The sequence below is a fragment of the Leeuwenhoekiella sp. NPDC079379 genome, from assembly GCF_044542075.1.
In the GTDB taxonomy this organism is placed as follows: Bacteria; Bacteroidota; Bacteroidia; order Flavobacteriales; family Flavobacteriaceae; genus Leeuwenhoekiella.
Window position 1 is genome coordinate 403,170 of the sequence record NZ_JBITTU010000004.1, and the last position, 41,467, is coordinate 444,636.

A 41,467-nucleotide genomic window follows, 5' to 3' on the forward strand; every position below is an offset into this window, starting at 1 on the left:
AAAAAGAACCAATACCGGGGTCAAAGGTGAAGCCATTTACCCCATTACCTGACGTATATACCAGTATGGTAGAAGTACCATAGATAAGGTATCCTGCAGCTACCTGGGCGTTACCCGGTTGAAAAAAATCTTCTAAGGTAGCCGGTGTGCCTACTGGTGAAATACGTCTATATATACTAAATATGGTGCCTACTGTGATATCAACATCAATATTTGAGGATCCGTCTAGCGGGTCTATGAGTATAACATATTTTGCATTTTGATGTTTTGGCTCATCAAAAACTAAAAAATCATCTAATTCTTCAGAGGCAATTCCGCAGATTTCTCCACGACTTTTAAGGGTACTTATAAAGACATCGTTTGCCATGACATCAAGCTTAGCCTGCTCTTCGCCTTGTATGTTTTGATTGCCCATTTTGCCTAAAATTTCAGAGAGACCGGCTTTGTTGATTGCTTGATTAACCATTTTTCCTGCCAGACGTATCGAGCTTAGTAAAGCACTGAGTTCTCCTTTTGCGTAAGGAAAGTCCTTTTGGTTTTCAACAATAAATTCTCCTAATGTTACGTGTCTGTTCATCATTTTATGTGGTTCTGAGTTTTTTTCCAATTATTAAAACGCTCTAGAGTTTTTGGGTTTGTAGGAGGGTAAAGACCGCGAATGCTTGAACCATTTTTTACTTCCTGCAATACAAAATCTTCAAAGTGGGTCATTTCTAGACATTCTATTGTAAGTTCTGCTATAAGATGTTGCGGTATTACAATAACCCCATCTGCATCTCCCACTAGCAAATCTCCTGGGAATACTGCAACATCACCACAGCTTATGGGTTCGTTAATTCCTATAGCCTGATGCAACGTAAGGTTTGTAGGAGCAGAAGGTCTGTTATGATAGGATGGGAAATCAAGAGCTGCGATTTCCGTACAGTCTCTAAAGCCACCATCGGTAACAATACCCGCACAACCGCGCATATGCAACCTCGTAATGAGTATAGAACCTGCAGAAGCTGCACGAGCATCCTTGCGGCTATCAATTACTAGTACTGAATTTTCTGGACAGGTTTCTATAGCCACACGCTGAGGGTGCTCAGGATTTTTAAACACTTCAATGGTATTAATATCTTCACGAGCTGGTATATAACGTAAAGTGAAGGCCGTACCTATTAATTTTTTGCCAGAGCTATGAAGCGGTGAAATATTTTGAATACATTGATTTTTTAAACCACGCTTAAATAAAGCAGTCGCTAGTGTAGCTATGCTAATATTTTTGAAGTCATTTCTATAATCTATTGAATGATTACTCATAAACTGAGGATTTATAAAAGAATACAGGAGTTTAACCACTAATCTTTTGAGGTATGCGTAAATATACATATATTTGGTAAACCAATTTGGTAAACCAATAAATATGAGCAAACTATTTTACTACTTAATATTGTTTCTTGCACTAGTTTTTAATTCTGAGTACGCTGCTGCTTACCAAGAAGAAAAATTAGTTTCTAATATAAAGGAACTTCAGGAAGCTATAGATCGTTCTCAGCCTGGCTCTGTCATAGTGATGAAAAATGGGACCTGGGAAAATTTGCAATTAGAATTTAAAGGAGAGGGCACAGTAGATAAACCTATTGTTTTAAAAGCTGAAAAAGCAGGAGAGGTCTTTATAACGGGAACTTCATATTTAAAATTAGGAGGTAATTATTTAGTAGTTGATGGGTTATACTTTAAGGATGGGTATACTCCTAAAAATTCAGTTATTCAGTTTAAAATTTCTGATGATTTGATTGCCAATAACTCTAATGTAACTAACTGTGTAATTAAAAATTTTACCCAGCCAGATAGAGATGCAGATGATCATTGGGTAGAATTCTGGGGTCGTAATAATACCTTAAAGCACTGTTATATCGCTGGTAAATCAAACACAGGTCCTACTATACGAGTTTTTTTAAAAGGAAACGAACACATAAATAACAGACATCAAATTGTAAATAATCATTTTGGACCGCGCCCCAGAAAGGGTGGCCCTCACGGAGAAACCTTACAAATAGGAGATAGTTATACTTCAATGACCCCATCGTATACAAATGTTTCTAATAATCTTTTTGATCGATGTAATGGGGAGGTAGAAATTATTTCAAGTAAATCTAACTTTAATACATTCTCAAACAATATATTTTTTGAATCTGAAGGTTCGTTAGTTTTGCGCCACGGAAACTATGCTACAATAGATGCTAATGTTTTTATAGGTAACGATAATTCAGAAAACATAGGCGGGATTCGCGTTATAAATACAGGGCATTGGATTACTAATAATTATTTCTATAAATTAAAAGGAGAAGAGTTTAGAGCTCCACTCGCAGTAATGAATGGTATTCCTAAATCTCCACTCAATCGTTATAATCAAGTGACCGATGTAGTTGTGGCATACAATACCTGGATGTATTGTGGTACTCCGTGGAATTTTGGAGTAGGCTCAAACATAGATCAGCGAGAGGTTTTGCCTGCTTCTGAGATTAGATCTGCACGAGCAGAACGTATGCTACTGGCTAATAATTTGATTTATAGCGAGGAACAACTTCCTATTTTAAAATTATATGATACTATCAACGGAGTTAAATTTGAGAATAACTATTTCAATGAAAATATTGAAAACACATTAAAAACTTCCGGAATTGATCTTGCTACGATAACGATTGAAAAAAAAGGCGATTATTTTTATACACCTAAAGAAAAGTTTGATGATGTGTATCAGGGTTTTGATTTTGAAACTATACAAACAGATATATTTGGTAATTCTAGAGAAAATTATAAACAAGCTGGTGCCGTTATAAATTCAGCTAAAACAGATGTGCCATTAGTTGATTTTTCAAAATATGGTGCTGCATGGTTTAAGCCTGCAAAGGAGAATCAAAATTTAAAACCTATTTCAGTATCTAATCCTAAAGATCTTATACAAGCAATAAAAGATGCAGAATCTGGTTCAATATTTCTTTTAGAAAAAGGTGATTACAATTTTACCGAATCGCTCGAGATTGATAAGAAGTTAACTTTTAAGGCGAAAAAGGCCGGAAGTCTGGTGCGACTTAATTTTAGTTCAGGGGAGAATACGGCATTTAGAATGCATCCTAACGGTAAGCTCATACTTGATGGATTGTCTATTACAGGTACTTATAAGCAAGATGCGATACGTACATTAGATACAAATATGTCTAGTGCATATAATGTGCTTATCAAGAATTCTAAACTAGAGAACTTTAAATCTATTTTAAAATCATCAAAATCTTCATTTGCAGATACAATTCAAATACATAAATCAAGTTTTATAAATTTTGAGAATGGTATTCAAATCGCTCAGGAAAAAGATGATACGGGTGAGTATAATGCAGAATTTGTAATAATTGAAGATTCAAATTTTGAAAATATTACTGAATCTGTGATTGATTTTTATAGAGGAGGGTACGACGAGTCAACCATAGGCGGAAACTTAATTTTTACAGGAAATACGATTAAACAATCGGGTAAATCTGATAAGGTAAAACTGCTTATTAAAAATAGGGGTATTGTACACGTAACAATATCTAAGAATGTATTTAAAAACAATTCGGTAGAATTTATAGCAATTCTATGGGGCGAGAAAGGACAAAAACCGGTAGATAATACCATCATAAATTCTGGAGATTTTAAGATTGTAGAAAATCTGGAGCAAAAATTAATGTATTAAATAGAGGCTATGCGTTATATACTACTCTTTTTGATAATTGGTTCTTTTCCGCAGAAAATTTTAACCCAACATATTCCTGAAAATCGAGTTCTTGATATTGAAGAACTCCCTCAATTTTTAAAGACCACTATTAGAGATACGCTTGACGATACTTCTAAAAATATATTTGTAGCAGAGCTAGCTGCCTTTTACAGATTGCAGTTTTCTAAAGATTTTTTTTACGACTGGCAGAATAATGATAAACGTTTTGCAGACTATACTTCTCTATATGATGTGGAAGCTGCTCACAACGCTAGAGCTCTTGATCATCAAAGTAAATATGAAAGTAGCACTAAGTGGAAATTACCCTTTAATTATAAAAATGGGGAAGCTGTAGATGTTTATGCTTTAAGACATTTAGCACGCCAGCATAAAATGGTTGACATAGCGTTAGACTATTATTACCAGCATAAGGATACGTCAAAAATAGCATACTTTAAGAGCCAATTAGGTTCTTTAAATAACGCTTTAGCTAACAATGAATTTGAAACTCTAGAGAGTGGTAATGGTGTTTATGAAGTATTTAGATCTGGGTATCGGGTGTTGAATTGGTTGCAAATACACAATCTTTTTTTAGGTTCAAAAACCTATAATGATGAAGACCAACTTGTGACGATAGCAACATTGCTACAGCATGCTTCAAACTTGTATAGTGAGAATGAGAATTTTCAGCCGGGAAATCATCAAACACGTGGGATGTCTGCATTAGCAATGTTAGCTATCTTATTTGATGATTTTAAAGATGCAGATGCCTGGCTTGCGCGGGCTATGCAATTATTAGAAATGCACTTAGATAAAGAAATTAACTCAGATGGTTTTCAGTTTGAGCGCTCGGTGCATTATCATATAAGTGATATTGAAAATTATTTTTATGTATATCAACTGGCTCAAAATAGCGGTATAGAGGTAAGTGCAAATTTTGAAAATAAGTTACGCACGCTATTTATAACACTTATTAAAATAGCGTATCCAGATAAATCTGCTCCTGTTTTTTCTGACGATACAGATACACCTTGGGGAGAAAGCAATGATATAGCAGAGACGTTAACATTAGGTTATTTGCTTTTTGACGATCCTGAAATGGGGTATTTTGCTAAAAATACGGTGTCTTCAAAAATTTATTGGTTTACAAAAAGCGAGCAATTAGCAAAGCTTAAATCAATTAACAAAGCTAAGCCTAAATATAACTCATTAAGCCTACCAGAAACAGGGTATTATATAATGCGGGAAGGCTGGGATAAAGATGATGCAATGTTAGTTATCTCAGCCGGTCTCGATCCTAATAAACCAGATCATCAGCATGGCGATATGCTAGGTATACAGGTTTATGCTAATGAAGAAATCCTACTTCCAAATTATCAGGTGCGTTACTCTCTAGATGATCTTGAATTATTTAAAAATTCACACGTTAAAAATGTAGCGCTGGTAGATGATCTATTACAGGGTAAAGATTATAAATCTAATAAAGGCGGAAGCGGATTTGGTAAATTTGGTAGTTTGCCATTACCCAAAACAATTACATTTTCTTCATCAGACTCACTTGATGTTTATATAGGAACTCATTCTGGTTTTGAAGCGGAAGGAGTTAACTACTCGCGACAGGTATTTTTTATTGATAACAAGTTCTATATTGTAAAAGACAACTTTACCTCAGATAATTTACATGCCTATAAACAGGTTTGGCAAGGTCATTATACGTTAGAGGAGGCGCCACAATTGTTAAGAAGTTCGTTTAGAAATGGAAGTGGTCTAGATATTTATCAGCTCCAAAAGATAGATACTGTAATTATAGATGGGAAAAGAGGAAAACAATGGGCAATGCCAAAAGTAACTTCTAAAAATGACTTTAGTTTTATAACTGCAATTGTACCCTTTAAAACCTATTCAGACCGAATAGATGAAACCGTCTTTAATCCTAAGATAAAAGATTGGGAAATTAGCTATACTTTAAATAAAGACTCTAAAGATAGCGCAGTAAAGTTGACTAAAGGAAATCAGTTCTATTATTTTAATTCTATAGACATGACCGTTAGGGGCATAGATGTGATTTTTTCGGAAGCTGCAGATGTTTATATTCAACATAAAAACAATCAATTGCTTTTACATTCCCTAAGTGAAAAACCATTATATTTTTCATATAAAAATTCAGCTGATACCAAAACTTCTCAGATCAAAACGCTAAATACGGGAGCATCCTATAGCATTGATTTGACAAAACAATATTAAAATTATGAATAAAAAATTTTTACACGTTTTGCTGTTGTGTTTTTTTTGTACCGCTTTTAGTCAGCAGAATAAACAATCTTATACCTTTAAAGATAAAGAGCATCACGGGTTGCTAATTTCAAAAGACGGTCTGTCTGCAATAAAAGCTAATTTGGGAAGCTTACCGCTTTTTGATAATACGCTAGAACAAACCAAAAGAGAAATAGATTCTATACTAAGCCAGAAAATAGAAGTTCCTGTTCCTAAAGATATGGCCGGTGGATATACGCATATGCAACACAAAGAGAATTATGTAATGTTGCAAAAAGCGGGTGTTTTATTTCAGATTTATGGTGATGAGAAGTATGCTAATTATATCAAAGCGGTTTTTATGGAATATGCACGCATATATCCCACACTACCCTTACATCCTGAAACACGCTCGTACTCAAGAGGTAAATTATTTTGGCAATGTCTCAACGATGCAAATTGGCTTGTAAATATGAGCCAGGCGTATGATGCAATTTACGACTGGTTATCTCCTCAAGATCGAAAGAAATTGGAGCGTCAATTATTTAGACCTTTTGCAATGTTTCTTTCAATAGAAAACCCTCAATTTTTTAATCGCATACACAATCACAGTACGTGGGGTAATGCCGCAGTAGGTATGATGGGACTCGCAATGCGCGATAGTGAATTAATTAATTATGCACTTTATGGTTTGCCCGAAGACAGCATTGATGAGAATGCTGTAGATAATGATGGTGGGCTCATAAAGAAGCCTGGTCAGGATGCGGGGTTTTTAGCAAATATTGAAGAAGCTTTTTCACCAGATGGTTATTATACAGAAGGTCCCTATTATCAACGATATGCGATGTATCCCTTTTTGGCTTTTTCAGCAGCTCTAGAAAATACACTACCGCAACTAAAAGTGTTACAGTTTAAAGATAATGTGCAGCTTAAGGCGGTTTATGCATTACTTAATTTAACTGACTCTAATGGTGATTTTTTTCCGCTAAACGATGCCCAGAAAGGGATGTCTTATTACAACTCAGCATTAGTAAATAGCGTTGATATCGCATATCATTATGGTAATCAGGATAGGCAACTACTTGCCCTTGCAAAAACACAAAACGAAGTAACCTTAGATGACGCAGGACTAGCAGTAGCTTTTGATTTAAAAGAACAGGAGATGGAGCCTTTTGAGAAAAAATCACTTAGTCTAACAGATGGTCCTGACGGAAAACAGGGAGGCGTTACTATTTTACGATCTAAGCCAGGAAGTGATCTAGAACTGGTATTTAAATACAGCGCGCAAGGTAACAGTCATGGGCATTATGATAAGCTCTCCTATTCTGTTTATGAGAATGGAGATGAGGTTTTACCAGATTATGGATTAGCGCGTTTTGTAAATATAAACGCAAAGAATGGTGGTGGCTATTTAAAAGAGAACACCACATGGGCAAAACAGACTATCGCCCATAATACGCTTGTTCGAAATAAAGTCTCTCACTTTAATGGTGACTTCAAAACCGGTAGTGAGCACCATTCTGAGCTTTATTTTCAAGATATAAATAATGACAATATACAGGTCGTAAGTGCTAAAGAAAATAATGCATACCCGGGAACTGCAATGCATCGTACACTGGCAATGCTTCCGCAGGAAAATAACTCAAAGCCACTACTTCTCGATATTTTAAAAGTTCAGGCTGATGTAGAAAATCAATATGATTTACCTTTTTACTATAAGGGTCAGCTTATAGACATTTCAATAAAACCCAGTGCAGAAAACCGCCTTGAACCTCTAGGTCTTTCAAATGGATATCAGCATCTTTGGAAAGAAGCCACGGCAAAAGCAGATACAGAGCTCACACAGATTACATGGCTCAACAAAGATTTGTTTTATACTTTGAGTAGTAAAACTACTGTAGGAGATAGCATATTATTTGTAAGACAGGGCGCTAACGATCCAGAATTTAATCTTAGAAGAGAAGCGGGTATTTTGTTTCGAAAAGCTAAAGTCAAAAACGCGCTCTTCGTTAATATTTTAGAATCACACGGTACTTACAATACGGTAAATGAAAGAGCTGAAAATACAGAATCTGCCGTAAAAAATATGGATATAGAAGTAGATACTGAAGCATATACAGCTGTAAAAGTAGATTTGATTAACGATACATCGTACATGTTTATCATTGCAAATCTAAAGTCTAGCACTCAAGAAAAACACAAATTAACGCTTAACGGAACCACCTATACTTGGGATGGACCGTATTATTTTACAAATCGATAAAAAGAATACAATGAAAACATTTGGAGCAAGTAAAGAATTTTTATTAGGAGATGAGATCGCCTGGGAAACTGTGGGCGATGGAGTAAAACGCAAAATTAAAGGATACGACGACACGATAATGATGGTGCAGGTAGATTTTAAAAAAGGAAGTATTGGTCCTATGCACGAGCATCATCACGCACAAGTAACTTATGTCGTGAAGGGGAGTTTTGACGTTACGATAGGAGGGGAGACAAAGACTTTGAAAAGCGGAGATTCATTTTATATTCCACCACATGTATTGCACGGCGCTCTATGTACAGAAGATGGTATGCTTATAGACGTATTTAGTCCCATACGTGAAGATTTTATGTAATATTTTAGTATAAATATGTAGATCTAATTATAGATCTGGAGTCTCAAAATAATTGGTTCAAAGTGGCTGTCTTGATAAAAAGACAGCCACTTTTTTTATGAATCAATAATTCACAGCGTAATAAATTAGCAATCAACAACTATTTTAACATTATTAATTTTTTTTTATGCTTTTATATTGTATATATTTGGAAAACCAAATTGGTAAACCAGTTTGGGATACCAATATAAGTGTGAGATTTACAACATACTTTTAAGTAGTAACAAAATTAAAAGAATAAACCTTTTTTCTTATGAATGTTAAAACTATAACGACTGTGTTTATTATGTTTCTCTGTCAGTTTGCATTAATTGCACAGGAGAATTACACAATACGCGGTACAGTAACGGCAGCATCAGACAACAACCCTGTACCGGGAGTAAATGTTTTAGTGCTGGGAACTACCTCTGGGGTAGTAACAGATTTTGATGGTAATTATGAAATTACGGTTTCTAATGATTCAAAACTTATATTTTCTTATGTTGGCTTTGTTACGCAAACGTTATCGGTTGTGGGGAAAGAGGAATTAAATGTGTCTCTATCTGATGATGCTCAAAACCTAGACGAGGTCGTTGTGGTAGGTTATGGTACACGTAAAAAGAGTCACTTAACCGGTGCGGTGTCGAGTGTGGTAAATGAAGATCTGGATCAATTGCCAGTTTCACGTGTAGATGATGCATTAGTAGGTCAAATATCTGGTGTTAACGTACAGGCGACTAATGGAGAAGCTGGTTCTGCGCCTACAATACGTATTAGAGGTACAGGGTCACTTACCGGGAGTTCAGACCCGTTAATTGTTGTAGATGGTCTGGTTGTAGATAATGACTTTCTAGGGAGTTTAGATATGAGCGAGGTAGAATCTTTTGATGTGTTAAAGGACGCTGCATCTGCTGCCATATATGGTTCTCGTGGAGGTAATGGTGTAATTCTAATTACTACAAAACAAGGTAAAGAAGGTAAAACTGTTTTTAGTTATCAGGGATATACCGGGTTTAAAGAAGCAAGACAAAGTGATGCCTATTACTTTTCGGTAGCAAAGACTGCTGCGGCAGAATTAGCTGCTACAGGAAGCTTGTCTAATAGAACGCAGTACATACAACAAATAGGTATAGATAGAGACTGGCAAGACATCATTTTTGATGGTGGTATGATTGAAAATCATTCACTTAGCGCCCGTGGAGGTAACGAGAATACAAAGTTTAGCATCTCATTAGGATATTTACACGATGAGGGCGTGCTGTTAACAGACGATTACAAGCGTTATAACTTACGTTTAAAGTTAGATTCTAAAGTTAGTGAGAAATTTAAAATAGGAGGTAACCTGGCACCTTCATATACAAATACACGTAGGTTTGATGGTTCTACTCACGATATATTACGCCAGCCGGCCTGGTTACCTGTATATCACGATGCAAATACTATACAGTATGTAGATCGTAATGTATACCCAGATGTACAAATAGGGGAGTATGCACTTCAAAGACATTTTGATAACTATGATTTGTTTGGAGACGGAACTTTAATTGACATTAGTGATACTTCAAATACAAACCCGGCTGCAAAAGTTATCGAGCGTGACCGTAATGATTATAAATTTAAACTTAACGGAAACTTTTACGGGGAGTATGAGATTTACGACAATCTTAAATTGAGAAGTACACTTTCTGGAGATTATCAAAGTACAAAACGTGACAGATGGCAAGGTGTTTTATCTAGTAGAAATGGCGCTGCAGATGCAAGTTATGAAGTGTCAAATGAAACGCAAATTCACATCGCTTCAGAAAGCTATTTGACATACAATAAAGAGATTGGAGAGCACGAGTTTGATGTGCTAGCAGGTATATCTTTTGAAAAATGGGATTATTCAGGAGAAAGTTCGTTAGGTACTGGGTATACTTCAGATTTAATACGCACTTTAACGGCAGCAACAGTGTTAACAAATATTGACTCTTATAAATTTGCTGAACGTTTTCAGTCTTATTTTGCCCGAGTAAATTATGCGTATGCTAACAAATATTTGGCTTCATTAAGTTTCCGTAGAGATGGTAGTTCTGTTTTTGGTGCAGATAATAAGTACGGTGATTTCCCTGCAGTGTCTGTAGGTTGGGATATTGCACAAGAAGATTTCTTAAAAGAAAGTAATACATTGAGTACCCTTAAGTTTAGATTTAGTTATGGTTTTACCGGAAACAAAGATTTAGATACTGGGAGTGATATTATAGATTTATACCCGTCATTACCGTTATTAGGACCTTCTTCGGCAACTATAGATGGTAGTTTACAAGCTGCATATATTGCGCTTAACATTGCTAACCCAGATTTACAATGGGAGCGTTCTAGAGAATACAATCCTGGTGTTGACTTTGGCTTTTTAAACAATCGCATTACTGGTTCTGTAGATTATTACAAGCGTACCAGTGATCAATTGCTATTATTTAATCCTGTAAGTTCAACAACAGGTTTTAGAAATGCTCTTGTAAATATAGGAGAGGTTGTAAACAGTGGTATTGAAATTGAGCTGCGTACCCGCAACATTTCAACTCCAAAATTTCAGTGGAGTACTACAATTTTAGCTTCAATGAATGATAATGAATTAACTGACTTTGCAGATTCTAATGGTCAAATTCAGATAACAGATGACAAACGGGCTTCAGAATGGATAAACCTGGAAGGTCAACCTATATCTTCATTTTATGGCTGGGTGGTAGATGAAGAGATTGCTTTAGAAAACTTACAACAACCCTATTTTCCAATAGGTGGGCAGGCGCAGGACGTGTATGTAAAAGATTTAAATGGTGATGGTTTAATTGATGATGATGATAAAACGATATTAGGTAGCCCGTATCCAGATTTAGTATGGAGTATTTCTAATGATTTTAAAATAGGAAATGTAGATGTAAGTTTCTTATTTCAAGGAAGCCACGGTGCAGAAGTGCGTAATATGGGAGATCAATACATTTTTAACCACTTTAATAGCGGTCAGGATTTTAATGTACAAACTACGCCTAACCAGGGCTTTATTAAAGAAAAAATCTTTACTAATTCTATTGTTCAGGATGCATCTTATATCGCTTTGCGTAATGTGAATATTGGGTACAACTTCCCCAAGACACTAACTTCAAAAGTAGGATTAACAGGGTTTAGAGTATACGCTGCAGGACAAAATCTTATGTATTTGACAGCAGATAACTATACCGGTTTTAATCCAGAATCAATAGACGATACATCACCTACAACTTATGGCTATCAGCGTGGTGGTTCACCTATATTCAGAACTATATCTTTTGGTATAAATGCTGATTTTTAAGAATATGAAAAGCAAAACGAACATAATTATGAAAAAAGTATATCCAATTATTGTACTGCTCCTTACCGGGATAATGGTTTCCTGTGGAGAAGATTTTCTGGAACCTTTACCTGAATCTGCTGTATCTTCAGAGGGTTATTTTACAAATGACGATGAGATATTAACCGGTGTTATAGGTATGTATGATGCGATACAGGGTGTTAACTCAAATGATCTTGATGAAAACTTTAGTATTCAAAGAGAATATTATTTAACTGAAATGCGCAGCGATAATACCCGAACTAAATCGAGTGAAGGCGAGGCAGCACAGTTTGAGAGTTATACGGTAACTCCTAGTAACGGTATTGTGAGTAATTATTACAATAGCTTTTACGAGATTATTTATAGAGCAAACCTGGTGCTGTCTAGTCTTGAAGCGGCATCAGCAGATAAAGCTCCTGCTTTTGAAGCTGAAGCAAAATTTGTAAGAGCCTATGCCTATTTTAATCTGGTACGTTTGTATGGCGATATTCCACTCGTAGATAGATTAACAGGGCCTTTAGAGCGTGAGGTTGCTTTTACACGTGTTGCAACCAGCGGTATTTATGATTTAATTATTGCAGATTTACAGACTGCTATTTCCGGCTTAGATAATACATATAGAAACAGAGCATCAAAAGCTGCGGCTCAATCATTACTTGCAAAAGTTTACTTAACACAAGGTTCTAACTACTCAGAAGCGCAAACCTTACTCGAGAGCGTTATGTCTGGTAGTTTTAGTTTAGAGCCTAATTTTAAAGACGTTTTTTATACTGAAGATAATAATGAAGTCATATTTGCTGTAGGTTATACATCAGATCTTACATCAGACAGTCAAAATATTTCTGCAGAATGGCTCAATTCAGTAGGTCGCACGAGTGGGGTCAATTATGTAACTTCAGATGCTCGTGAAGTTTTAGACAACTTAGGAGGTAACAGAACGCTGTATTCCTATAGACAAGATGCTGCACAACCTACACAATATCAGGTAGCAAAATATATCCCTAACGGTGATGCAAATTTAGGTATTGCGGCTACTGCAAGTAATCCTGAACTGGCCGGTAATGACTGGATTGTTATTAGGTATGCAGATGTATTGCTTATGCACGTAGAGGCAATCTTAGCGGGTGGTCAACAAACTTCTGCTACGGCTGCGTTAAATTCATTTCAAAGAGTACGGGACAGAGCAGGACTTACAACTCCTGTAACTACAATTACAAAAGCAGATTTGCTGGCAGAGCGTAGAGTTGAATTAGCTTTTGAGAATCAGCGCTTTTTTGATTTAGTACGTTTTGGCGTAGCACAAGAAGTATTATCTGCTTTCTCAAATGTTAATGGCTACAGCTTTAATTCAACAGATTTGTTATTGCCTATACCACAACGAGAAATTAACCTAAGCAATGGTGTGATGACTCAAAACCCGGGTTACTAAAAATTAAAAAACAATTACGATGAACACGATAAAACAAATAGCCGGTTTACATTTTTTTAAGTTCTTGTTTTCAGCTTGTATGATATTCAGTTTAATTGCTTGCGATTTTGAATATGACTTGCCAGAAGAAGGTTCTATTGAAGATCTTACACCGCCAGAGGCTAATTTTACAGCCTCACAAAGCGATACTAATTTTCTAACTTATAGTTTTGCTAATTTTTCAGGAAGCGCAACTACCTATGCCTGGGACTTTGGGGATGGTAACACAGCTAGCACGCGTGATGCTGTAAATACCTACCCAGATGAAGGTACTTATACGGTTTCTTTAACCGCTTCAGACGCACTGGGTAAAACAGATACTTTTACGGCAGAAATCACAATTGTAGAACCGCCAGTTCCTACAGCTATAACTCCAGAAATAGGTGCTGCAGAATTTCAAGATGCAGCCGGTATTTGCGGTACGGGAGACAGTAGAGATTGCTGGAGAATTAGTGGTGGAAGTATACATCAAACCACTTCAGACGGGCGTAATGGTACACGTGGTGCAAAATTTACAACTGCAAGTTCAAATAGCCCACGGGTATCCTATCAGGCAGTAACTGTTTCTGCAAATACAAAATATATTTTAACAGCATATTATGCTATTCAATCAGACGGTGATAGCGTACGAGCTACCGTAATAGATGGTCAATTAGATAATTTTAGTGAGTTTGCTAACGCTCCTCAACTAGGCCAGACTGCTGGTACAACTAATGATGGTAAAGGTAATTTTAATCGAGTTATCGTAGAGTTTGAAACTGGAGCAAACGGTGAAATTTCTATTCTATTTGACTCTGGTGCAAATGCAAGTGAGTCGTATTTAGATGATGTATCTATAATACCTGCGGAATAATAAAAATAAAAATAATGTTTTTAAACAAACTAGGTATACTAGCGATTGCGCTGCAACTTACTACTTCTACAGCCTGCTCTCAGGAACATGGGCCAATGGTTGAAGAGGATGTGGAGACCGTGGTGCAAGCTGAAGTTGATCGTGTAAAATTACCAAATATAGATTTATCGCACTGGAAGGTTACAATACCCGAAGGTTCTGGTAAAGGGGGAGCTATCAGTGTTGAGCCACCTGCCATTTTAAAATATGCTACAAATCCGGTTTTAAAACCATTTATGTATAATGATTCTACTGCAGGGGCATTGGTATTTCACGCGTATCCATCAGAAGCTACAACAGCAAATACGAAGTATAGCAGATCTGAACTGCGGGAGCAGATGGTACCCGGGGATGATAATGTGAACTGGACATTTGCTCAAGGAGGGAAATTAAAAGCCCGTATTGCGATGGAAGATGTTACTAAAGATGATGAGGGTAAATACCATCGAGTCATCATTCTTCAAATTCACGGCAGACTTACAAATTCTCAAAAAGAATTGATAGGTCAGGATGATAACAATGCACCACCTATTTTGAAGATTTATTGGCAGAATGGGCAGATAAGGGTAAAAACAAAAGTGCTAAAAAATACAGCTGTTTCAGAAGAAGGCATTCTGCATGAAGAAGCCTGGGATGATGACGAGGGACACACATTTAAGCAAGAAGTAGGTTTTAAAAAATTTGATATTGAGGTTAAAGTTTCAGACGGGGAAATGATGGTGAGTTTAAATAATACAGAATTTGCTGTTTATGATGATATAAATATTAAAAAATGGGGTGTGTTTGAAAATTATTTTAAAGCAGGAAATTACTTTCAGACCCGTGACAAGGGAGCACAAGCAAGTGTTAAGTTTTATAAACTTGAAGTAAGTCATTAAAAGATTAAAAATTAATTGTTTGTTTAAGTTTCGTTAGGTTTTCGAGGTCCTGTACTTAGCCTCATCTACTGCATAGTTGAGGCTAGGTTAATGGATTAAGTTTTACTTTTTTACTAATATAAAATTTCTTAAATTTGATAAACCAATCTGGTAAACCAGTTTAATCAGAAACATTTAATGTGTTATGAAGATAGAAGCTTTAACTAAAACAGATAATAAAGGGTTACGTAATGCTATTATATCAAAAATACGGGATCATATAAATTATAAGAATTTAGAGCCTGGTGATAAGCTGCCTTCAGAGCGTATGCTTTCAGAAAAGTTTGAGGTTAGCCGTAGTACAATTAGAGAAGCGATACAGACTCTAGAGTTTTATGGCATATTAGAATCAATTCCGCAAAGCGGAACTTTTGTTGCGCAATTAGGAGTAACTGCATTAAATGGAATGATAAATGAAATACTTAATCTAGAAGATCCAGATTTTAAGTCACTCGTAGAAACACGTATTTTGTTAGAGTTAAAAACTGTAAGATTAGCATCACAGCGCCGTACTGAAGAGCAATTAGTACATATGAAACAGGCACTCGATTCATATACCGAAAAAGCGCTATTAGGCGAAGATGCGGTTCAGGAAGATTTACTTTTTCATCTGGCAATAGCAAAAGCTAGTGGCAACTCAAGTTTAAATACACTTATGCTAATTATAACCCCTGAGATTATAACAAATTTTGAGAAATACCATGTTTGTGATGATGATCAAACTTTTAGAGGTATAGAAGAACATAAGGCAATTTTTGAAGCAATTAAAAACAAAGATGTTCAGGAGAGTAAAGAGCTTATGAAAATACATTTTAAAAGCCTGTATAAGTATTGCTATAATGTAGATTTATAGGAGTCCTTAAGTTTTAAGCAGCCGGTTAGCTGCAGCTTTAAGCACTTAATTTATTAGAAATTAATACTGAATTTTTAAAAATCATTAAAAATTCAGCAGGTATTATTTTGCCTAAAATTAAGGTGAAATAATCAGATAGAAACAAGTAACTATGAAAGTAAAAGGATTACGGTGGTGGGTTATTGGGTTGATCTGTTTAGCAACAGTAATTAACTATATAGATCGTACAGCTTTTGGAGTGATGTGGCCCGAAATGGGGAAAGACCTGGGGATGGATGAGGCAGATTATGCCATTATGCTAAATGTGTTTATGATCACGTATGCTGCGGGTAAATTTCTCTCGGGCAAATTGTACGATATTATAGGTACGCGTATGGGATTTGTAGTTTCTATCGCAGTATGGTCTATCGCTTCTGTATTTCACGCGGTAGCACGAGGGCTGGTTTCGTTAACACTTTTTAGAGCTTTATTAGGTCTGGGAGAAGCCGGCAATTGGCCAGGAGCGGTAAAGAGTAATGGAGAGTGGTTTCCGGTAAAACAGCGTGCGGTAGCTCAAGGTATTTTTAATGCAGGTGCTTCTTTAGGAAGTGTTATTGCACCGGTTTTAATTGCTTTTTTATATGGAAGATTTGGTTGGAGAACTACATTTATAATTATAGGTTTTTTGGGTCTAATCTGGATTATTCCGTGGTTATTCATTAATAAAGCAAAACCTAGAAAGCACCCGTGGATTACCGATGAAGAAAAGAAATTTATTTCACAGGGAAGCCTGGAAAATGTTTTTGATGAAGATGAGAAGCGAGAAAAAGGATTGAGCCTGATAAAAATCCTAAGTTATAAAGAATCTTGGGGAGTGCTATCTGCACGGTTTTTTATTGAGCCAATCTGGTGGTTATTTGTAGGCTGGATGCCACTTTATTTACATTCTGAATACGGTTTTAGTATTGAACAAATAGGTTCTACAATCTGGATTTCGTACTTGGGCGGTATGGCCGGTAGTCTTCTGGGAGGATGGTATTGCGGCAAGCTTATGGAAACTAAAACTACAGATGCTGCCCGTAAAATCACTATAACCATAGGTGGTGTTTTGATATTTTTAGGACTTCTGGGAATTATATTCTTTGTTCAGCCAGATAGCCCTATGTCATTTATCTACATAACAGGAATCGTTTTGTTTGGGTTTCAGTTTGCAATAGGAAATATTCAAACCTTATCAAGCGATCTATTTAGAGGCCCTTCAGTGGGTACATTAGCAGGATTAGCAGGAAGCGTGGGCGCAGTTTCGGTTATTATTATGAACTGGTTGATTCCACAGATAACCTTAAAATCTTATACCCCGGCATTTATATTAATAGCGGTCTTAGCACCACTGGCGGTTTTATCAATTTTAGTATTGATACGAAAGGTAAGACCGGTTGAAATAGAATAATACGATAATTAAAAAATAACAAGGATGAGTACAAAAAGTAAAGTTGCAGTAATTACAGGCGCCACAGGAGGCATCGGGTTTGCAGTCGCAAGAAAATTAGGCCAAGATGGTTTTACGATAATCTTAAATGGTATTGATGATGAGGCTGGAGCAGCCCGCGTACAAGAACTTAAAGCTGAAAATATAGAAGCAGAATATTATGGTTTTGACGTCACTAATGAAGATGAGGTAACTTTAAATATTAAGGCTGTAGGAGAAAAATACGGAAAGATTGATGTCCTGGTAAATAATGCAGGTGGCCTGGGTGGAAGATCACGTTTTGAAGAAATGACTACGGAGTTTTACAGATCAGTAATGGCACTAAATTTAGATTCAGTTTTCTTTGCCTCGCGAGCGGCGATACCGTTTCTTAAAAAAGGGGAGCATGCAAACATAATTAATTACACATCTAATGCAGCCTGGAATGCTGGTGGTCCTGGCGCGGGGGTATATGGTACTTCTAAAGCAGGAGTACACGCCATTACCCGTGCACTTGCAAAAGATCTAGCTGAATATGGAATTCGCGTAAATGCAGTTTCTCCGGGAACGATAGATACACCTTTTCATTCTCAAATTAAATCTACTAAACCTGAAGTGTTTGCTTCCTGGAAAAACAATATCCTTTTAGGAAGATTAGGTCAGCCCGAAGATGTGGCTTCAGTTGTCGCATTTTTAGCAGGTGAAGGTGCTGCCTTTATTACAGCAGAAACCATTCAGATAGGTGGTGGTCAAGCTTTAGGAATCTAAAGCATATATTTTTAAGAATAGTACATTAATCCCCATTTAATTAAAGAAAGCGTTATGAAGAGGGTTGTGACCTTTGGAGAACTTATGATGCGCCTTGCTACTCAACATAATGAGCGATTTGGTCAGGCGCGTTCACTGGGTTTAACCTATGGTGGAGGCGAATTTAATGTTGCAGTGTCTCTATCTAATTATGGGATGCATACTCAATTTGTATCTCGATTTCCTGATAATGATTTAGGAAAAAGTGCTGTAGAAGAAGTTAATCGGTTTAAAGTTAATTCAGATTATAGTGCCTTTGGAGGAGAAAGACTGGGGGTTTATTTTTTAGAACAAGGTGCAGGTTTGCGACCAAGTAGTGTGGTTTATGACCGGGCTAATAGTGCATTTGCAACAGCAATACCGGGAACTTTTGACTGGAATGCAATTTTTGAAAACGCTACCTGGTTTCATTGGAGTGGTGTGACCCCTGCATTATCACAAAACGCTGCCGATCTGACTTTAGAAGCGCTAAAAGCAGCTAAATCTAAAGGAATTAGAATATCCTGTGATCTCAACTATCGCTCTAAACTTTGGAAATACGGAAAGGCTCCAAGTGAAGTTATGCCTCAATTGTTAGCTTATAGTAATGTGATTTTGGGTGATATTGACACGGCTTATTTTATGATGGGTCGAGCTCCAGTAAATCCAGATTATACTAAAACGGACATCTTACCTAACCTGTACCAACCTCTGTTTAAAGCCTGTGCCGATCTTGAATATATAGCTACAAGTTTACGTAATTCTATAAATACGTCACATCAGCGTATAGGCGGAATTTTGAGTACAAAGGATCAACTATTTATTGCCAACAATTATGAAGTAAATTACGTTGTAGACCGCGTGGGAAGTGGTGATGCTTTTATGGCGGGTTTGATTTATGGATTAAATGAACTATCACTACAACAAGCTATAGAGTTTGCTACTGCAGCCTGCGTTTTAAAGCATACTATTCCCGGAGATTTAAATCGAGTTAGTGTTGCTGAAGTTGAACAACTTATTGCTGGAGGAACCGACGTACAACGCTAATTTTAGAAGAACATATGAATAAACATAATCGTATTGATGTCGCTTTAGCGCTTAAGTATAATGGTTTTGTCCCGTTATTTTATGATGAGGATATAAATCGTTGTAAGCATTTAATATCAGCGTGCTACAATGGTGGAGCACGCATTTTAGAATTTACTGCTCGGGGTGATTTTGCACACGAAGTATTTAGTGAAGTATCAAAATTTATTGAGGTTACTTATCCAGATATGTTTCTGGGTGTGGGTTCTATAACAGATGCCGCTGCAGCTTCTTTATATATGCAAATGGGAGCAGATTTTATTGTTACTCCGGCTTTGCGAGAAGATATTGCGGAAGTGTGTAACCGTCGTAAAATTTTATGGCTACCCGGCTGTGGTTCTGTTAAAGAAATTAATGATGCAGAAGCACTGGGTTGTGAGATTATAAAATTATTTCCGGGATCTATTTATGGTCCTGAGTTTGTAAAAGCAGTTAAAGGTCCTCAACCGTGGACGTCAATTATGCCTACTGGTGGTGTAATTCCTACTCAAGAAAATTTAAAATCCTGGTTTGATGCAGGTGTTACCTGTGTTGGATTAGGCTCACAACTAATTAGCAAATCACCTGAAGGAGGTTATGATTATAGTGCAATAGAAACTAAAGTGAAGAAAGTCATTGAAATACTTAAAACAATACGAGAATAAAAATAGCTTGTAGTCAGATTTTTAATATTAGTATTATCTGTTTTACACTCAAGGAGTATTTAAAAAATCACTGGTTAAATCAGAATTTTACAGATACTGATCCTTAGAAGCATAATCCCCAAAGACATTTAATCTATAGGGATTTTTTATTTAGGTTTTTTTTAAATCCCATTTATAGAATAGCATAAATTTTGAAACAAAAAACATTAATAAAACTGCTGCGGTTTATTTTTCTCAAGCCTTTCGCTTAATCGCGGAGAAAGAAGGAAATTTATAATGCCTTTTAAAGCTTTACGAGTTCTTACATTCTTATTTTTAATGAATTAATTTTTTCAAGTGAATTGTGATATTTATTAAATATTTTCAAATGCATATGAATAAGTAAATTGATTTTGCACATTCATTTCAAATTTTTTGGTCAAAATTTATTGCAGTTCTATGTTCTTGGAAGCTTATAGTATCTAATATAGATTGAATTAATTTTCTGAATTATAATGCTTTAAATTGACGGAGCTGTAGGAACTACATTACTTATATAGCCTATAACTTGAGTTAATGAAGATTTAATTTGTGTCGTATAACCTACTTCATTAATAGTTGCTTTTTGATTATTAGTATTTAGGAAAAAGGGACCAATAGAAAAATGATTTTTCTTTGTTATTTGGGATTTTATAAGTTCAAGGTCATTCTTGTTAAACGTTCCTTCGAGATTAATTTTAGTACCTATAAGCATAGACTGAGTCACTAATGGAAATATCCCTTGGTTATTTGTAAGTGTACCAGTAGAATAATATCCCGAATTTAGACCCTCTATTTTCCAATTCTTTAAGCTAAAAAGTTCAAAATCTAACCAGGGTCTAATAAACTCTACACATAAGACTTTAAGATTTATTTTTTTGATTTGGGTTTCTTTATGAAAAGTGATCTTTTGTGTAGAGTCTTGTTTAATAATATCAAGGGAAATTGCTTTATCACCTCTCACAATTAAGAAGTCTGAATTACTGGTATCGCCATTTACCATATCAATTTCCATATCTATTAAATTAGCTTCATCATCTAGTAGTGTATACCAATTAGATGGTTTAGTATATACCGGTAGCCATCCACTAAGGCCGCCTCCCATATCTACAAGTTTTGAAGTATCACAATTTTGCTGCGCTTTACTAAGTAAGTGATTTGTATACTTTGCATTAGTTGAAGCTCCATAAATAAGATTTTCCCATATTTTTTCAGTCGAATTTAAGCTAGGGGTATAATAGGTAGTTACTATAGGAACACTATCAGCAAGACGTGATAGCCTGTATGCTGCTTTATAATCACCCGTAGGGTTATCTGGAGAATGAGCATTTTTATACTGAGAAATATCTATAGCAAAAGGAACAGCATTAAGCTGTAAAATGGTTTTAACTGTATCAATTAACTGAGGCTTGGTGCTTTGCTCAACAGAAGTTCGTAGGTTACTAATTTTTTTATTAAAAGTAAATTCAGGTTTGACCTGTGTTTTTTTTACAAATTCTGCAGCAAAAAGGTCAGATAAGTTTTTCATAGATTAATAAAATTATGGCTGAGATTTATATGAGAAATCACAGCCATATAATTATTGTTTTTTTGGTGAGTAGGGTATTAATCTACTTACCCATCCTATTATTTGCATCCCGGGTATACGTATTTCTCCATCTTGTATATCAGAGTCAAATTTATCTTCAGAAGAGCCATGACCGTAACTACCTCCTATAGTAAAGGGTCCGTAACCTACAGACACACTAGCTTTTATTGATTTTTTCATATGCTCCTGTTCTTCATGGCTAAAATCTGCTTTTATGGTAATATCTTTTGCTACGATAAAAGCTACAGGATACATAGGTATAGCTGAGCTAGCGTTTGTAGAATCAATTTTTCCGTTTGATATATCACCTGGTTCAAAAGCATTATTAGACCAATGTCCTAATCCAAAAATAGATTCAGAAAACCAAGGACGCATAATATTTACCTTAGCAATTTTAGCACTTATTTCTACTGAATCTTTATCTGCACTACTGTTTGAATTTTCAAATTTCCCTTCACTACTAGCTTTCACTTTCCAAAGTCCTACACTTACGCTAGTATCTATACTAAAACTATTTTCTGAAGCTTTAGATCTCAATTTTGTGTTTGATCCTTTTATTTTAAGCTCTGTAAAATTTAGATTGGTTTCATCTGTCCAGTTTGCAGGAGATGGATAACTCAATAACCAACTACTCCCATTGCCCAAAGCAGATGGAAATTTAGCCTCATCCTGAATACCTTTTTTAGCAATTTCTAAAGCTCTACGTATACCATCATTTATAGTAGTATTTAAAATGTCTAGTGCTTGCTCAACATATTTAGCATTACCTGCAGTAAGTTTTCTAAAGGTTTTTTTAATTTCATTCTCTAGTCTTGGTGCTGTTGCATTCCATTTTCTATCTGCTCCATTCTTTATAGATTCGTCATTAGACTCTAGATCATCCAGATATAAGTTATAAGCCGTTCTATAGTCTATAATCGCATCTACATAATCTCCTTTATTGGTTTCATAATTTACATAGTCGTTGCTGTCTGTACGTGTAGTTGTTTCTTCATCGGTAAATGGGTTTTTTTCGGTAGTTATAGGATGAAGGTAATTGTATGCTTTGTCATACATAGCTTTTGCATTCTCATCAGGTTGAGTAGTAGCATTAGCTCCGGTTAATACCGTTTCATAAGCATCAGTCAGTTTTTTTGAGGATTTTTCCCAAGCAAGTGACATTGGAGAAACCTGATCTACCATAGCAGAAAATTCTTCAGAGGTCTTTAAATCACCTAATGGGTTTGATGGAGTTCTTGGGTTTGCAAAAGATTTCACATCTACTGCTCCATTTTGGGTAAAATGAATAAAGGTTTCTTCATTTTTAAATGGATTAATACCGCTTGAAGGTTGATATGTAATCGCATCAAAAAGTCTATCATAAATAGCTTCTAGTAATTGTTTTTCTTGTTCTTGAGTCATGACTTTAATGTTAAGTTTATTTATATACTAATTATTTATTGTGAAACTTAATTAAGCATAATAATACCTAGGGGGATAATGACTGAAGCTGAATAGGACTTCTAAAAGAGAAAGGGGGTACTAGAAATAAAATGTTGTAAGAACAGATTATTTTATAAATACACGTAAATGTATAAACTAAAACATTAGTAAACAATGAATTATGTATTTATGGGGGAAAACACCCATGAAGATTTTTATAATTTTTTTATTGTAAATTCAAAAATTATACAGACAATAAAATTGTATCATAATGTGTATGAACACAATTAAAACCGTCATATCTAGCAGAAGACTACATAAAGTGATTAAGAATAAATATGCTAATTGATAGCTTACTAATGATAAAATTAAGCTTTAAAAAGCAAGTTGTGTTTAATGAAAGGTTTTGGCCCATATAACATTAACTCGATCAATTTGAAGATACTCATTTTGATAACGTAGGTTATGAACGTGTGAAGCACTTTTTTAATCGTTTAAGATATCCAGTTAACCCAGAAAATGGTTAACGAACAATTTAAAATCTACAGTTTAAGAAAATGTATTATAATAATTATTTCAACTTTAGACTTTACTCATTCTAATTGTAATCATTATTGTAGATAAACCGTGAAAATACTTATTCAATAATAATAGACTAGTAAGTTAAAATTGTCACCAACTTAGTATAATGATTTCTGCAAAATATTTCTTCAAATAGCTTGTCAATTAAGGTTTGTAGTCTATTCTAACTTGTTAAATATAATTAAGAATAATGGTCGCTTATTACTTGTAAATTGTGTATTTCAGCTGCAAATATTTTAATTTTAACTATGATTTAAAAGATTAGGGGCTTTATCCCCCTTTCTAAGATCTCAATAGTGTTTAATTTTATTAATCATTTTATATTAATTTAATTAAATAGACTATGGAACCATTTATTGGACAGATTCAACCTTTTGGATTCAATTTTGCGCCTAGAGGATGGGCTAAATGTGACGGTCAACTTATAGCTATATCATCTAATACGGCTTTGTTTTCACTCCTAGGTACAACATTTGGAGGAGATGGCAGAACTACTTTTGCGCTACCCGATTTACGTGGAAGAAGCATTGTTCATATTGGAAATGGACCAGGTTTGTCAACAATTAATTGGGGAGAAAGAGGCGGTACTGAGCAACTAACTTTCACACAAGCTAATTTGCCTTCTCACTCACATGCAATAATAGATGGTGTAGCAAATGTTACCGTTGCAACCACAAATAATGATAATGCTACTTCAGAGACTGATGGAGGTATTAATGTATTAGGTACTTCAGGTAGCATGCCAGAAATTTATAGAGAAGGTGGAGCCACTAGTGATAAATTAGGAGGGGTGCATATCTCAGGAACAACTGCTTTAAGTGGTGGAAATATACCTGTGCAAAGCAGAAATCCCTTTTTAGGAATTAATGTATGTATTGCTGAATTTGGCATATTTCCTTCAAGAAGCTAAAAATTAATTAACTAGGGAATCATTTCAAGAATAATGATCCTTTATTTTTAATAGTATGGACGTGCAAGTAGGAGTTTTACTACCTCAATCAAAAGAGCATCCTAAATTAGGAAGAGATTTTGTTGATGGTTTACGTCTAGGCATCGGAGGAGGGCAATTGCACCTAGAAGTAGAAGGTATTGGTTTTGGAAATAATTTAGAAAGTGTTATTAATGCTATTCAAAAATTATCAAATCAGCGAGAGCTTTCTTTTCTTACAGGTATATTAGGGCATAAAGGACTTTCACAAATTTTAGATCACGTTGAGAGTATTGGAGAGCAAATGATATATGCTGATTTTGGCGCAACGCAACCTTTAGATTTATCAAAGCGAAAACATATTACTTGTAACTCTTTAGATCTTTACGGAGCAACCGAATTATTAGGACGATATTTCTTAGATAACAAATTATTTAAAGTAGCGACTTCAACATGTTACTACGAATCGGGTTATGGCTTTATCGAAGCTATTCAAAATACACTTTATAAAGAGGATCAAGGACATTTTGCAGGGCATTTTATTACTCCCTTACAGCCAAGGTCAAATGAAGCGAAACTACTTAAAGAGTTTGTAAATACATCAGATCCTGATGTGCTCTTCGCATTTTATAATGGCACATTTGCTAAAGAACATGCAAGAATTTTACAGTCTAGTGAAGTACTCAAAAATACTCCTTTATATACACTTCCATTCACAGTTACCTCACAAGTACTAGATTTATTTCCGGCTCTTTTTGATAAAACCAGATTTGTAAGTTCTTGGTTGCCGGAGGATACTCAATCACGAGCTAATATTGATTTTATGCAAAAGTATTTCCAAAAATATAAAAAGCAACCTAGTGTGTTTGCAATTCTTGGTTATGAAAATGGCTTGTTGATGAAGCAAAAACTAGAAGGTGATAATTATGGAGAATTACACAGTCCAAGAGGCCTTTTAAAAATAAACTCAGAAACAAATAGAGTTGTTGTAAATCATCGTTTATGGGAAATTAATTGGAATAATGAATCTTATGAATACGATTTGATAGATACGTTAACATATTCAAATTCACTTAATTTTCAGTTAAGTGATCCCATTTCAGGGTGGCATAATGCTTATTTATGTGTTTAGCGAACTCAATATTACTTAATGATCTTTACATCCAAAAATAAATTTTATGCAAAAATTATTACTCACATTATTACTTATTACGTCTTACTTTGGCCATAACTTAAATAGTCAAAGTCTCACTGCAGGAGATATTGCTTTTATAGGATATAATACTGATATAAACGCAAACGGAACACAAGACCATTCTTTTTCTTGGATAACATTAGAAGATATATTTGCAGGAACGGTAATTTATTTTACCGAAGAGGGTTGGAATGCCAATGCAAATATTTGGTATGGATCAAATGAAGGGCATTATTCATGGACTTCCTCTGGGTATATACCTGCTGGTACAATTGTATATGTATATGAAAGTGGTGCATCAGATGTTTTAATTTCTTCTGTGGGCACTATGTCTGGGCTTTTAAGCGGGACTGGTTGGAATCTTTTAGGAGGTGATAACCTTTTTGCATACCAAAGTTCTACAGGAGTTAAGCCAATATCTCCAAATTTTCTATCTGGATTGTATGGTGATGATAATTTTCGACATACAACAGGTTGTGACGATGCAAATAACTGGTTCGATTGCGAGAATTGCGAAACAGTTGGACAATCGTGTGCTACAACGGGGGGGGGTACCTCTGGGCTTCCTAGTACGCTAACTAACGGAACTAATGCGATTGCTTTGTTTCCTAGTCCATTTAATGAAACGGACAACGCAAAATATAATGGTACATTAACAGGAACTAAAGCTTTTGTAGCATCAGCAATTAATAATCGGAACAATTGGAGTTTTGATGACTTCACTGCTTACAATATCACATCAGGAGCATATAGCACACCAAATATAATTGGTGCTTCCAACACAGCTCCTGCTATTGGTGGCACAACAGCAGGGCAGACCGTTAATGACAACGCTACAATTAATCTTTTTTCAGGAATTACAATTGCAGATGCCGATGGTGACCCTGTTTCTGCTACCATCTCTTTAGATAATAATTCCAAAGGAGTTATTACAGGAGCGTCTTCGGGCACAGGTCCGTATATCATTACAAGCAGAGGAGCTGCTGCTATGCAGACGGCTTTAAGGTCCCTCAGTTTTAACCCAACAGACAACAGATCGGCTACTTCAGAAACAACAACTTTTACAGTGACGGTAAATGATGGGACAGATAATACTATCAATACTACAACTACAGTAATCTCAAGTGCAGTTGCTCCCACAGTAAGCAGTATAGTCGTTTTGGGTAGCCCAGTTAATAATGCTACCAGCGTCCCTTTTACTGTAACTTTTAATGAAAATGTCTCTGGTGTAGATGTTTCTGATTTTACTGTCGATTCCTCCGGAACAGTAACCGGTAGTGTTGCAAGTGTCACCGGTAGCGGTACCACTTACACGATAACCGTTAACTCTGTTTCTGGAACAGGAACCGTGAGTATAGACTTAAACTCCAGTGGTACGGGTATTACAGATGCCGGTGGTAAAGCTATAAGTGGTGGCTTTACAGCTGGTGCAACTCACACGGTGGATACGCAAGCGCCAGTCACCCCAGGAGCTCCAAATTTGGTAGCTTCTTTTGATTCGGGAACTTCAAATACTGATGATATTACTTCAATTACTCAACCAAGGTTCAGCGGATCAGTAGAACCAGAATCTACTGTAAAAATAAGTTCCTCAGTAGATGGTTTAGTTGGAACTACTACTGGCAGATCGGGGGATGGTGCCTATTCCTATATAATTACGAGTACCCTGTCGGAGGGAACACATAATATTACAGTGACTTCAACAGATGCTGCAGGTAACGAAAGTGCGCCATCAAGTGCTCTGGCCATTGTAGTAGATACCTCTAACCCAACTTTCAGCTCCAGTAGTCCTTTAGATAATGCCACAGGAGTAGATGCAAGTGGAAATATCACCCTTACTTTTAATGAAAAAATTGTCTTTGGAACAGGAAATATACAAGTTATTGATCTAACCGATGGATCGAATTCATTTACAATCAATGTCGCTTCCCCAGGAACACAAGCATCTATAAGCAATACTGTCCTTACTATTAATACGAGTACAAACCTTGATGAAAGTGCTAATTATGCTATTCAAATAGCTGCCACTGCCATAGATGATATTGCTGGCAATAGCTATGCTGGAATCACGGATAATACCACACTGAATTTTACTACGGCTGACCTAACAGCGCCACACATTACAAGCATAGTTCGTCAAAATCCTACTACCAACCCAACCAGTGTTGACCAATTAGTATGGGATGTGACGTTTAGTGAACCTGTAAATAATGTCTCTACTGATGATTTCACGGTAACTGGAACCACTGCAACGATAGCAAGTATTACTAATCCAAGTGGGACTATTTACAGGTTAACAGTTTCTGGAGGTGATTTAGAAGGTTTAAATGGAACTGTAACTTTAGGATTTTCTGGAAGTCAAGACATTACAGACGTTGTCGGTAATTCATTAACTACTACTATACCTACAGGAACTAATAATAATACGTTTGTAGTTGAAAATAAAATACCACTCACTATAAGTGGTCTTATTGGAGATAATAAAATTTACGACGCTACGACTACAGCTACTGCATCAGGAACTGCTTTATTAAGTGGAGTTATAGGAGGAAACGACGTAAGTTTATCAGGTACACCGGTCTTCACCTTTGCCAGTGCTGAAGTAGGTACAGGTATTGCAATCACGACCACAGGTTATACCATTTCTGGTGCAGATGCTGGTAATTATACTTTAACTCAGCCTGATTTATCTGCTGATATCACCACAAAGGAGGTAACTGTTACAGGAATTACAGGTGATAGCAAGGAATATGACGGAACAATTACAGCCACAGTATCAGGAACAGCTTTACTAAGTGGAGGAGTAGGTGGAGACGACGTAAGTTTATCAAGTACACCGGTCTTCACATTTGCCAGTGCTGATGTAGGTACAGGTATTGCGATCACGACCACCGGTTATACAATTTCCGGAGTAGATGCTAATAACTATAGGTTGACTCAGCCTAATTTATCTGCTGATATCACCACAAAAGCGTTAACCATAACGGGAATCACCGGAGATAATAAAGTTTATGACGGTACCACTGCAGCCACTGCATCTGGAACTGCTTCACTAATCGGTTTAGAAATAACAGATGACGTAAGCTTGGGCGGTACATCGGTCTTCACCTTTGCCAGTGCTGATGTAGGTACAGGTATTTTAATAACTATAACTGGCTATACCATTTCTGGAGTAGATGCTAATAACTATACCTTGACTCAGCCTAATTTATCTGCTGATATCACCATAAAAGCTTTGACCATAACGGGAATCACCGGAGATAATAAAGTTTATGACGGTACCACTGCAGCCACTGCATCTGGAACTGCATCACTAATTGGTTTAGAAATAACAGATGATATAAGCTTAGGCGGCACACCAGTCTTCACATTTGCCAGTGCTGATGTAGGTACAGGTATTGCAATCACGACCACAGGTTATACACTTTTAGGTACTGATGCTGGTAACTACGTGTTGACTCAGCCTAATTTATCGGCAGATATTACAACTAAAGACTTAACTATAACGGGAATCACCGGAGATGATAAGGAATATGATGGTACCACTGCAGCTACTGCTTCTGGAACAGCCTTACTAAGTGGAGTAGTAGGAACCGATGATATAAACTTAGGCGGCACACCAGTCTTCACATTTGCCAGTGCTGATATAGGTACAGGTATTGCAATCACGACCACCGGTTATACAATTTCTGGTGCAGATGCTGGTAACTACGTGTTGACTCAGCCTAATTTATCTGCTGATATCACCATAAAAGCTTTGACTATAACGGGAATCACCGGAGATAATAAAGTTTATGACGGTACCACTGCAGCCACTGCATCTGGAACTGCTTCACTAATCGGTTTAGAAATATCAGATGATGTAAGTTTATCAGGTACACCGGTCTTCACTTTTGCCGGTGCTGATGCAGGTACAGGTATTACGATCACGACCACCGGTTATACAATTTCTGGTGCAGATGCTGGTAACTATGTGTTGACTCAGCCTAATTTATCTGCTGATATCACAACTAAAGACTTAACCATTACAGGTCTTACCGGAGATGACAAGGAATATGACGCAACCACTACAGCTACTGCTTCTGGAACAGCCTTACCAAGTGGAGTATTAGTAACCGATGATATAAGCTTAGGCGGCACACCGGTTTTCACTTTTGCCAGTGCTGATGTAGGTACAGGTATTGCAATCACGACCACCGGTTATACAATTTTTGGTGCAGATGCTGGTAACTACGTGTTGATTCAGCCTAATTTATCTGCTGATATCACAACAAAAGCGTTGACCATAACGGGAATCACCGGAGATAATAAAGTTTATGACGGTACCACTGCAGCCACTGCATCTGGAACTGCTTCACTAATCGGTTTAGAAATATCAGATGATGTAAGTTTATCAGGTACACCAGTCTTCACATTTGCCAGTGCTGATATAGGTACAGGTATTGCGATCACGACCACAGGTTATATAATTTCCGGAGTAGATGCTGGTAACTACGTGTTGACTCAACCTGGTTTATCTGCTGATATCACAACAAAAGCGTTGACCATAACGGGAATCACCGGAGATAATAAAGTTTATGACGGTACCACTGCAGCCACTGCATCTGGAACAGCTTTACTAAGTGGAGGAGTAGGTGGAGACGACGTAAGTTTATCAAGTACACCGGTCTTCACATTTGCCAGTGCTGATGTAGGTACAGGTATTGCAATCACGACCACAGGTTATACACTTTTAGGTACTGATGCTGGTAACTACGTGTTGACTCAGCCTAATTTATCGGCAGATATTACAACTAAAGACTTAACTATAACGGGAATCACCGGAGATGATAAAGAATATGATGGTACCACTGCAGCTACTACTTCTGGAACATCCTTACTAAGTGGAGTAGTAGGAGCCGATGATATAAGCTTAGACGGCACACCGGTTTTCACTTTTGCCAGTGCTGATGTAGGTACAGGTATTACGATCATGACCACCGGTTATACCATTTCCGGAGTAGATGCTAATAACTATACCTTGACTCAACCTGATTTATCTGCTGATATCACCGCCAAAACGGTAACTATTACGGGAATCACAGGAGATAATAAAGTTTATGACGCTACCACTGCAGCCACTGCTTTTGGAACTGCCTTACTAAGTGGAGTGATAGGAGCCGATGATATAAGCTTAGGCGGCACACCGGTTTTCACTTTTGCCAGTGCTGATGTAGGTACAGGTATTACGATCACGACCATGGGTTATACCATTTCCGGAGTAGATGCTAATAACTATACCTTGACTCAACCTGATTTATCTGCTGATATCACCACGAAGGAGGTAACTGTTACAGGAATCACGGGGGATAGCAAGGAATATGACGGAACAACTTTAGCCACTGTATCAGGAACTGCTTCACTAAGTGGAGTGGTAGGAGTCGATGATATAAGCCTAGGCGGTACACCAATCTTTAACTTTGCCAGTGCTAATGTAGGTACAGGCATTGCGATTACCACCACTGGTTATACAATTTCTGGAGTAGATGCTGTAAACTATACCTTGACTCAGACTAGTTTATCGGCTGATATTAATCCTTTGACTCTTATTGTAAAAGCTGATGCTCAGACAAAAGTATACGGCTCAGCCGATCCATCATTAACCTATCAGGTCACATCAGGCTCTTTAATTGGAGGTGATTCTTTTAGCGGCAGTTTAACTAGAATTAACGGAGAGGCTGTAGGTACTTATGAAATAACTCAGGGAAGTTTGGGATTAAGTAGCAATTACGATTTAAGTTATATCAGTAATGATTTAATAATTAGCAGAGCTACAATTACAATCACAGCAGACAATCAGACTAAGATTTACGGAGAAACAGATCCTGTATTAACGGTAAGTTATAGTGGTTTTGAAAACGGCGATTCTGAAACAGTTTTGGGTGGTACATTGAACATTAGTAGAATCTCTGGCGAGGCTGTTGGTGACTATGTGATCACTGCTTCGGGAGCTAATTCTTCTAATTATGATATTACGTATGTAGATGGAAGTTTCGAGATTACTCCTGCTGCATTAACAATTACAGCAGACAATCAGACTAAGATTTACGGAGAAGCAGATCCTATATTAACGGTAAGTTATAGTGGTTTTGAAAACGGCGATTCAGAAGTAGATCTGGGTGGAAGTTTAACTGTTAGTAGAACCTCTGGCGAGGCTGTTGGTAGCTATGAAATCAGTGCTTCTGGTGCTACTTCTTCTAATTATGATATTACGTATGTCGATGGAAGTTTCGAGATTACTCCTGCTGCATTAACAATTACAGCAGACAATCAGACTAAAGTTTACGGAGAAGCAGATCCTGTATTTACCGTAAGTTATAGTGGCTTTGTAAACGGCGATTCTGAAACAGATTTGGGTGGTACATTGAACATTAGTAGAATCTCTGGCGAAGCTGTTGGTAGCTATGAAATCAGTGCTTCTGGAGTTACATCGTCTAACTATGACATCACGTATATAGGTGGTAGTTTTGAAATCACACCAGCTGTATTAACAATCACAGCAGACAATCAGACTAAGGTTTACGGAGATGAAGATCCTGTATTAACGGTAAGTTATAGTGGTTTTGTAAACGGTGATTCAGAAACAGATTTAGGTGGAACATTGAACATCAGTAGAACCTCTGGCGAAGCTGTTGGTGACTATGTGATTACTGCTTCGGGAGCTACATCTACAAATTACGATATTACGTATGATGATGGAAGTTTTGAAATCACACCTGCTTCATTAACAATTACAGCAGACAATCAGACTAAGGTTTACGGAGATGCAGATCCTGTATTAACGGTAAGTTATAGTGGTTTTGTAAACGGTGATTTTGAAACAGATTTAGGTGGTACATTGAACATCAGAAGAACCTCTGGCGAGGCTGTTGGTAGTTATTTAATTACTGCTTCTGGAGCTACTTCTTCTAATTACGATATTACGTATGTAGATGGAAGTTTAGCAATTACTCCTGCTTCTTTAACAATCACAGCAGACAATCAGACTAAGGTTTACGGAGATGAAGATCCTGCCTTAACGGTAAGTTATAGTGGTTTTGTAAACGGTGATTCAGAAACAGATTTAGGTGGAAGTTTAACTGTTAGTAGAACATTCGGCGAGGATGTTAGTAGTTATGTGATCAGTGCTTCTGGAGCTACTTCTACAAATTATGATATTATCTACATAGCCGGTAGTTTTGAAATCACACCAGCTGTATTAACAATCACAGCAGACAATCAGACTAAGGTTTACGGAGATGAAGATCCAGTATTAACGGTAAGTTATAGTGGTTTTGTAAACGGTGATTCAGAAACAGATTTGGGTGGAAGTTTAACTGTTAGTAGAATCTCTGGCGAGGCTGTTGGTAGTTATTTAATTACTGCTTCTGGAGCTACATCTACAAATTACGATATTACGTATGATGATGGAAGTTTAGCAATTACTCCTGCTTCATTAACAATTACAGCAGACAATCAGACTAAAGTTTACGGAGAAGCAGATCCTGTATTTACCGTAAGTTATAGTGGTTTTGAAAACGGCGATTCAGAAACAAATTTAGGTGGAACATTGAACATTAGTAGAACCTCTGGCGAAGCTGTTGGTGACTATGTGATCACTGCTTCGGGAGCTACATCTACAAATTACGATATTACGTATGATGATGGAAGTTTTGAAATCACACCTGCTTCTTTAACAATCACAGCAGACAATCAGACTAAGGTTTACGGAGATGAAGATCCTGTATTAACGGTAAGTTATAGTGGTTTTGTAAACGGTGATTCAGAAACAGATTTGGGTGGAAGTTTAACTGTTAGTAGAACCTCTGGCGAGGCTGTTGGTAGTTATTTAATTACTGCTTCTGGAGCTACTTCTTCTAATTATGATATTAAGTATGTAGATGGAAGCTTTATGATTACTAAGGCTAGTCAAACAATAAGTTTTAATCCGTTACCGGTATTAAATTTAGGATCTGATGATGATTTCCAACTTCAGGCTGAAGCTTCTTCAGGTTTGCCAATAACTTATACCTACACATTTACTTCAGATATTCCTGCTGCAATAGTGAGTGCTAGTGGCTTTGTAAATTTGGTACAATCAGGTAGTATAATAATTACAGCATCTCAGTCTGGAAATGAGAATTATCTGCCAGCCATAGCGGTATCTCGGGAACTTATGGTAAATAGTGCTTCCGCAGATATTACTTCGCTCACTATAGGGGATGAAGAATTTACAAATCCAGATTCACAAATTGTATATACTATTGATTGTGATGAGACTGCACAAGAGTTTGTAGTTTCTTATGAAACAGAAGAAAATGCCAAAAGTGATTTTCCAAAATCATTTACTGTCGATGTATCCAAACCTGGAATCTATCGCTATGCAATTACTATAACTTCTCAGGATGGAAGTACTAGTAAAACCTATTCTATTGAAATTCATAAGCGTTTCCTTTTTGAGGATATTGTAGAGCAAAAATTTAATAATACGCTTTTAGTAAATAACAATCCTGCTACTAATGGTGGTTATAGGTTTATAGCTTTTACCTGGTATAAAAATGGTAATGTTGTTAGCAACGGACAATACTTTTCAGAGGGAGATGAAGCTTCAGATAGGCTTGACCCACTGGCGACTTATCGAGTAGAACTTACTACTGAAGGTGGAGATATATTGAGTACTTGTGCATTTACGGTCGAGTTAGATATAAGTAGTAAAATACGACTTGCTCCCAATCCGGTACAGGCAAATGCATCAACGACGCTCTTTGCAAACTTTGAAAAAGAAGAGTTGAACAAAATGAAAATTTCTATTATGAGTTTGAATGGAACCTTAATAGATACATTCTACACGAACTCATCTAAATCAAGCATTCAGATGCCTGCAAATATTCAAGCAGGGGTGTATATCTTAGTTTGCGAGACCTCAAAGCAAACCCAAACCATTCAATTTATTGTTCATTAAATAATCATATGAAAATGAAGTTTTATATAAATGCTAAAACACGGTTGAATATGCCTTTTAAGTTTTTAGGAGTGATTTTATTTTTAAGTGCTATGTCGCTTAATGCTCAAAAAAAGAATGAGGTAAATCTATATATTAATGGACCTGTTTCTATTCTGAAATATGATGCTGTAGATAATTCTGCAGCGTTGGATAATGGTATTGGTTTTGGTCTGGAATATGGGAGATATCTTTCAGATAATTGGAGTTTGAGAACTGGTTTAGCTTTACAGCAGTATAGTGGAAATGCAAAACTCAATCAAATAAATGGAGCATATGCTACTGAAGATTCTGAAGGAGAAAGCTTTGAATTTAGATATCAATTTACTAATTATAAAGAGAGACAAGAGGCATCTTATATTCAGATACCTTTACTAGTGCAGTATGAAGGTAGGGGTGCTTCGCGTTTTTTCGCAGCAGGAGGTTTAAAAGTAGGTATCCTTGCTAGTAGTGAATATAATTCTAAGGCTGATTTGCTAACAACAGCTGGATATTATGAGCAGTACGACGCTTTATTAGAAGGTCCAAAATTTGCGGGATTTGGTAATTTTGGAAAATATAATTGGGGTGCAGATGATTTAGAATTAAAGACAAATGTAATGCTGAATCTAGAAACCGGACTCAAATTGTCTATTTCTGAAGTCAGCTCTTTTTATGTAAGTGTTTATATAGATTATGGGTTAGTCAATATATTTGATCAAACTTCAGGTAACAGACTTTTGGAGTATAATGAAAACACAGAAGTGAGTTTTACAGGAAACAGTATCTTAAAGTCTGCTCCGGGAGAAGTTGAAGATATCAAAACGATATCCTTTGGCTTTAAGCTTAAATACGGTTTAGGTTTTTAAAAAGGATTACGGGATTTAAAAAGCCTGGCTACTCAGCTAGGCTTTTAATGCAAGTAATAAAAGATACTCTCGTCAATACCTAATTCTCTGGATAGATCCCCTACAGATTTTCCTTGTTCATGCTCTCTAAGAGCTTTGATTTTTGGCTCTCGCTAAACTTGCTGTTTTTCATCATGACAGTGTGAATTTAAAATTAGTAAATTCGAATTAACAACTGTCCTGTTTTTAGGGAAGCCTACAAAAAGGGGAAGCCTACATACCTAAGTTAAAGTTTTAAGCAAATATGAATATAGAAAGCATCACGAAACTGATTATTGAATGGAAAAAGGAAGAGTATTTTAGTCTTTATTATAGATCTGGCGAATATCACAGGAGAGCATTACAGTATCTTAAATTGGAAAATTTATTGGATTTTAAAACCCTAATAAATGATTTAAAACCTATTTACCCTTTAAGTAACGAAGAGAAGGAAAATCTCAAATCTCTGGAAGAGAATAAATATGAACTTATAAGAAACCATAGATCAGAATTAAAATATTATCTAAATGAATTTAATAGAAAAAACATTATTAATACTTATGAAATTGATCTAAAGAATATTGAAGAGAAACTTATACCGCTTGAGACTATAGAAGAAAATTACAAAATATCAAAAGCTAATTATGAATTATTGTCTGAATTCTTTCTCTATGGAATTAGTTTTAAAAATGATGATACTAGTTTAGAATGTTCAAATAACTACAAATCAATAATTGAAAGTGTCAGATTTTTTAATGATAAAAAGTCAAATTTTATTACTAACTGGAAATCTCTCTTAAGTAAAGCTTTATGCTATGAAAACTTTGTAATCATTGATTCAAATTATGACGATTTTAAAATTAGAAACAGACACGAGATTAATTATAAAAAACATATGGTTGAAAAATATCAATTACTTTCTGGGTATTTGATAGGTATCAGAAATTCTTTAAATCAAAATAACTATAGAGTTGATGAATTATCTCGCTTTAACCTAAGTATGAATAATGGCATCTTGGCAATTTTGGAGATAAAGAAGTTGCCTAATGATAATCATTTTAATGAAGCCATAATTGGTGAGATTAAAAATTCGAGTTCTTTGAGTAACTCTGGCTATAATTACACTTTACATCTTCTCAGTTCTCTTATACTAAATTTCGAGGGTTATCAATTTAATTTTGAGTTTGATGCCTATTCGGTTTTAATGAATACAAATGGCTTCAATGTCGATGCTTCATCAAAATTATTAGATGATAAGGATGACGAAAATAATTATTAGTAGTAAAGAAACTCTATACCAATAAGTCTTATTTGGTTCTATAAATAAATAGTGAATGAGTAATTTTTTTAAAGCTAGCGGCTTAATCTTTTTGGCGGCAAATTGACCGCTAGAGGTCTTCTTTGACGACTTATATAAAGTAGATTCTGAGAAAGGGCATTTATATTTTTTAAATTTTAATTATACCCAATCTCTTCAGCATCTACTAACGGTTTATGATTTACAAGACAACGATTATACAATAAACCATATACACGGCAGCTTTCACGAAAAAAAACCAATAGTTTTTGGTTTTGGGGATGAAATGGATGCAGATTACAAAAAAATAGAAGAGCTAAACGATAATAAGTTTTTTAAATACATCAAATCATTTAAATACTTTTCAAATAGTAACTACCGTAATTTATTACGTTTTTTAAATTCAGGTTATTATCAGGTTTGTATTATGGGCATTCTTGCGGTTTATCCGATCGTGTAATGCTTAATGAAGTTTTTGAGCACAAAAACTGCAAAAGCATTAAAATCTATTTCTATGAAGATGAATACGGCAATAATGACTTTACCACTAAAGCGATGGATATTTCAAGACATTTTAATTCAAATAAATTGATGCGGGAAAAGATTGTGGAGTTCAACGCAGCAAATAAAATTCCACAGGTTAAGCAATAATTTATATTCAATACTGTAAAATATGAAAGCAACAGAACTACCTATAAATGCCTTTCTACAAGCGGCTAATGTACAATTTGTAATACCGGTGTATCAACGTAATTATGACTGGACCTCAAAAGAATGTAAAGAGCTTTTAAAAGACATTGTAGCTGTTGAAGAAGAGTCTAGAGGTACGCATTTTATAGGGAGTATAGTTTTTATTCACGAGGGTATTTACAGTACCAGTGAAGTAAAAGAGTTGGTCATCATTGACGGGCAGCAGCGTTTGACAACTATAAATATTTTATATGTTGCCTTGTATCGTTTTGCTAAAGAAAATGGTCTAGAACAAGATCGAGAGAGATTGTATAACCTGTTTTTGACCAATCAATATGTGAAGCAGGAATCAAGTAAGCTTAAACTAAAGCAAACCGATACCAACTCTGCAGCATTTCACGCGATTATGATAGGTACAGAAAAGGAGTTTAATCAATACTCTAATGTAATTGAAAACTACACCTATTTTAAATCTCAGATTACAGAAGAAAATTTTGAAATCATTCAGCGTGGTTTAAATCGTTTGATTTTTGTTGAGATCTCACTAGAACGTGATAAGGACGATCCCCAGCGTATCTTTGAAAGTTTAAACTCTACCGGGTTAGAGTTATCCCAATCAGATCTTATCAGGAATTTCATTTTGATGGATTTAGAACCTAAAGATCAACAACGAGTTTTTGAACAAATCTGGAATCCTATTGAAGATAATGCCCTTGATTTAACTCATCAAAAATCTATGGTTTCGGCATACATTCGAGACTATTTAACGCTACGCAACAATAAAATTCCTAATAAAAATAAGGTCTACGAGGAGTTTAAAAAGTTATATCCTAATAAAAAAGGAGATGACTATCAACAAGATTTAGAAAATATTAAGTCTCTTTCGGTACATTATAAGAAATTCATTAATCCTTCTACAGTAAATGACGATGCGGTACGCAGACAACTTAAATACATATCAAGATTAGAAATAAATGTAGCCTATCCTTTTTTACTTCAGGTTTTTGAAGATGCCGAAAATGGACTACTAGATAAGGATGTCTTAATTAAGATTTTAAAGCTTATTCAGTCTTATGTCTGGCGTCGATTTATTGTTGGTTTGCCCACAAATGCTTTGAATAAAATATTTATGTCCCTATATGCAGAAATAGATATAGAAGATTATTACAATTCACTTGCTCAGGCACTTGTTAAGAAACGTGGTACAGCTAAATTTCCGGGTGATGCCGAAATCAAAACAGCCCTTTTAGACAAAGACCTGTATAACATTCAGTCTAAAAACAGGAATTATATGTTTGAGATGCTGGAGAATTATAACAACAGGGAGTTTGTAGATACGTCGAATGAGCAAATAACAATAGAGCATATTTTTCCGCAGACACCTGCAAAAGAGTGGGAACAAGACTTACCCGCAGAGAGCTTTTTTATGTTTAAAGAAAAACATCTTAATACACTTGCAAACCTTACACTTTCAGGTAATAACGGCGCTTTAGGGAATAAGTCTTTTCAGGATAAAAAAACAATAAATAAAGAAGGTCTTGAACAAGGTTACATATATAGCAGGCTTTGGCTAAATAGCTACTTAAAAGATTTGGATGAATGGAACCTTATAAATTATACAGAACGTTTTGAGTTGATTTTTGAGCGATTTTTAAAAATATGGGAATATCCGGATGTACCTGTTGAAGTTGATACTGATGACGAGATAGAAATAAATATCTTCCATGCAGATAAACCTACAGGAAAAAAACTGGAGTACTTTATTTTTGAAGAAACCAAATATGAAGAGACCCATATTGCTCAAATGTATTTTACTGTTTTAAGTGAGTTGTATGCGAAGAATCCCCAGCTTTTGTTGGACATCAAAGATGTGATTCAGCTTTCTAGAAACACAGAAGATTTTAGAGCTCCACAGGAGTTGGTCAATGGGTATTATATAGAATCGAATATAGACAGTAATAGTAAATTTAGAAATCTTAAAAAAATTCTTTCTGTTTTTGAAGCAGAAGATGATTTATTTGTGAAATTTGTAAGTTCTCAAGCCACATCTAGTACAGCAAAACGATTTTCAATACGCAGGGAATTCTGGAAACAATTACTTCCACAAATTAGAGATACTAAACTTTTTTCAAACGTTAATCCTACACGAGATCATTGGTTAAGTTCTGGCGCAGGTACAAGCGGCGCTATGTATTCATTTGTAATTACAGGTTCTTATGCCCGGGTAGAATTGGGCCTTATAAGTTCATCAAAAGAAAAGAATAAAGCGTATTTCAATAAGCTCTATAAGTCTAGAGAAATTATTGAAGCTAGCTTTGGGTCTGAATTAGTTTGGGATGAGTTACCCGAAAATAAAATGTCCCGTATTAAAATAGAGTTACAGAACGTGAATCTTTTTGATGAAGACAATTGGCCCGAAATGACTTCCTTTTTAGTTGAGACGCTTCCCAAATTTGAAAACGCACTACAGCCATTTGTAGACAGATTAAGATAAAAGAAGTTTAAAATCAAAATGTATTAAAAAAAATACCTAATCCTTTGCAGAATTGGGTGTAATGTTGGATGTCAGCCTCGTAACTAATTAATTATCAGTTGACCTTGCGGAGAAAGAGGGATTTTGTTCCAAGATCCCACTTTGAGCATTTTGCAAATTCCTAAGTCTTAAAACAAAAAAACCGCTAGCATAACTGCTGCGGTTTTTGTTATTTCAAGCCTAGCGCTTGATTGCGGAGAAAGAGGGATTCGAACCTATTTATTTAAATTACACATCAAATCAATGTTTCTGTATAAGGTAGGGTGATTCATATAAATTTATATATTTGAATATTACTCGAAAGTATATTCAAATATAACATTTCTGGCACCTAAACTGGCACCTCAATGAATTCAACATTCAAACTCAAAAAACCAAAATCTGATAAATCTACTCTCATATATTTTAGGGCATATTTTAAGAAAGAAGGTAAGTCGTTAATATACTCTACTGGTGAGAGTATAAATCCTAAGGAATGGGATTTTGAAAATAACCAACCTATTAATTTATCAGGTAGAAAAAAAGATGCTGAAATAAGGAGATCTATTAATCAACAGTTAAATAGATACAAAGAATATTTTCAGGAGATCGTTGCAAGATATCGGAATCTTAACGAAGAGCTAACTCTAGCTAAAGCAAAAGAACATTTAAATGAAGAGTTTAAAGAGGGGGCTTCCATTGGAAATGATTTTATGAAAGTATATGATTTGTTCCTGAAAGAAAAAGGTGAAGATCAATCTGGGAATTCAATTTCTGCGAGTACTCTAAAGCGTTACGAATATAATCAAACCTTATTATCAAATTTTGAAACTGACACTAAAACAAAATTGAGATTTGATAAAATCAATAATGAGTTTTTCAATAAGTTCATTAATTACTGCGTTAAAACTAAGAATCATTCAACCAACACTTTAAGCAGGAATATTGGTCTTTTAAAAACCTTTCTATTTTGGGCTTTAAGAAATAAATATACTTATAATGATACTTTTATATCCTTTAAAAATATAAAGCGATTTAAAACGGATGAAGTAGCCTTGAATTTAAATCAAGTAAAGGAGATTGCAAATGTTGACTTATCAAAAAAGCGAAAATTAGAAAAAGTCCGCGACTTATTCGTTTTCGGGTGTACTACTGGTATGAGGTTTAGTAATTATTCCAAAGTGAATATGTAGGCTTCCCCTTTTTAGGACACCTTAAAATTCGATAAATAGTTATTATTTAGTTCAGGTTTGATGAAGAATTTAAATTCTTCATCAAACCTA

General features: G+C 35.7%; 25 protein-coding genes and 1 pseudogene (1 of these 26 running past the window's edge). 22 read left to right on the plus strand and 4 right to left on the minus strand.

The window, feature by feature from the left end; all coding sequences use genetic code 11:
- Together fbp and ACIGAM_RS10040 are read right to left on the minus strand one after the other, a co-directional pair.
- Positions 1-577: the 5' portion of a class 1 fructose-bisphosphatase gene (gene fbp / locus ACIGAM_RS10035; RefSeq protein WP_396511354.1), read on the minus strand. Its footprint begins 422 nt before the window's first position; 577 of the gene's 999 nt are visible here — the first part of the coding sequence; the start codon lies at positions 575-577; its stop codon lies beyond the left edge, outside the window.
- Positions 577-1,302, minus strand: coding sequence for a ribonuclease activity regulator RraA (locus ACIGAM_RS10040; protein ID WP_396511323.1), 726 nt, complete (start codon positions 1,300-1,302; stop codon positions 577-579). The genes fbp and ACIGAM_RS10040 overlap by 1 nt, the downstream gene beginning before the upstream one ends.
- Positions 1,303-1,405: 103 nt before the next feature.
- Here ACIGAM_RS10040 and ACIGAM_RS10045 point away from each other — a divergent pair, with 103 nt between their 5' ends.
- From ACIGAM_RS10045 to ACIGAM_RS10105, 13 genes are all read left to right on the plus strand, one after another.
- Positions 1,406-3,715: a chondroitinase-B domain-containing protein gene (locus ACIGAM_RS10045; protein WP_396511324.1), complete on the plus strand. Its 2,310-nt coding sequence runs from the start codon at positions 1,406-1,408 to the stop codon at positions 3,713-3,715.
- 9 nt (positions 3,716-3,724) lie between these two features.
- Positions 3,725-5,980: a heparinase II/III family protein gene (locus tag ACIGAM_RS10050; protein WP_396511325.1), complete on the plus strand. Its 2,256-nt coding sequence runs from the start codon at positions 3,725-3,727 to the stop codon at positions 5,978-5,980.
- 4 nt (positions 5,981-5,984) lie between these two features.
- On the plus strand, positions 5,985-8,252 hold the full coding sequence (locus ACIGAM_RS10055) for an alginate lyase family protein (protein ID WP_396511326.1): 2,268 nt from the start codon (positions 5,985-5,987) through the stop codon (positions 8,250-8,252).
- 10 nt (positions 8,253-8,262) lie between these two features.
- Positions 8,263-8,607, plus strand: a complete 345-nt coding sequence (locus ACIGAM_RS10060) for a cupin domain-containing protein (RefSeq protein ID WP_028375921.1) — start codon at positions 8,263-8,265, stop codon at positions 8,605-8,607.
- A 292-nt stretch (positions 8,608-8,899) separates the two neighbouring features.
- Entirely contained in the window at positions 8,900-11,953 is a 3,054-nt protein-coding gene (locus ACIGAM_RS10065) for a SusC/RagA family TonB-linked outer membrane protein (RefSeq protein ID WP_396511327.1), read from the plus strand.
- Positions 11,954-11,981: 28 nt separating this feature from the next.
- The gene (locus ACIGAM_RS10070) at positions 11,982-13,403 is read left to right on the plus strand and encodes a RagB/SusD family nutrient uptake outer membrane protein (RefSeq protein ID WP_396511328.1); all 1,422 of its coding nucleotides are present in this window, start codon (positions 11,982-11,984) and stop codon (positions 13,401-13,403) included.
- Between the two features lie 19 nt (positions 13,404-13,422).
- The gene (locus ACIGAM_RS10075) at positions 13,423-14,295 is read left to right on the plus strand and encodes a PKD domain-containing protein (protein WP_396511329.1); all 873 of its coding nucleotides are present in this window, start codon (positions 13,423-13,425) and stop codon (positions 14,293-14,295) included.
- A gap of 14 nt (positions 14,296-14,309) precedes the next feature.
- Positions 14,310-15,212 carry a polysaccharide lyase family 7 protein gene (locus ACIGAM_RS10080; RefSeq protein WP_396511330.1) on the plus strand — a complete coding sequence of 301 codons (903 nt, stop codon included), beginning with the start codon at positions 14,310-14,312 and terminating at the stop codon, positions 15,210-15,212.
- A gap of 184 nt (positions 15,213-15,396) precedes the next feature.
- Positions 15,397-16,104 carry a FadR/GntR family transcriptional regulator gene (locus ACIGAM_RS10085; protein WP_396511331.1) on the plus strand — a complete coding sequence of 236 codons (708 nt, stop codon included), beginning with the start codon at positions 15,397-15,399 and terminating at the stop codon, positions 16,102-16,104.
- A 151-nt stretch (positions 16,105-16,255) separates the two neighbouring features.
- A complete protein-coding gene (locus ACIGAM_RS10090) occupies positions 16,256-17,533 on the plus strand; it encodes an MFS transporter (protein WP_396511332.1) in 1,278 nt (425 codons plus the stop codon).
- 24 nt (positions 17,534-17,557) lie between these two features.
- Positions 17,558-18,319 carry an SDR family NAD(P)-dependent oxidoreductase gene (locus tag ACIGAM_RS10095; protein ID WP_396511333.1) on the plus strand — a complete coding sequence of 254 codons (762 nt, stop codon included), beginning with the start codon at positions 17,558-17,560 and terminating at the stop codon, positions 18,317-18,319.
- Between the two features lie 54 nt (positions 18,320-18,373).
- Entirely contained in the window at positions 18,374-19,384 is a 1,011-nt protein-coding gene (locus tag ACIGAM_RS10100) for a PfkB family carbohydrate kinase (protein WP_396511334.1), read from the plus strand.
- Between the two features lie 14 nt (positions 19,385-19,398).
- Complete coding sequence (locus ACIGAM_RS10105) at positions 19,399-20,067, plus strand: bifunctional 4-hydroxy-2-oxoglutarate aldolase/2-dehydro-3-deoxy-phosphogluconate aldolase (protein WP_396511335.1); 669 nt, start codon at positions 19,399-19,401, stop codon at positions 20,065-20,067.
- Positions 20,068-20,566: 499 nt separating this feature from the next.
- Here ACIGAM_RS10105 and ACIGAM_RS10110 read toward each other — a convergent pair whose 3' ends face one another.
- Entirely contained in the window at positions 20,567-21,613 is a 1,047-nt protein-coding gene (locus ACIGAM_RS10110; protein WP_396511336.1) for a hypothetical protein, read from the minus strand.
- Between the two features lie 51 nt (positions 21,614-21,664).
- Entirely contained in the window at positions 21,665-23,074 is a 1,410-nt protein-coding gene (locus ACIGAM_RS10115) for a hypothetical protein (RefSeq protein WP_396511337.1), read from the minus strand.
- Between the two features lie 946 nt (positions 23,075-24,020).
- On the opposite strand from ACIGAM_RS10115, the gene ACIGAM_RS10120 reads away from it, so the two are divergent.
- From ACIGAM_RS10120 to ACIGAM_RS10160, 9 genes and pseudogenes are all read left to right on the plus strand, one after another.
- On the plus strand, positions 24,021-24,587 hold the full coding sequence (locus ACIGAM_RS10120; protein WP_396511338.1) for a phage tail protein: 567 nt from the start codon (positions 24,021-24,023) through the stop codon (positions 24,585-24,587).
- Between the two features lie 55 nt (positions 24,588-24,642).
- Positions 24,643-25,737, plus strand: a complete 1,095-nt coding sequence (locus ACIGAM_RS10125) for an ABC transporter substrate-binding protein (RefSeq protein WP_396511339.1) — start codon at positions 24,643-24,645, stop codon at positions 25,735-25,737.
- Between the two features lie 46 nt (positions 25,738-25,783).
- Positions 25,784-34,780: an MBG domain-containing protein gene (locus tag ACIGAM_RS10130; RefSeq protein ID WP_396511340.1), complete on the plus strand. Its 8,997-nt coding sequence runs from the start codon at positions 25,784-25,786 to the stop codon at positions 34,778-34,780.
- An 8-nt stretch (positions 34,781-34,788) separates the two neighbouring features.
- Complete coding sequence (locus ACIGAM_RS10135; protein WP_396511341.1) at positions 34,789-35,667, plus strand: outer membrane beta-barrel protein; 879 nt, start codon at positions 34,789-34,791, stop codon at positions 35,665-35,667.
- 283 nt (positions 35,668-35,950) lie between these two features.
- Positions 35,951-36,964 carry a hypothetical protein gene (locus ACIGAM_RS10140; RefSeq protein WP_396511342.1) on the plus strand — a complete coding sequence of 338 codons (1,014 nt, stop codon included), beginning with the start codon at positions 35,951-35,953 and terminating at the stop codon, positions 36,962-36,964.
- Between the two features lie 166 nt (positions 36,965-37,130).
- Positions 37,131-37,442, plus strand: a pseudogene (locus ACIGAM_RS10145) (AbiH family protein); the annotation flags it as partial.
- On the plus strand, positions 37,442-37,633 hold the full coding sequence (locus ACIGAM_RS10150) for a hypothetical protein (RefSeq protein ID WP_396511343.1): 192 nt from the start codon (positions 37,442-37,444) through the stop codon (positions 37,631-37,633). The pseudogene ACIGAM_RS10145 and the gene ACIGAM_RS10150, both read left to right, overlap by 1 nt.
- 22 nt (positions 37,634-37,655) lie before the next feature.
- Entirely contained in the window at positions 37,656-40,166 is a 2,511-nt protein-coding gene (locus tag ACIGAM_RS10155; RefSeq protein WP_396511344.1) for a DUF4268 domain-containing protein, read from the plus strand.
- Positions 40,167-40,552: 386 nt separating this feature from the next.
- Entirely contained in the window at positions 40,553-41,377 is an 825-nt protein-coding gene (locus ACIGAM_RS10160) for a phage integrase SAM-like domain-containing protein (RefSeq protein ID WP_396511345.1), read from the plus strand.
- Positions 41,378-41,467: the final 90 nt, after the last annotated feature.

Bases quoted from the DNA above. Each gene is read 5' to 3' on its own strand.
- ACIGAM_RS10135 (WP_396511341.1), top strand. From the start codon at position 34,789: ATGAAAATGAAGTTTTATATAAATGCTAAAACACGGTTGAATATGCCT.
- ACIGAM_RS10125 (WP_396511339.1), top strand. From the start codon at position 24,643: ATGGACGTGCAAGTAGGAGTTTTACTACCTCAATCAAAAGAGCATCCT.
- ACIGAM_RS10080 (WP_396511330.1), top strand. From the start codon at position 14,310: ATGTTTTTAAACAAACTAGGTATACTAGCGATTGCGCTGCAACTTACT.
- ACIGAM_RS10045 (WP_396511324.1), top strand. From the start codon at position 1,406: ATGAGCAAACTATTTTACTACTTAATATTGTTTCTTGCACTAGTTTTT.
- ACIGAM_RS10095 (WP_396511333.1), top strand. From the start codon at position 17,558: ATGAGTACAAAAAGTAAAGTTGCAGTAATTACAGGCGCCACAGGAGGC.
- ACIGAM_RS10140 (WP_396511342.1), top strand. From the start codon at position 35,951: ATGAATATAGAAAGCATCACGAAACTGATTATTGAATGGAAAAAGGAA.
- ACIGAM_RS10090 (WP_396511332.1), top strand. From the start codon at position 16,256: ATGAAAGTAAAAGGATTACGGTGGTGGGTTATTGGGTTGATCTGTTTA.
- ACIGAM_RS10040 (WP_396511323.1), bottom strand. From the start codon at position 1,302: ATGAGTAATCATTCAATAGATTATAGAAATGACTTCAAAAATATTAGC.
- ACIGAM_RS10075 (WP_396511329.1), top strand. From the start codon at position 13,423: ATGAACACGATAAAACAAATAGCCGGTTTACATTTTTTTAAGTTCTTG.
- ACIGAM_RS10055 (WP_396511326.1), top strand. From the start codon at position 5,985: ATGAATAAAAAATTTTTACACGTTTTGCTGTTGTGTTTTTTTTGTACC.
- ACIGAM_RS10065 (WP_396511327.1), top strand. From the start codon at position 8,900: ATGAATGTTAAAACTATAACGACTGTGTTTATTATGTTTCTCTGTCAG.
- ACIGAM_RS10085 (WP_396511331.1), top strand. From the start codon at position 15,397: ATGAAGATAGAAGCTTTAACTAAAACAGATAATAAAGGGTTACGTAAT.
- ACIGAM_RS10050 (WP_396511325.1), top strand. From the start codon at position 3,725: ATGCGTTATATACTACTCTTTTTGATAATTGGTTCTTTTCCGCAGAAA.
- ACIGAM_RS10110 (WP_396511336.1), bottom strand. From the start codon at position 21,613: ATGAAAAACTTATCTGACCTTTTTGCTGCAGAATTTGTAAAAAAAACA.
- ACIGAM_RS10120 (WP_396511338.1), top strand. From the start codon at position 24,021: ATGGAACCATTTATTGGACAGATTCAACCTTTTGGATTCAATTTTGCG.
- ACIGAM_RS10115 (WP_396511337.1), bottom strand. From the start codon at position 23,074: ATGACTCAAGAACAAGAAAAACAATTACTAGAAGCTATTTATGATAGA.
- ACIGAM_RS10160 (WP_396511345.1), top strand. From the start codon at position 40,553: ATGAATTCAACATTCAAACTCAAAAAACCAAAATCTGATAAATCTACT.
- ACIGAM_RS10070 (WP_396511328.1), top strand. From the start codon at position 11,982: ATGAAAAAAGTATATCCAATTATTGTACTGCTCCTTACCGGGATAATG.
- ACIGAM_RS10060 (WP_028375921.1), top strand. From the start codon at position 8,263: ATGAAAACATTTGGAGCAAGTAAAGAATTTTTATTAGGAGATGAGATC.
- ACIGAM_RS10130 (WP_396511340.1), top strand. From the start codon at position 25,784: ATGCAAAAATTATTACTCACATTATTACTTATTACGTCTTACTTTGGC.
- ACIGAM_RS10105 (WP_396511335.1), top strand. From the start codon at position 19,399: ATGAATAAACATAATCGTATTGATGTCGCTTTAGCGCTTAAGTATAAT.
- ACIGAM_RS10155 (WP_396511344.1), top strand. From the start codon at position 37,656: ATGAAAGCAACAGAACTACCTATAAATGCCTTTCTACAAGCGGCTAAT.
- ACIGAM_RS10100 (WP_396511334.1), top strand. From the start codon at position 18,374: ATGAAGAGGGTTGTGACCTTTGGAGAACTTATGATGCGCCTTGCTACT.
- ACIGAM_RS10150 (WP_396511343.1), top strand. From the start codon at position 37,442: ATGCTTAATGAAGTTTTTGAGCACAAAAACTGCAAAAGCATTAAAATC.